Origin of the sequence: Variovorax sp. S12S4 (assembly GCF_023195515.1) — a bacterium.
GTDB lineage: Bacteria > Pseudomonadota > Gammaproteobacteria > Burkholderiales > Burkholderiaceae_C > Variovorax.
Map to the genome: position 1 here is coordinate 1,002,856 of NZ_JALPKR020000002.1, position 55,529 is coordinate 1,058,384.

The following is a 55,529-nucleotide window of genomic DNA, read 5'->3' on the forward strand; positions in this document are numbered from 1 at the left end:
AGCGCAGCGCCTCAGGCGTGCCCGGCGCCGGCGCCAACCGGCCGTTGCCGTAGCGCTCGATCACCGTCTCGATGATTGCGCCCGATTCCGCGAGCGTGAGCCCGTCGTCCGTCGTGACCACCGGCGACTTGCCAAGCGGATGAACGGCCCGCAGCGAAGCGGGCGCCAACATGGTCTTCGCATCGCGCTGGTAGTGAACGATCTCGTAGGGCAGCCCGAGTTCTTCGAGCAGCCACAGCACGCGCTGCGAGCGCGAGTTGTTCAGGTGATGGACGGTGAGCATAGGTCGGCAGGGGCTTGAAGGAAGGGGCGTGCCTTTTCGTGGAACACCGCGGAACCGGCTTCGCCGGGCCGCTGGTGTTGCCCCGGTGAGGGGGTTGGCGTAGCGACACGAAGTGCGCGAAGACTGGGGGTGAGCCAGTTAGGAGCTGAAGAGGAAGTTCATCACGTCGCCGTCCTTGACGACGTATTCCTTGCCTTCCGAACGCATCTTGCCCGCGTCCTTCGCGCCCTGCTCGCCCTTGTAGGCGATGTAGTCTTCGAACGCGATGGTCTGGGCGCGGATGTAGCCCTTTTCGAAGTCGCCGTGAATCACGCCGGCCGCCTGTGGGCCGGTGTCGCCGATGTGGATGGTCCAGGCGCGCACTTCCTTCACGCCCGCGGTGAAGTAGGTCTGCAGGCCCAGCAGCTTGAAGGCCGCGCGGATCAGGCGGTTGAGGCCCGGCTCTTCCTGGCCGATTTCGGCGAGGAACATCTTCTTGTCTTCGTCGTCCATCTCGGCCAGGTCGGCTTCGATCTTGGCGCAGATGGCGACCACGGGGGCGCCCTGCTTGGCGGCGTATTCGCGCAGGCGGTCGAGGTACGGATTGTTTTCGAAGCCGTCTTCGGCCACGTTGCCGACGAACATCGCGGGCTTGGCGGTGATGAGCGTGAACGACTTCACCAGCGGCTGCTCTTCCTTGGTGAACTCGAGCGCGCGCACCGGCGTGTTCTCGTTCAGCGCGGCCTGGCAACGCTCGAGCAGACCGACGAGCTTCTGCGCGTCCTTGTCGCCCGAACGGGCCACCTTGGTGTGGCGGTGCAGCGCCTTCTCGACCGTGGCGAGGTCGGCCAGGCAGAGCTCGGTCTGGATCACTTCGATGTCGGAGATCGGGTCGACCTTGCCGGCCACGTGGATCACGTTCTCGTCGTCGAAGCAGCGCACCACGTTCACCGTGGCGTCGGTTTCGCGGATGTGCGCGAGAAACTTGTTGCCCAGGCCTTCGCCCGTGCTGGCACCGGCCACCAGGCCGGCAATGTCGACGAACTCGACGATGGCGGGCACCACGCGCTCGGGCTTCACGATCTCGCTGAGCTGCGCGAGCCGCGGATCGGGCACTTCCACCACGCCCACGTTGGGCTCGATGGTGCAGAACGGATAGTTTTCCGCTGCGATACCGGCCTTGGTCAACGCATTGAAAAGGGTGGATTTACCGACGTTGGGCAGGCCGACGATGCCGCATTGCAAACTCATGGGGGTCCTCTGGGTAACCCGGGATTTTAGGCGAGCCGGCTCAGCCATCGCCGGCGGGCTTTGCAAGACGGCTTGAAACCTCAGGGTTAGACCCAACAAGCAAACGTTTGCGCAAACGTTTTCGTTAGTTAATATCGGAGCCCCCGGCCAAGACCGGCGCCCCCGCTCAACCATCTCAGGAGACACATCACCATGAAGTTCACCCGCCGTACGCTGCAAAGCGCAGCCGCACTGACGTTGCTGGGCGCCTTTGCCGCCACGCCCGCCTTCGCCCAGGAAAAGCCCAAGGTGGCGCTGGTCATGAAGTCGCTGGCCAACGAATTCTTCCGCACCATGGAAGACGGTGCCAAGGCGCACCAGAAAGCCAACGCCTCGCAATACACGCTGGTGGCCAACGGCATCAAGGACGAGACCGACACGGCCGCCCAGATCAAGATGGTCGAGCAGATGATGGCGCAGAAGATCAATGCGCTGGTCATTGCACCGGCCGATTCGAAGGCGCTGGTGCCGGTGGTCAAGGCGGCCATCGACCGGGGCATCCTGGTCGTCAACATCGACAACCAGTTCGACACCGCCGCGCTGAAGGAAAAAGGCATCCAGGTGCCGTTCGTCGGCCCCGACAACCGTGCCGGCGCCAAGCTGGTCGGCGACGAACTGGCCAAGAGCCTGAAGGCCGGCGACAAGGTCGGCATCATCGAAGGCGTGTCGACCACGTTCAATGCGCAGCAGCGCACCCTCGGCTACCAGGACGCAATGAAGGCCGCCGGCGTGACGGTGGTGGGCGTGCAGTCGGGCCAGTGGGAAATCGACAAGGGCAACACGGTGGCCGCCGGCATGATGCGCGAGCACCCCGACCTGAAGGCGCTGCTCGCGGGCAACGACAGCATGGCGCTCGGCGCGGTGGCTGCCGTCAAGGCCGCGGGCAAGACCGGCAAGGTGCTGGTGGTGGGCTACGACAACATCGGCGCCATCAAGCCGATGCTGAAGGACGGCCGCGTGCTTGCCACCGCCGACCAGTTCGCGGCCAAGCAGGCGGTGTTCGGCATCGAGACCGCGCTCAAGGCGCTGGCCGAGAAGAAGCCGCAGTCGAGCATGCCGGCTGAAGTGAAGACCGACGTGGTGCTGGTCACCAAGACGTCGTCCAAGTAAGCAACAACAAAAAGAGTCGCCGTTGAACGCATCCGCCGCCGCCATGAACGCAAGTCTTGCCACGCCCGTGCTCTCGCTGAGTGCGCTTGGCAAGGACTATGCGGCGCCGGTGCTCGACGACGTTTCTCTTGTGCTGAATGCCGGCGAGGTGCTCGCGCTCACGGGCGAGAACGGCGCGGGCAAGAGCACGCTCTCGAAAATCGTCTGCGGCCTGGTGCAGCCGACGCGCGGCCAGATGCTGCTGGGCGGCGGGCCGTTCCAGCCCGCATCGCGCCGCGACGCCGAGCGGTTGGGCGTGCGCATGGTCATGCAGGAGCTGGGGCTGGTCAACACGCTGTCGGTGGCCGAGAACCTGCTGCTCGACCGGCTGCCCAACCAGACCGGCTGGATTCGCCGCGGCAAGCTGCACGATCTGGCCGCGCAGCAGCTCGCAAAAATCGGCATGCAGAACATCGATCCGGCCACGCCCGTGGCGCGGCTCGGCATCGGCCAGCAGCAGATGGTCGAAATTGCGCGCAACCTGCAGGACGACACGCGCGTGCTGGTGCTCGACGAGCCCACCGCCATGCTCACGCCACGCGAAACCTCGCACCTGTTCGAGCAGATCGAACTGCTCAAGGCGCGCGGCGTGGCCATCGTCTATGTGTCGCACCGGCTCGAGGAATTGCAGCGCATTGCCGACCGCGTGGCGGTGCTGCGCGACGGCCGGCTGGTCGACGTGCGCGCGATGGCGGGCGTGCGCGAATCCGAACTGGTGCAGCGCATGGTCGGCCGTGCGGTGCACGAGCACGAAGGGCGTGACCGTCGGGTAGCCGGCCCCGTCCTACTGAGCGCACGCTGCATCGGCCGCGCCGAGGTCGTGAAGGGCGTGAACATCGACCTGCACGCGGGCGAAGTCATGGGCTTGGCTGGCCTGGTCGGCTCGGGCCGGACCGAACTCGTGCGGCTGCTGTTCGGTGCGGACCGTGCCGACAGCGGTGAAATTCTTCTCTACGACGGCATTTCCAGCACGCAGCCAGTGCAGCGCGCGCCCAAGGGTTGGCGATCGCCGATGCAGGCCATTCGCGCCGGCATCGGCCTGGTGACCGAAGACCGCAAGTCGCAAGGGCTGCTGCTCACGCAGCCGATTCGCGTCAACGCCACGTTGAGCGACCTGGGCGCCATTTCGCACGCCGGCTGGCTGCAACGCGCCAAGGAGCGCGGCATTGCCAGGCGGCTGGTCGAGCTGCTGCGCATTCGCTCGCGCAGCATCGAGCAACCCGTTGCCACCTTGAGCGGCGGCAACCAGCAGAAGGTGGTGTTCGCGCGCTGGCTGCACCGCGAATGCAAGGTGCTGCTGCTCGACGAGCCCACACGCGGCGTGGATGTGGGTGCGCGGGCCGATCTCTATACCGAACTCGACCGCATGACAGACGCCGGCAAGGCGCTCTTGATGGTGTCGAGCGACCTGCGCGAGCTGATGGCCATGTGCGACCGGATCGGCGTGATGAGCGCCGGCCGATTGGTTGCAGTGTTCGAGCGCGGCCAGTGGAGCGAACAATCGCTGCTCGCCGCGGCATTCAGCGACGCGACGGGACGCGCCACCGAGCCAACGCCCGCCACGGCGGGATCTGCCATTTCCGATTCGAACAAGGCCCAACCGGCCTCCGCCGAGACACCATGAACGCAGCCGCCGCTACATCCGCCCAGCCCTCCGCCCTCAAGGGCCAGTTGGGCACCTACCTTGGCCTCACGGTCGTGCTCGTGGGCATGGTCGTGCTCTTTGGTTCGCTGAGCGAGTACTTCTTTACCCGCGAAACCTTCATCTCGATTGCCAACGAAATTCCCGCCCTCGCCGTGATGGCTGTCGGCATGACCTTCGTGCTGATCATCGCGGGCATCGATCTTTCGGTGGGTTCGGTGCTGGCACTCAGCGCCGCGGTCACGGCTGCGGCCATCCTGCAGTGGCAGCTCCCGGTTCCCGCGGCCGCCGCGCTGGGCTTGGCGACCGGGCTGGTGTGCGGCACGGTCACGGGCGCGGTGTCGGTGGCGTGGCGCCTTCCGAGCTTCATCGTCTCGCTGGGCATGCTCGAAGCGGTGCGCGGCGGTGCGTACCTGGTGACCGATTCGCGCACGCAGTATGTGGGCGACGCGATCTCCGGCTTGGCTGCGCCCTGGGTCGGTGGCATCTCCGCGGCTTTCGTGCTGGCAGTGGTGCTGGTGGCGGTGGGCCAACTGGTTCTCACACGCACGGTGTTCGGCCGGCATGTAGTGGGCATCGGCACCAATGAAGAAGCGATGCGGCTTGCGGGCATCGATCCGCGGCCGATCCGCATCATCGTGTTTGCGGCCACCGGCCTCCTGGCCGGGCTCGCGGGGCTGATGCAGTCGGCACGGCTCGAGGCGGCCGACCCGAATGCCGGCGTCGGCATCGAGCTGCAGGTGATCGCGGCCGTGGTGATCGGCGGCACCAGCCTCATGGGCGGACGCGGCTCGGTGGTCAACACCTTCTTCGGCGTGCTCATCATCGCGGTGCTCGAAGCCGGGCTCGCACAGGTGGGCGCCAGCGAGCCGAGCAAACGCATCATCACCGGCGCGGTGATCGTGGTTGCGGTGATCATCGACACCTTGCGCCAGCGCCGGGCCGATCGCCGCCTGGCCTGACGCTTCAAAAAAAAGGAACACGCCATGGCCACCATCAAGGACGTTGCGTTGAGGGCGGGAGTTTCGGTTACCACCGTCTCGCATGTGGTCAACGACACGCGGCATGTAAGCGCCAAGGGCCGCGAGCGCGTGGAAGAGGCCATCCGCGAACTGGGTTACGTGCCCAACGCAATGGCGCGCAGCCTGAAGAGCAACACCACGTCGACGCTCGGCATGCTGATTCCGAACAGCTCGAACCCTTACTTTGCCGAGATCGTGCGCATCGTGGAAGACCGCTGCTTCGGCGCCGGCTACACGCTGGTGCTGTGCAACACCGACGACGAGCCCCGCCGCCAGAGCGTGTACCTGCAGGTGCTGGCCGAGCGCCGCATCGACGGGCTGATCGTGGTGTCCACGGGCGCGGGCGACGACGACTCGCTGGTCACGCAACTGCACGGCCTGCGCATTCCCACGGTGCTGGTCGACCGCGAGATTGCCGACCCGGCCTGCGATCTGGTGGAAACGGCCCACATGCAGGGCGGCCTGCTCGCGGTGCGGCACCTGCTGTCGCTCGGCCACAAGCGCATTGCCTGCATTGGCGGGCCAGTGGGCGTGATGCCGAGCGAGCAGCGCATCGAAGGCTGGCGCATGGCGCTGGCCGAAGCCGGCGCCGCCCCCAATGCGGACGCGCTGCTGTGGCGCGGCGGCTTCACGAGCCAAGGCGGCTACGAGGCGATGCACGCCATCTTGCGCACCGAGCACGCGCCTTCGGCCGTGTTCGTGTGCAACGACCTGATGGCCATCGGCGCCCTGCGCGCGGCGCATGAAAGCGGCGTGCATGTGCCGGATGATCTTTCGATCGTCGGCTTCGACGACATCGAACTCTCGGCCTACACCAGCCCGCCGCTCACCACCGTGGCGCAACCCAAGGAACGCATCGGCGCACTGGCGGTCGACATGCTGCTGGAGCGCGTGGGCGGCAAGCGGCGCGATACGCGCAAGGTGGTGCTGCAGCCCGAGCTGCGCGTGCGCGCCTCGACGGCGCGGCACGCCAGCTTCCGCGAGGCGAGCGCCCCCTCCACTGCTGCTTCTGCTCCTTCTTCAACGGAAAACCGAAAGTCCCGCGCCCCGTGAGTTCCCAGCCTTCTTCTACCAGCGCTGCGCAGCAGCCGCCCCGCATCGTGGTGCTCGGCAGCCTGAACATGGACATCGTGCTGCGCGTGCCGCAGGCGCCGTCCGCCGGCGAAACCCTGCTGGGCCGCTCGATCGCCCACATTCCCGGCGGCAAGGGCGCCAACCAGGCCGTGAGCTGCGCGCGCGAAGGGGGCAAGGTCAGCATGATCGGCTGCGTCGGCAACGACGCGCACGGCCAGGCATTGCGCGCCGCGCTCACGCAAGACGGCATCGACAGCGCCGCACTGCGCACGGATGGCAGCGAGCCCACCGGCACGGCGCTGATCCTGGTGGAGGACAGCGGCCAGAACCGCATCGTGATGATCCCCGGCGCCAATGCGAAGGTCGAGATCGACGAGGCGGCACTGCGGCAGCAGCTGCAAGGCGCGGCGTTTCTGGTGGCGCAGTTCGAGACACCAATGCACGAGGTTGCCCGCGCCATCACGGTGGCACACGACGCAGGCTGCAAGGTGCTGCTCAACCCGTCGCCGGTACAGCCCATCGCCCAGCCGCTGTGGCCGCGCATCGACACGCTGATCGTCAACGAGATCGAAGCCGAGGCGCTGTGCGGACAGGTCGCCGATAGCCCGCAGGAAGCCGCACTCGCCGGCCAGGCCTTGCGTGCAAAGGGCATCCAGCGCGTGGTCGTCACGCTCGGCGCGCGCGGCGCGGTGGCCGTCGATGCCAATGGCGCGCGCCACCATCCCGCACCCAAAGTGCAGGCGGTCGACACCACCGCGGCGGGAGACACCTTCCTCGGCGCGCTGGCTGTTGCCTTGGGCGAAGGCCAATCGTTCGACGAAGCCGTGCGCCTGGGCATCCGGGCCGCCGCGCTGTGCATTCAGCAGCCCGGCGCCCAACCTTCCATTCCGCAGCGCAGTGCCGTGCTGCAAAGCCCCATGCCCCCTGACTGGACCGCGCTGTGAAACGTACCGCCCTGCTCAACTCCGAACTGTCCCAGGTCATCGCCTCTCTCGGCCACGGCGACATGTTGGTGATCGGCGATGCGGGCCTGCCGATTCCCGACGGCCCGCGGCGCATCGATCTTGCGGTGACGCGCGGCGTGCCGCTGCTCACCGAGGTGCTTCAAGCCGTTCTTTCGGAAATGCAGGTCGAGGGCATCGTGGTGGCGGACGAGGCCCTGAACGGCGCCAAGGCCCTGCCCGCCTGGTATCCGCAATCGCTCGGCATTGCGCCGCAAACCGTGTCGCACGAAGAGTTCAAGCGCCGCAGCGCAAAGGCCCGCGCCATCGTGCGCACGGGCGAGTGCACGCCCTACGCAAACATCATGCTGATTGCCGGCGTGAGCTTCTGAGGCGCCACCGGCTTCAGTCCGGCACGCGGGAGCGCACTGCCGGACCGATGCGCTCGATGCGGTTGGTCCACAGCCCGCCGCGATAGTCGACGGGCAGCTCCGCAAGCGTCTCGGTGTTATCGATGCCACTGCTGAAGTCGCCGCCCGCATATGACCCGATCACCACCAGCCCGGTGCCGGCTGTCTCCAGCCGGCGCTGCAGCCGATGCGGCCAGCCCCAAAGCCACGGCGACACATTGACCGGCACCAGCATCAAGCCGCTCCGGCATGCTTTGGGCATGTAGCTCGACCAGCCAAGCGCCGCGTAGCGCAGCAGGCACTGCACCAGCGCACTGCGCGGCGCCACGCGAATGTCCGGCAATGCCTGGTTGAGCGCGCTGACCGGCTCGTCGCTGCCGTACACCACGAGTCGGCTTCTCTGCACGGCATCCAAAGCGGCGAGGCGGCCTGCAAGCAGCCGGCCTTCTTCCGCGTCGCGGCTCTTCATGTGAATGAGAAAGCGCCCCGTCGGAAACTCGCTCAGTACCTGCGACAGGCTCGGCATCAACCCGATGCCCTTACCCCGCAATGGGTAAGTCTTACCTCCGTCGGAGGTATAGCCGTAGCCGACGTCCAGCGCCTGCAGTTGCGCCAGCGTGTGATCGCGCACGACGCCTCGCCCCTCGGTTCGGCATTCGAGCGTCCAGTCGTGGAACACCGCAAACGCGCCGTCTTTGGTGGGATGGACATCGAACTCCACCATGTCCGCGCCGGCGTCGAAAGCTGCCCGCATCGACGGCAGCGTGTTTTCGATCAAAGCATGCGTCGGCGCGTGAATCTGGGCAGCGGTGCAGGTGTCGCTGCGCAAGCCGCGCACATCGAAAGTCTGGTGCACGCCGCGGTGGGACAGCAAAAAGGGCCGCGCGGCAGGCGGCTGGAGCCATCGCGACTGGTTGCCGGCAAAAAGCAGCACCGACGCCAGCGCGACGACCGCCAAAAGCACGGCCACCGAGCGCAGCGTGCGGCTGCCTTTCATTCGAACCGGTAGTTCGCGCCCACGGCCTGCCCCACCTTGAGCATGTGCTCCACGCCCTGCAGCACGATGCAGTTCATGCCGAAGGTGATCCGCCCGTCGACGCGCGCGTCCGCCCGGTAGGTGCGCAGCATGTCGCCGACCTCGGGGCTGCTGACGCCCGTGGCCGGGTCGATGTCCGGAATCGGGCAGCGCGTACAGGGCTTCACGGGCTTGAGCTCGGCCTCGCCTTCGGCTGTTTCGATGTGCAGCGCGTCGACGCGGTCTTCGTCGTGCGACTCGATACCGGCCAGCACGATATTGGGCCGAAAGCGTTCGATGCCGACCGCATCGTGCCCCGCGGCGGCCAGCCGCTCGTTGAGTTCGGCCAGCGAACCCTCGCTGGCCACCAGCAGCGGATAGCCGTCGGCAAACTGGTTCGTCGCCTCGACGCCATCCGTCCAATCCAGGCTTGAGAGGCGCTTTTGCTCAGGATCGAAGCGCACCAGGCGCAGCGTCTGCGGCTTGCCCGGCTCGGAGAGAAAGTCGCTGAACCATTGCGCAGCGATGTCGCCCATGTCGTAGGCGGCGACCTCGTCTTTCCAGACTTTCGCGCGAACCGGCTTTTCGACCTTGTCGAACGCGAGGTGCAGCGCCAGCATGCCGGGCGCCCGCAGCACCACTTCCATCTGCTTCATCTGCGGCTTGATCAGCGCCATGCGCGGCAGCTGGCGCTGGGTGACGAACTCGCCCTGTGCATCGACCACCATCCAGGCGCGGTCGAACTCGAGCCCGGTTTCGGTCAGCAGCGCTTCGGGGAGCTCGACCCCCGCGCATGATTTGACGGGATAGACGAACAGGCGCGCAATGGTGGCCTGAAGATCGAAAGCGGGCTGTGGCACGTGGGGTTCCTTGGAATTCGGCGCAGATTCTCCCGCATCGGCCATTCCGGGGCGAGCCCCGGGCCTGGGCATAGTTCTTACAATGGGCCGATGGCCCTCCCCCCTGAAGTTTGCATACGCGGTGCCGGCATCGTCGGCCGGACGTTGGCCCTGTTGCTTGCGCGCGAACGCGTGCGCGTTGCGCTGGTGGCTCCGCCCGCAACGGCGGGCAAGGACGACATCCGCGCCTACGCGCTCAACACCGCGTCGAAGAAGCTGCTCGAATCGCTGCGCGCCTGGCCGGATGCCGCGCATGCCACGCCGGTGCGCGAAATGCTCGTGAACGGCGACGAAGGCGGCCGCGTGCAGTTCAACGCCGTGCGCCAGAAGGTTGAGGCGCTGGCCTGGATCGTCGACGTGCCCGCGCTCGAAAAGCAGCTGGCGGACGCGGTCCGCTTCCAGCCCCAGGTCGAGGTGGTGGCCGATCCCGTCCCAGCGCCGCTCACGGTGGTATGCGAAGGCAAGGCCAGCACCACGCGCGAAGCGCTCGGCGTGAGCTACGCGGTCACGCGCTATCCGCAGCATGCGATTGCGGCGCGGCTCGAGGCGGCGCAGTCGCACGACGGCGTGGCACGCCAGTGGTTCAACGACAAGGGCGAGGTGCTGGCACTGCTGCCGATGGGCGGCGTGCACGGCCGCTCGGTCGCGCTGGTGTGGTCGGTCGACCAGCTTCGCGCGCCCGCGCTGCTCGCCCAGAGCACTGAAGAATTCAACGCCGCCGTGACCGAGGCCAGCCATGGCGCCCTGGGCACGCTGCAACTCGCGAGCGAACGCGCCGCCTGGCCGCTCGCGCGCGCCATTGCCGACCGCTGGACCGGCGCCATGCCCAACCAGGCGCAGGGTGCTTCTGCCCCTTCCTCTCAATCCTGGGCACTGGCCGGCGATGCCGCCCACACCGTGCATCCGCTCGCGGGCCAGGGCCTCAACCTGGGCCTGGCCGATGCGGCCATGCTGGCCGAGGTGATCAAGCAGCGCGAGTACTGGCGCAGCGTGGGCGATGCGCGCCTGCTGCGCCGCTACGAGCGCGCCCGCCGCGCCGACGTGCTCCAGATGAGCCTGGCCACCGACGGCCTGCAGCAACTTTTTTCGCACAGCACGGGGCCCCTGCCCGCGCTGCGCAATTGGGGCATGCGCGGCTTCGACCGCACGCGCCTCCTCAAGCACTGGATCGCCAGCCAGGCGATGGGCTTGAGGGCATGAATCCATCGACCGGACTTTCAATGAAACTCGCACGCCACCTTCTTCTCGCCGCCTGCACCCTGGGCGCGGCTGTCACAGCCCTTGCCGGCGAAGCCGAGATCCGCAAGAACCTGCAGGCCCGCATTCCGCAGTTTCCGGCCATCGACGAAGTCACCAAGTCGCCGCTGCCGGGCCTGTATGAAGTGCGCGTGAACGGCTTCCAGATCTACTACACCGACGAGCAGGGCAACTACCTGCTGCAGGGCAACCTCATCGACGTGAATGCGCGCAAGAACCTGACCGAGGAGCGCATCGAGAAGCTCAGCCAGGTTTCGTTCGACAAGCTGCCCGTGAAGGACGCGATCAAGATCGTGCGCGGCACCGGCAAGCGCAAACTCGCGGTGTTCGAAGACCCGAACTGCGGCTACTGCAAGCGCTTCGAGAAAGACATGAAGACGGTCGACAACGTGACCGTCTACCTGTTTCTCTACCCGGTGCTCGGTCCCGATTCGGCCACCAAGTCGCGTGACATCTGGTGCAGCAAGGACAAGGGCAAGGCCTGGGGCGACTGGATGGAAGCCAACGTCAAGCCCACCGCCGCTGCAAGCAGCTGCGACGTGACGGCGCTGCAGCGCAATGTGGAGTTCGGCCGCAAGTACAACATCACCGGCACGCCCACGCTGATCTTCGCCGACGGCACCCGCACGCCGGGCGCCATTCCGGCAGAGCAGGTCGAAAAGCAACTCACCGCTTCCACCAACTGATGGCCGCGCCGACGACCGCTTCTCGGCGCGCGCGAGCGGCTGCGCCGGCCGCCGCGGTGCGCTATCGCATCGAATGCGCGGACCTGCATGCGCACCTCTTCGGCGTGACGCTGACCATTGAAGCGCCCTCCGCGCAGCAGCGCGTGACGCTGCCGGTGTGGATTCCGGGCAGCTACCTGGTGCGCGAGTTCGCCAAGAACCTGCAGGGCCTGCGCGCCGTGCAGGGGCGCCGCAAGCCGGTGCTGACGCAGCTCGACAAGTGCAGCTGGCAGATCGATTGCGTGCCGGGCCAACCACTGGTGCTGCACTACCAGGTGTGCGCCTACGACAACTCAGTGCGCACCGCGTGGCTCGATGCCGAGCGCGGCTTCTTCAACGGCACGAGCCTGTGCCTGCGGGTCGAGGGCCAGACCGATGCGCCGCATGCGCTGGACATCGTTCCGCCTGCGCTGCCGGCTGAAAACGCGCCTTGGTCATGCGCCACCGCCCTTGTTCCGTCGAAGACCGACAAGCACGGCTTCGGCAGCTACCTGGCCGCCGGCTATGACGAGCTGGCCGACAGCCCGGTCGAGATGGGCGCCTTCTGGAGCGCGGAGTTCGAAGCCTGCGGCGTGCCGCACCGCTTCGTCATCGCGGGTGCCGCGGCCTCGTTCGACGGCGAGCGGCTCATCGCCGACACGCAGGCCATCTGCGAAGCCGAAATCCGCTTCTGGCATGGCGACAAGGCGGGCAAGCGCGGCGGGCCCAAGCTGCCTATCGACCGCTACGTGTTCATGCTCAACGCGGTGGACGACGGCTACGGCGGCCTCGAGCACCGGCATTCCACGGCGCTGATCTGCAACCGGCGCGACCTGCCGCAGCGCGGCGCCAAGAAGCAGCCCGAGGGCTACACCACGCTGATGGGGCTGATCAGCCACGAGTATTTCCACACCTGGAACGTCAAGCGCATGCGTCCGGCGGAATTCGCGCACTACGACTACAGCCGCGAAAACTACACGCAGCTGCTCTGGTTCTTCGAGGGCTTTACCAGCTACTACGACGACCTGCTGCTGCGCCGCGCCGGCCGCATCGACGACGCGGGCTACCTGCGCCTGCTCAACAAGACCATCAACCAGGTGCTGCAGACGCCGGGCCGGCTGGTGCAGCCGGTGGCCAACGCGAGCTTCGACGCCTGGATTAAATACTACCGGCAGGACGAGCAGACGCCCAACAGCACCGTGAGCTACTACACCAAGGGCGCGCTGGTGGCGTTGTGCTTCGACCTCACGCTGCGACGCGAAGGCAAGGGCACGCTCGACGACGTGATGCGCCACCTGTGGGTGCAAAGCGGCGGAGGTCCGACCAGCGAAGCCGACATGGCCGCTGCGCTCGAAGCGGTGGGCGGCCGCTCTTATTCAGCGGAGATTGCGCAGTGGGTGCACTCCACCGACGAGCTGCCGCTTTCAGACTTGCTGCGCGCGCATGGCGTTGCGGCGCTCGACGATCCGTCGCAGCCGGCGCAGGCACTGGGCCTGCGCGTGGCCGAAGCGAACGGCAGCGTTCAGGTCAAGGTCGTGCTGCGCGGCGGCGCGGCCGAAAAGGCCGGCTTCTCGGCCAACGACGAATGGATCGGCATCGAGCTGCCGGCCGTCGGCAAGAAGGGACAGCAGCGGCCCGCGCAGGCTTGGCGCATTACCAAGCTCGACGACCTGGCGCTGTATTTGGGCGATGCCACGCGCTTCACCGCGCTGGTGGCGCGCGACCGCAAGCTGTTGAGGCTGCCGCTGGTGCGGCCGGAAGGTGCCACAACGTGGCGCCTGTTCCTGCACGACGCGGCAAAAGTGGCGGCCTGGCTCGCGCCCGACGCGCGGCGCTGAGCCGAGGCGCTCGCTGAACTACCGACGCTCGTCTTGCGCGGCGGGCTCGGCGGCCGGCTGCTGCCGCACGAACTGAATCGGCTGGGGTTCGCCCACGAGCACGCAGGGCTTGCCGGTGCGCCGGCAATGGTCTTGCACGCGCCAGTAAGCGCCGTGGCTCACGCAGCCGGTCTGGCAGATCACCAGGTCGGCGGCGCGCAGGCCGGCCTCGAGCGCGGGGTCGTCGGCATCGTCGCCGCCGTCATGGTGCAAATAGTGGCCGCCGGCAATCTCCACCAGCTGCCGCGCGAGCGATGGCGCCTCTTCTCCCCGGCCCACGCACAGCACCGCTTTTTCGCGAAGGTCAGCAGGCGCGTCGTGAAGCGACGGCACGACGCGACGCCGGCTTGCCGGCGCCAGCAGCGCGTCGAGGCGCTTCGGCAATGCGTTGCCAACGGCAGCGCGTGCCGCGAGTTCCTCGCGCACGATGGAGATCGCCGAATCGCGCGCCACCAGCGCACCGCGCAGCCGCACGACCTGCGCCTCGAGCCGTTCGATCATCGCGGCCTGTTCGACCAGAAGGCGCGAGCAGCGCTCCTGGACGCGCGCATACGCACGCAGCAGCACGGCATGTTCTTGCTCTCGCGCTGGTTCTTGCTCTTGCATCGGGAACTCCATGGCGGCGATTCTAGATGAGAATAATTCTCAACTAAAGTCTTACCCGGCGCGACAGGGAAGGCCTGCATCGGATGCTGGGTATAGTGAAGCGCGTTTTTTCCCTTTCCCCGGAGACACCATGAGCTACGAAAACATCGAAGTGCGGACCGAAGCAGGCAAGGTCGGCATCATCACCCTCAACCGTCCCAAGGCGCTCAATGCACTGAACGACGCGCTCATGACCGAGCTGGGCACCGCGCTCAAGGCCTTCGATGCCGACGACGCCATCGGCTGCATCATCCTGACGGGCAGCGAGCGCGCCTTTGCGGCCGGCGCCGACATTGCGGCGATGGCCAAGTACAGCTTCATCGACACCTACAAGGGCGACTACATCACGCGCAACTGGGAAACCATCCGCTCGATCCGCAAGCCCGTGATCGCAGCCGTGAGCGGCTTTGCGCTGGGCGGCGGCTGCGAGCTCGCGATGATGTGCGACTTCATCATCGCGGCCGACAACGCCAAGTTCGGCCAGCCCGAAATCAAGATCGGCGTGATCCCCGGCGCCGGCGGCACGCAGCGCCTGCCGCGCGCGGTGGGCAAGAGCAAGGCGATGGACATGGCGCTCACCGCCCGCATGATGGACGCGGCCGAAGCCGAGCGCGCGGGCCTCGTGAGCCGCGTGGTGCCGTATGAAAAGCTGGCCGAAGAGGCGCTGGGCGCCGCGCTGGTCATTGCCGGCTATTCGCAGATCGCGGTGATGGCGGCCAAGGAATCAGTCAACCGCGCCTTCGAAAGCGGCCTCTCCGACGGCGTGATGTTCGAACGCCGGCTGTTCCACGCGCTGTTTGCCACGGCCGACCAGAAGGAAGGCATGGACGCCTTCCTCAACAAGCGCCAGCCCGATTTCAAGAACGCCTGACGTCGCCGCGGCGCTCTGCTGCTACTTGCGCGTGAGCAGCGCCCGCAGTGCGGCAAGCGCCGATGCCTGCGGCGTACCGATCGATGGACGGCCGCCCGCTTGCGGCGTCCATCGCACCTGGTCGCCCGCGATCTCGAGCACGGCGAGCAGGGCCGTGCCGCGATAGAGCTCCAGGCGCGCCTCGACGGGCGCGGCCAAGTCGCCGCCGGGAACGGTGGCAGAGCGCGCCACCGAATTCACCGATGCCGCCAGTCCTTCGACGTCGCCGCGCGCATGGCGCACGGCTTGCCCCGCACGCACGTAGTTGAAGGACGTCCAGCCGTCCAGCGCCGAGAACTGCGACATATCGCCCTGCGGGCTTGCACCCTTGGCGGCAGCTGCCGCGCGCGGAGCGGGTGCCTGGCGCATGGCGGGGGAAGACTCGGCATTGGCGTTGCGTTGTGCGGACAACGCCGGCGCGCTGCTGTCCGCAGACTCGCGCTGCACTGACGGGGGACCTGCCAGCACCATGGGCGCGGCGGGTGGAGCAGACGCGATCGCGGGCGCGCCACCGATGGCCCCGCTGGCGCGGTCACTTTCCGGTTCGGTTGGACGGCGGTCCTCCGTGCGCGGGAACGCCCGGGGCTCAGCCGCGGATTGCTCTGCAACGGAAGGCGGTAGTGCTGGTGCTGGTGCTGCTGCTGGTGCTGGTGCCGGAGGCGCCGCGGCTACGGGCGGCGGCACCTCCAACGTCTTCCTGTCCATCTCCGGCGTGGTCGCGGCCTGCTTGCCGGAAGGCGCCGGAGCAGGCCGGCGCAACGCATCGGCCCTGCTCCTGACCGACTCCTCATTCGCGGAATCGCGCGCAGGTTCGGTGGCTTTCGGAGCCGGCTGGACGGGCGCAGCCTCACGTATCGCCGGTGCTTGCGGCACCGGTGCGACAACCGCGGGACTGGGCACCGAAGGTTGCACAGGCGCCGGCGCTGCGGCTCCGCCAACCTGCGCCTCTCCATCGAGCCGCGCATCGGGAATCGGTTCGCGGTACCAGAGCACGGTCACGAAGGTGGCCACGAGCACGGTTGCAAAGGCCGCATTCCACGGCATGCGGGAGTGCGCTTCTCCGGCGCCGAACAAACGGCGCCACCACGGTGCGGCGCCCTCGCCGTCGGATATCGGCTCCAGTTTGGAAACAGGCGCCAGGTTGTGCGCCATCTTCCTTATTGCATCGCGGGTGCGCGGATCGGGCATGGCGCCACTGTCTGGCGCATGGTCCAGGGCGCGGCGCAACACCGGGTCGTGCAACGCGCCGTCGTTGTCGCCGCTCTCGAAACCGCTGCCGTTCTTGCCGCCGCTGCTCATGCGCGCCGCTCCAGCACCGACAGATAGCGCTCCATGCAGCCACGCAGTTTTTGCAGCCCATAGCGAAGACGGCTGCGCACGGTCTCGAAACCGATTTCCAGGCTGGCCGCGAGCGCCTCGACCGTCAACCCGTCTTCATGGTGCAGCAGGAATGCGGCGCGTTGCTCGGGCGGCAGTTCGTCGAGGCAGGCCAGCAGTCGGCGGCCGGCGGCGCGCCAGAACGCGAGTTCCTCGGCCGAGGGATGCGCGGCGGCATCGACCGCGCCGCGCACGCCGCGGTCGAGCGTGGGCACGGCAGCGTCGCCGTCGTCCGGATGGGGGTCGAGCGCCACTTCTCGGCCGCTCACGCGCAGCCGGTCCATGGCCAGGTTGTGCGCAATGGTGAAAGCCCAAGTTCGCCAGGCGGCGCCTTGCGGCGAGAAACTGTCGCGCGCGGAAATGATGCGCACCCAGGTGTCCTGGAACACCTCGTCGGCCTGCGCCGCCAGCCGCGCGCCCAGCAGCCGCTTGACGAAGCGGAACAGCCCGCCCTCGTGGCGCGCGTAGAGCACGTCGAACGCGGCGCCGTCGCCGCGCGCGTAGGCCAGCATCAGCTGATCGTCGGGCATGGCGTCGCGCTCGGTGGCGGTTTTGGCGGAAGGGGCGCGGGGAGCGCGGACATCGGAGGATTCTCACCCGGGCTTGTACGGGCGACGGGCGGCTTCGGGGTTGGTCCTTGCAAAAAGACACCTCCTGAATCCGCCAAGCCTTGATCGAAGGCGCGCAGCCTGCGCTATAATCTTGGGCTCGGCACAAAACTGCGCCGAACGGCTCTTTAGCTCAGTCGGTTAGAGCGATGGAATCATAATCCACAGGTCCGCGGTTCGAATCCGTGAAGAGCCACCAAGATCATTAAAAGCCTTGCAAGTCAACGACTTGCAGGGCTTTTTGTTTTCCGCGGCTCGCAAGATTGGCTCTTTTCGGCGCCGTTTTTTCCACTGCCGGCGCCGGCGCCCGTTCAACGGGCATTGTGGTGCAAACCCGCGCCAGTGCTTGCTCCGGCGACCCGGGTCCTCAGACAACCCACAGAGTTGTGCACAGAAAAGCGGGACAAGTCATCCGTTTGACTTGGTCGGAATGTAGCGCCGCCTGGCTCAGCCCGCCTTGCGGAAAGTGAGATTGATGCGCCGGCTGCCGAGCAGTGCATGCGGCCGGTCTTCGAGCGGCAGCACGCCGTGGTAGCGCAGCCGGTCCGGCCCACCCCAGACGACGACATCGCCGTGCCCGAGCGGAATGCGCACAGCCTTGTCGCCGCGCGCAAGCCCGCCGAAAAGAAACGTGGCGGGCATGCCGAGTGAAACCGAGACGATGGGCGCGCTGTAGTCGCGCTCATCCTTGTCCTGGTGCAGCGACAGGCGCGTGCCGGGCTCGTAGCGGTTGACCAGGCAGGCATCCGGCGCGAAGCCTTCGTACCCCGCTTCGGCCGCGGCTGCTTGCGCCAGGCGCTCGAACACAGCGGGCATCGGTGGCCACGGCCGGCCGGTTTCAGGATCGAGTTCGCCATAGCGGTAGCCGCGCCGGTCCGAGATCCAGCCGAGGCTGCCGCAGTTGGTCATTGCCACGGACATGGTGAGGCCGCCCGGCGTGACGAGGTGCCGGAAGGCAGCGCGCTGTTCGACCCCGTTCAATGCCGGCAGAAGTTCGTCCACGAAGGGCAGCGCAAAACCACGCAATACGAATGCGCCGGGCCCGATGGCCTCTTTGCCGCGCGGCATGTCGGCATCTGGAGCATCGGAAAAAGATCGAGCGTCACGAAGCGATTTTCTCGCGCACCGGGCTGCCGGCCGCCGCCTCGGCCACCAAATGCCCCAAGGTCTGCATCGCCTTTTCGGCCTGCGCGTCCCAGGCATGTCCGTAGTTCAACCGAAGGCAATGCGCGAAGCCGCGCGTCGCCGAAAAAATGGGCCCCGGCGCCACGCTGATGCCAAGCTCCAGCGCCTGGCGATGAATGTCGAGCGAATTCACATGCGCCGGCAACTCGACCCACATGAAATACCCGCCAAGCGGCCGCGTGGCGCGCGTGCCCGCCGGAAAGTAGTGGCCCACGGCTTGCGCAAAGCTCGCTTGCTGAAGAGCCAACGTCTGGCGCAGCTTGCGCAGGTGCTTGTCAAGGCCGCCCTTTTCCAGATAGCTGGCCAGCGCGAGTTGCGCAGGCACCGACGTGCTGAGCGTGGTGGTGAGCTTCAGCCGCGCCACCGAGCGCGCAAAGCGCCCTGCCGACGCCCACCCGATGCGATAGCCCGGCGCCAGGCACTTCGAGAACGAAGAGCAATGCAGCACGAGGCCCTGCGTGTCGAAGGCCTTGGCCGGAGGCGGGCGCCGGTCGCCGAAATAAAGTTCTGCGTACACGTCGTCTTCGATCAGCGGCACCGCGTGCCGCGCGAGCAGCTCCACCAAGGCCTTCTTCTTGGCATCGGGCATGAGGCTGCCGAGCGGGTTCTGGAAAGTGGTCATCAGCCAGCAGGCCTTGGGCCGGTGGGCCGCAATGGCGAGCTCCAGCGCTTCGAGGTCGATGCCTTCGCCGGGATGCGTGGGCACCTCGATCGCGCGCAGGCCCATGCGCTCCAGCGCCTGCAGGGCCGCATAGAAGGTGGGCGATTCGACGATCACCGAATCGCTGGGCCGGGTGACTGCCGCAAGGCACAGGTTGAGCGCCTCCAGCGCGCCGTTGGTGACGACGATTTCATCGGCCGGCACCTGCATGCCGTCGCCCAGGTAGCGCAATGCGATCTGCCGGCGCAGCGCCGCGCTGCCGGGCGTGAGGTCGTCCACCGTGCTCCACGGGTCGAGCGACTTGGCGCTGGCGGCCATGAACTGGCCCAGCCGCGCGAGCGGAAACAGCAGCGGGCTCGGAAACGCCGAGCCGAAAGGCACCACCTTGCGCGACATGCTGGCTTCGAGAATGTCGAACACGTGGCCGCTCACGTCGAGCGACTTCGGCCCCTCGGCCGGGCGCGAAGTGAGGTTGGCCTCGGGCGGCGCATCGCGCAGTCCTCCGGCCGTGACGTAGTAGCCCGAACGGTCGCGCGCGCGCACCAGCCCGCGCGCCTCCAGCAGGTAGTACGCCTGGAACACGGTGGACGCGCTCACGCCCCGGCTCTCGCCGGTCTGCCGCACCGAAGGCAGACGGTCGCCGGTCTTCAGGGTGCCCTGGCGAATCGATGTCTCGATGTCGGCGGCAAGGGCTTCGTAGCGCTTCATCGCGGGGCTGCTTTCATCCGGGGACTTTATCTGCACTGGTGATTTGATCCGGAACTGCATCTGTTTTTTTGCGTGCGGTTGCGGCACAGTCGGTGCATGGTCAATCTCATGCGCGCGGTACGCGCTGTTCTCTGGAGTTTCATCGGGCTGGGCGGCCGACGCGCCGATGCCGACCGGCGCACCGAGCAGGTCGGGGTGCTGCCGCTGATCGGCGTGGCACTGGTTACGGTGCTGCTGCTCATTGCGGGGCTGCTGGCGCTTGCGCACTTTGCGGCCGGCACGTGATGAAGGCCGTCCGCCACTTCTTCAGAGGCCTTGCAGGAATCGCATTGCCGTTACTGCTCGGCGGCCACGGGGCTGCCATGGCGGCAGGCGGCATCGAGCAGCGCGTGGCCGCCTGCATTGCCTGCCACGGACGCGAAGGCGCCACGACCAATGCCGGCTACTTTCCGCGCCTTTCGGGCAAACCCGCCGGATACCTGTTCAACCAGTTGCGGAGCTTTCGCGACGGCCGGCGCTTCAATGCCGACATGACCTACATGGTGCAGCACCTCTCCGATGCGTACCTGATGGAAATGGCCGAATACTTTGCGGGCCTGGACCTGCCCTACCCGTCCGTTTCGACCGCGAGCGATGCAACGCCCGCGCAACTCGCGCGCGGCCGGCAGCTGGCGCTGGAAGGCGATGCGGCCCGCCGTATTCCGGCCTGCGTGCAATGCCACGGCGCAGCGCTCACCGGCGTGCAGCCGGCCATCCCCGGGCTGCTTGGGCTGCCGCGCCTGTACGTATCGTCGCAGCTCGGCGCCTGGCTCACCAGCGAACGGCATGCGCTCGCGCCCGACTGCATGGCCGAGATCGGCCGCCGCATGACCACCGCCGACATCAACGCCGTGGCCAGCTGGCTCGCGGTGCAGCCCATGCCGGCCGACCCGAAGCCCGTGTCATCTTTGCCCGCCCCCTGCCGATCGCCTGCGGCGGCATGCCGAAGTGAGACGGCCATGAAGAAGATGCGATACCTCGGCTGGACATTGCTCGTTCTGGTGCTGCTGCTCGGCGGCGCGGCCGGCGGCATCGTGGCGCTGAACCTGCGCGGCGAAGACCCGCTGCCCGAACACGCCGAAACCTTCAACGCCACGCCCCAACAGGTCGAGCGCGGGCGCTATCTTGCGCTGGCCGGCAACTGCGCCGGCTGCCACACCACGCGGGGCGGCCAGCCCTATGCGGGCGGCCTGCCGATCGAAACGCCCTTCGGCACCGTGTACTCGAGCAACCTGACGCCCGATGAAAAGTCCGGCATTGGCAGCTGGAGCAGCGCGCACTTCTGGCGCGCCATGCACAACGGCCGCAGCAAGGATGGCCGGCTGCTGTATCCCGCGTTCCCGTACCCCAACTTCACCCAGGTCACGCGCGAAGATTCGGACGCCATCTACGCCTACCTGCGCAGCGTGCCGCCCGCGCCGGCGCCCAACCTGGCGCACCGGCTGCGCTTCCCCTACGACACACAGGCCGCGCTGGCGGTGTGGCGGGCCCTTTCCTTCAAGCCCCAGAGCTTCGTCGCGAACGCCGACAAGCCTGCGGAATGGAACCGCGGCGCGTACCTGGTCGGCGGGCTGGGCCACTGCATCGCCTGCCATGGCCCCCGCGATTCACTCGGCGCCACGCAAACCAAGCTCGGCCTTTCGGGCGGCTTGATCGCGGTCGAGAACTGGTACGCGCCCTCGCTTGCCGACCCGCACGAGGCGGGCGTGGCCGACTGGCCCACGGCCGAAGTGGTCGCGCTGCTCAAGAGCGGCATCGCGCCGCGCGGCTCCGTCATGGGGCCGATGGCCGACGTGGTGTTTCGCAGCACGCAGTACCTGAGCGAGGCCGATCTGGCCGCGATGGCGAGCTATTTAAAGGACCTGCCCGGCGCGCCGGCTCCTTCGTCTGCCACATCCGCCGCTCCTGCGCGCGCCGCCGCCGCCGTGGTGCGCAGGGACGCCGGCACCATGGCGCGCGGCGCAAAGATCTATGACCAGCGCTGCGCCTATTGCCACGGCGACCAGGGCCAGGGAGCACCGAGCGCATTTCCGCCGCTGGCGGGCAATCGCGCCGTGAACATGGCACAGACGGCCAACCTGATCCAGGTGATCGCGCACGGTGGCTACCTGCCCGCCACCGAAGGCAATCCGCGCCCCTACGGCATGCCACCGTTCGGGCACCTGCTGGACGCGGGCGACGTGGCCGCGGTGCTCACCTTCGTCCGCGGCTCATGGGGCAACGATAGCCCGCCAGTGACGCAACTCGACACGATGCGGCGCTGAGCGGGGCGAGGCGGCGCAAGGCGCCTTGATCCGTCCAGGCCCGGCGTGCGCCCGCCTTGAAGTCAGGCCGCGACGGCCTCACCGCGCTGTACGCCGGCCTTCGCGGGCACGGGCATGTGCTGCGCCCAGTCGATGATTTCCAGCGTGCCGTCGGCATGCTCTGCCAGGGCCGTGAGGCTTTCGACCCAATCGCCGTCGTTGCAATAGAGGATGCCGTCAATGTCGCGCATTTCGGCGTGGTGGATGTGGCCGCAGACCACGCCCTGCACGCCGCGCTTGCGGGCTTCGCGCGCCACCGCGTTCTCGAAGTCGCCCACGTAGCTCACGGCGCGCTTCACCTTGCCCTTGAGGTACTTGGAAAGCGACCAGTACGGCAGCCCCATGCGCGCGCGCAGCGAGTTGAGGTGCCGGTTGAGCTTGAGCGTGAACTCGTAGAGCGAATCGCCCACGTGCGCGAGCCACTTGGCGCACTGGATCACGCCGTCGAACAGGTCGCCGTGAATGATCCAGAGCTTGCGGCCGTCGGCGGTCTCATGAATCCACTCCTCGGCCACGTCGATGCCGCCGAAGTTGTGGTGCAGGTACTTGCGCGCGAACTCGTCGTGGTTGCCCGGGATGAAGATCACGCGGGTGCCCTTGCGCGCCTTGCGCAGCAGCTTCTGGATCACGTCGTTGTGCGCCTGCGGCCAGTACCAGTGGCGCTTGAGCTGCCAGCCGTCGATGATGTCGCCGACCAGGAACAGGGTTTCGCACTCTGTGTGCTTCAAAAAGTCGAGCAGTGCGCGGGCCTGGCAGCCGGGCGTACCCAGGTGCAAATCGGAGATCCAGAGGGTGCGATAGCGCAGCGGCGGGCGCGCAAGATCGTCGTCCTCCGGCTCAGGGGCCCGGGTCGCGGTGTCGCGCCATGCGCGGAGGAAAGCGTCGTCGCGTTGCATGGACGGGTAGGCTCCCACCGCGGCGTGACGGCGCGATGGCGTTCCCGTGACACTCCGGTGACGCGTGGCCAGGACGCCACGCCACGCGGTCAGCTCAAGCTGCGCAGCGTTGGATTTCCACAGTCGAGTGGCGGATTTCCTCGTGCATCGAGAAGCAGGCACGCACCTCGTCGGCCGAGAGCGTGGGCGAATGGGTCACCACAGTAAGCGCACAAGCGTAGGCCTCGCGCCCAACGCGCCACACATGGAGGTCGACCACGCGCGTTTCCGAATCGGCCAGCATGGTCTCCACGCCTTCGCGGATTTCGGCCGTGACGGGATGGTCCATTTCGCGGTCGAGCAGCACGCGTCCGGTTTCCTTCAGCAGCCCCTTCGCCCAGACAGACACCAGCACCGCGCCGACGATGCCCATCATCGGGTCGAGCCAGGCCCAGCCGAAGAACCAGCCGCCCAGCAGCGCCGCGATGGCGAGCATGGAGGTGGCGGCGTCGGCCACCACGTGCAGGTAGGCGGAGCGCAGGTTCAGGTCATGGCCGTGAGAGCCGTGTGCATGGCCATGATCGTCGTGATGCGCATGTCCGTGGCCATGGTCGTGCCCATGCCCGTGGTGGTGCGCCGACCCGAGCAGCCGCGCACAGACCAGGTTGACCACCAGCCCCAGCACGGCCACCGCCACGGCTTCGCGGTAGTGGATGGCCGAAGGCGAGAGAAGCCGTTCGATGGAACCCACCACCATCAGCGCCGCAACGCCGAGCAACATCAGCGCACTCGCGAAGCCGCCCAGCACTTCGATTTTCCAGGTGCCGAATGCAAAGCGCGGATCGTGCGCGTAGCGCCGCGCCGCCGCATAGGCAAAGGCGCTCAGGCCGATGGCCAGCGCATGAGAACTCATGTGCCAGCCGTCGGCCAGCAGCGCCATGGAGTTGAACCACCAGCCGGCGCCGATCTCCACCACCATAGCTGCGACGGTGATCCACATCACGAGGCGGGTGCTGCGCTCGGCCGATTCGTTGCCTGCGCCAAACTGGTGATCGTGCTGCCAGGCACTCAGGTCATGGGTATGCATTCGTCAGATTCCGAAGAGGTCTTGTCCGTCGGAGCGGCTCGAAGGCGGCGTCACGCCCAGGTGGCGGTAGGCGGCCAGCGTGGCGATGCGCCCGCGCGGAGTGCGCTGGAGGTAGCCCTGTTGAATGAGATAGGGCTCGATCACGTCCTCGATGGTGTCCCGCTCCTCGCCGATGCTGGCCGCCACGTTGTCCAGGCCCACCGGGCCGCCGTCGAAGCGGTGGATCACGGCCTCGAGCAGCTTACGGTCCATCAGGTCGAAGCCCTGCGGATCGACGTCGAGCATGGCGAGGGCCTTGTGCGCAATCTCTTCGGTGATGCGGCCGTTGCCCTTCACCTCGGCGTAGTCGCGCACGCGGCGCAGCAGGCGGTTGGCGATGCGGGGCGTGCCGCGCGAGCGGCGCGCAATCTCGAAGCCGCCGGTTTCGTCCGTTTCCACCTTGAGCAACCCGGCGCTGCGCCGCACGATGAGCGCCAGTTCTTCAGGCGTGTAGAACTCCAGCCGCGCCACGATGCCGAAGCGGTCGCGCAGCGGGTTGGTGAGCATGCCGGCACGCGTGGTGGCGCCCACCAGCGTGAAGGGCTGCAGGTCGAGCTTGATGCTGCGCGCCGCGGGCCCTTCGCCGATCATGATGTCGATCTGGTAGTCCTCCAGCGCGGGGTAGAGGATTTCCTCGACCACGGGGCTCAGGCGGTGGATCTCGTCGATGAAGAGCACATCGTTCGGCTCGAGGTTGGTCAGCAGCGCCGCCAGGTCCTTGGGCTTTTCGAGTACGGGGCCAGAGGTCTGGCGCAGGTTCACGCCCAGTTCGGCCGCGATGATGTGCGACAGCGTGGTCTTGCCGAGGCCAGGCGGGCCGAACAGCAGCACGTGGTCGAGCGCTTCCTTGCGCTTACGCGCCGCGCCAATGAAGATTTCGAGCTGCTCGCGCACCTTGGCCTGGCCGACGTATTCGTCGAGCAGCTTGGGGCGCAGCGCCCGCTCGATCGCCTCTTCCTGGGGCGAAGCCGGGGCGGCGGACACCACGCGGGGCGGTGCGGGGGCGAAATCGTCGGTCTGGATGGTCATGAAATGAGGGGCTTCGGCGGCAAGTTTAGTCCGAGCGCGCGCCGGCCGCCCCAAGCACGCGAGTGGCTCCCCCGGGGGCAGCGAGGACATGAAGTGCCGAGCGTGGGGCCAATCCCCACACTGGCAGAATGCTCCGGCCGTCTCAGGCCATATAACAAACGAGGGGAAGCCAGCACGTGTCCATCTACGAACTGAAGCCGCGGTTCCAGGCGCTGTTGCGCCCGCTGGTGGCACGCCTGCACGCCATGGGCATCACCGCCAACCAGGTCACGCTGGCGGCATGCGTGGTTTCGGTGGCTCTTGGGCTCTGGCTTTTCTTTGCGGCGCCGTCGCTCACGGCCTTTGCGCTCATTCCGGCCTGGATGTTCGTGCGCATGGCTTTCAACGCCATCGACGGCATGCTGGCGCGCGAGCACGGGCAGCAGAGCAAGCTCGGCGCTTTCCTCAACGAACTGACCGACGTGGTCTCCGATGCTGCGCTGTACCTGCCGTTTGCGCTGGTGCAGCCGTTCAGCCCGTTCTGGGTCGGCACGGTGATCATGCTCGCGGGCCTGAGCGAGTTTGCCGGCGCACTCGGCCCCACGGTAGGCGCATCGCGCCGCTACGACGGGCCGCTCGGCAAGAGCGACCGTGCCTTCGTGTTCGGTGCGCTCGGCCTTTATGTGGCGCTGGGCTGGCCGCTGCCGGGCTGGACCGCCTGGCTGATGCCGCTGCTCGCTGCGCTGGTCGCCTGGACGGTGGTCAACCGCGTGCGGCGCGCGCTGGCCGAAGCCGCATGAACCCATGCACAACAAACAAAAGAACAGCGATCTGGATTCAATGACCGATACCAACACCAACCAACGCATGGCGCAAGAGCGCCAGTTCCGCACGCACGACGGCGAATCGCTCTTCTACCGGCACTGGCCGGCCACGGGTGCGGCGCGCCGCGGCGCGATCGTGCTGTTTCATCGCGGGCACGAGCACGGCGCGCGCATGGCGCACCTGGTCGACGAACTCAACCTGCCCGATTTCGACTTTTTTGCCTGGGACGCCCGCGGCCACGGCCGCTCGCCGGGCCAGCGCGGCTACAGCCCGAGCTTTGCCACCTCGGTGCGCGACGTGCAGACCTTCGTGCAGCACATCGGCAGCGCACACGGCGTGGCCGAGCAGGACATCCACGTGATTGCGCAGAGCGTGGGGGCCGTGCTGGTCTCCACCTGGGCGCACGACTACGCCCCCAAGGTGCGCGGGCTCACGCTGGCGTCGCCGGCTTTCAAGGTCAAGCTCTACGTGCCTTTTGCGCGCGCCGGGCTGGGCCTGATGCACAAGCTGCGCGGCCTGTTCTTCGTCAACAGCTATGTGAAGGCGAAGTTCCTCACGCACGACCCGGAGCGCATTGCCAGCTACGAGAGCGACCCGCTGATCTCGCGGCCCATCGCGGTGAACATCCTGCTGGGGCTCTACGAAGCCGCCGACCGCGTGGTGGCCGATGCCAATGCCATCACGCAGCCGGTTCAGCTGCTGATCTCGGGCGCCGACTGGGTGGTGCACCACAAGCCGCAGCACCAGTTCTTCGAGCGGCTGGGCAGCGCCATCAAGACCAAGCTGGAACTTCCGGGCTTCTTCCACGACACGCTGGGCGAGAAAGACCGCGCACCGGCGGTGCAGGCCATCCGCGAGTTCGTCCTTCAGCTGTTCGAGGAGCCGCCGGCACCGGTCGACCTGCGCGCGGCGCACCTGAGCGGCAACACCGCCGACGAGTCGCGCGCGCTGGCCGAGCCGCTGGCGCCGCTGTCTCCGCGCGGCGCCTACTGGGGGCTGACACGCGCCGGACTGCGTTTTGGCGGCACCCTTTCGCGCGGCGTGAAGCTGGGGCACGACACCGGCTTCGATTCGGGCAGCACGCTCGACTACGTCTACCGCAATCATCCGGAAGGCAAGGGGCCGCTCGGCCGCTCCATCGACAAGACCTACCTGAACTCGATCGGCTGGCGCGGCATTCGGCAGCGCAAAATCCATGTCGAGGAGCTGATCCGCATCGCGATGGAACGCCTGGCCGAAATGCACCGCGAGGTGCGCGTGATGGACATTGCGGCCGGCCACGGCCGCTACGTGCTCGACGCAGTGACCGCAAGCCCCGTCAAGGCCAGCTCGATCCTGCTGCGCGACTACAGCGACATCAACGTGCGCGACGGGCGCGCGCTCATCGCCGAGAAGGGGCTTGAAGACGTCGCGCAGTTCGTTCAGGCCGATGCCTTCGACCGCATCAGCCTGGCCACCGTAACGCCGCGCCCCACGCTGGCCGTGGTGTCGGGCCTGTACGAACTCTTTCCCGACAATGAAATGGTGCGCCGCTCTCTCGCGGGCGTGGGCGATGCGGTGGAAGACCGCGGCTACCTGGTCTACACCGGCCAGCCTTGGCACCCGCAGCTCGAGATGATTGCGCGCGCGCTCACCAGCCATCGCCAGGGCGAAGCCTGGGTGATGCGCCGCCGCACGCAGGCCGAGATGGACCAGCTGGTCGAAGAAGCGGGCTTCCGCAAGATCGACCAGCGCATCGACGAGTGGGGCATCTTTACTGTCTCGCTCGCGGTGAGGGTGGCGTGACTTCCGGGCTTGACGCGAAATGAAGCACTGGCTGGCACAGCGACCGTGGAAGCGGGCTGCCGCATGGCTGGTGTTTCTGGGGCCGCTGTTCTATACGACCTACGGCCTTGCCAACTGGTGGGCCACCACGCGCGCGCAGGTGCCTTCGATGGCCTTCGAGTGGGAGCGGCAGGTGCCGTTCTGGGCCTGGACGATTTTTCCGTACTGGACGATCAACGTCTTCTATGCGCTTTCGCTCTTTCTCGCGCGCAGCAAGCACACGCTCGACAGGCATGCGCTGCGGCTGGTGAGCGCCACGCTCATCGCCTGCACCTGCTTCGTCGTCTGGCCGCTGCATTTCAGCTTTGGGCAGCCGGCGGTCGAAGGCGCGCCGGCCTTTCTGTTCAATGCGCTGCGCGGCTTCGACCAGCCCTATAACCAGGCGCCTTCCCTGCACATCGCACTGGCGGTGATCCTGTGGGACTGGTACCGGCAGTTTTTGCGTGCCACGTGGGCGAGGCTGGTGCTGCATGTGTGGGCGTTCGCGATCTGCGCGTCGGTGCTCACCACCTGGCAGCACCACTTCATCGACGTTCCGACAGGTGCGTTGCTCGGAATCTTCTGCGTCTGGCTGTGGCCGCTGGAGCGGACGGTGTCGATGCCGCGTGCCTGGCAGCGCACGCGCGATGCACAGCGCTGGAAGCTCGCGGGCCTCTATGCCACCGGCGCGGCGTTGTTTCTTGCTGCCGCGTTGCATGGCGGCGGCATCTGGCTTTGGCTCGCCTGGCCCGCGGTTTCGCTGGCGCTGGTGGCACTCAATTACATCGGCTTCGGCGCCCGTGGCTTCCAGATGAACGGCACGGGTCGCATGAGTTGGGCTGCGCGCTGGCTGTTCGCGCCCTATCGCCTTGGCGCCGCAGTCAACGCATGGCTCTGGACGCGCAAGCTGCCGGCTTCGGTCGAAGTAGTGCCGGGCCTGCGCCTCGGGCGCCTGCCGACGAAGGCCGAATGGATTGACGCCGGACGACCGCGGCTCGTGAGCCTGTGCGCCGAGCTGCAGGCGCCGGCCGGCGTTCCGCATGCGCGTTGCGTGCCGATACTCGATCTGACCGTGCCGCCGACCGTGCGGCTGCAGCGCGCCGCCATGGTGATCGAAGGGCAGCGCCTCCATGCCGAAGGCGCTCCCGTGTGGGTCTGCTGTGCGTTGGGCTTTTCGCGCAGCGCCGCGGCGGCCATCGCATGGCTGGGGCGCTATGGCGCATCGGGCGGCCTGGCGCAGGCGGAAGACGCTGTGCGCCTCGCGCGCCCGCAGATCGTTCTGCGCGCCGGGTGGCGGGTCTCGCTCGAATCGCTGGGCACCACTGCTCCGGGACTGCCACCCCATGACTGACACCGAACGCGCCACATGTGCGGCGCTGGCCGGGTTGCTGCGCGCCGCGACGGTGCTGGCGGCCTGGGGCTTCGCACTCATGTGCATTGCGGCGCTGGTGCTCGCGCTCACCATGCGCTCGCTCTCGACCACGGCTGCCACGGGCTTTGGCGCAGTGGTGGTGCTGGGCACGCTCGAACGCTATTTCGCATTCAGGCTGCGGCTCGACCAGGCGCTGTTCGCCGACTTGGCACGCGGCGCCATTGCGTCGCTCGATGCGCTCGACGGCGCGCTCGACCGGCTCGGCCTGCGCAATGCGCAGCCGCACGCCGCCCTGCGACCGCTCGAAGACCGCGTGCAGGGCACCCGGCAGCTCATGCAGCGCCATGCCATCGTGGTCGCATGCCAGAGCGCCATGTTTCTCCTTGCCTTGATGACACAGGACCTGTCGTGACCGAAGAAGACAACAACAACGAAAAAGACCACCGGCCTGAAAGCACGGTGCTGCGCCGCGCGCTGGCCATCGTTGCAGGCAAGCTGATCATCGGCGCGGCAGGGTTGCTGACTGGCGTGCGCGCCATCTGGAGCGGCACCACGCCCAAGGCCGAGCAGACGCTGTACTTCGCCAACCACACGAGCCACGGCGATTTCGTGCTGCTGTGGGCCACACTGCCGCCCGACCTTCGCGCGCTGACGCGGCCGGTGGCGGGGCAGGACTACTGGATGGCGTCCAAGGTGCGCCAGTTCATCGGCGCGGATGTGTTCAACGCGCTGGTGATCCGGCGCGACGGCTCGGGCCAGGGCGGCAACCCGGTCGACCAGATGAAAGAAGCGCTCGAAGGCGGGGACTCGCTCATCATGTTTCCCGAGGGCACGCGCAACACCGGCGACGAGATCCTGCTGCCGCTCAAGAGCGGCCTCTATCACCTGGCGCGCGCCTGCCCCACCGTGCGGCTGGTGCCGGTGTGGATCGAGAACCTGAAGCGCGTGCTGCCCAAGGGCACGCTGGTGCCGATTCCGCTCGCCTGCACGGTCCGCTTCGGCGCGCCCATCCAGCTGGCCGAAGGCGAAGACAAAACTGGCTTTCTCGCCCGCGCGCGTGCCGCCATGCTCGACCTGCGCCCCGAATACGACCGCGTGCCCGAACAAGAAAAAGCAGCAGCAACCACGCCATGAACATCTCGCCTTTCACACAGACCACGCTGCAATTGTTCGGAGGCGTGGCCGGCGTGCTGATCCTTGCATCGGCCATCGGCGCAGCGCTCAAGTGGCGCGTGGCGCAAGGCCAGCCCCATTCGGTCATCGACAACCTCAACGCGCGCGTCAATGCGTGGTGGGTGATGGTGGCGGTGATCGGCCTTGCCTTCGCCTTCGGCAAGGGCGGCGTGATCGTGCTGTTCTATCTGATCTCTTTCTACGCGCTGCGCGAGTTCATCAGCCTGGCCTACACGCGGCGCGGCGACCATCATGCAATTGCCGCGGCGTTCTACATCGGGCTGCCGGTGCAGTACTTCCTGGTGTGGATCGAGTGGTACGGGCTCTATTCGATCTTCATTCCGGTCTACGCCTTTCTCGTGCTGCCGATTCTTGCGGCCGTGGGCGGCGACACGCAGCGCTTTCTGGAGCGCACCTCCAAGATCCAGTGGGGCCTGATGATCTGCGTGTTCTGCATCAGCCACGTGCCCGCGCTGCTTACGCTGCAGATTCCCGGCTTCGAAGGCCGCAACCTGCTGCTGATCGCTTTTCTGGTGATCGTGGTGCAGGGCAGCGACGTGCTGCAGTACGTCTGGGGCAAGCTCTTCGGCAAGCGCAAGGTGGCGCCCGAACTCTCGCCATCAAAGACGTGGGAAGGCCTGGTTGGGGGCGTCGCCAGCGCCACCGCACTGGGCGCGGCGCTCTATTGGGCGACGCCGTTCAACCCCTGGCAGGCGGCGCTGATGGCGCTCACCATCTGCCTCATGGGCTTTTTCGGGGGCTCGTGATGTCGGCCATCAAGCGCGACCGGGGCGTGAAAGACTGGGGTTCGATGATCGAAGGCCACGGCGGCATGCTCGACCGGCTCGACTCGGTGATCTTCGCGGCGCCGATCTACTTTCACGCCTTGCGCTACTGGTGGGTGCCGTGAGCACGGCACGCGCAAGTACAAGGGCAAAGAAAGCGGTGGCGGCCGAGCGCGTTCCGCACGATACGCCCGTCGAATGCACCACCGCCGCCTCATGGGAACGTTGGCTCAAGCGGCACCATGCCACCGCGGCCGGCGTGTGGCTGCGAATGGCCAAGAAGGACAGCGGCATCGCGTCGGTCAACCACGCCGAGGCGCTCGAAGTTGCCCTGTGCTACGGCTGGATCGACGGGCAGCGCAAGGCGGAAGACGACAAGTACTTTCTGCAGCGCTTCACCCCGCGCACGCCGCGCAGCACCTGGTCGAAGATCAACCGCGACAAGGCACTGAAGCTGATCGAGGAAGGCCGCATGCAGCCTGCCGGCCTGGCCGAGGTCGACCGCGCCCGCGCCGACGGCCGCTGGGATGCGGCCTACGACGCCCAGAGCGTCGCCACCGTGCCGCCCGACCTGCAGGCCGCGCTAAACGCGAACCCCAAGGCGGCCGCCTTCTTTGCCAAGCTCGATTCGCGCAACCGCTACGCGGTACTGTTCCGCACGCAGGGTGCGAAGAAGCCCGAGACCCGGGCGCGGCGTATTGCGCAATTCATTGAAATGCTCGCCAAGGGCGAGAAGATCCACCCCTGAGCGCGGGTTCGGCGCCCTACTTCGCCAACGCCTTCAGCGCCAGCTTGATGCCTTCGCTCACGGTCGCATCCTTGGGCAATGCCTTCAGCGCCAGTGCAGCTTCCTTGTCGCTGTAGCCCAGCGCGATGAGCGCCTGCAGGATGTCGGCCTGCGCGTCGGAGGCCGCATGCGCGGGCAGGCCGATGTCGGCGCCCAGCTTGCCCTTGAGTTCCAGCAGCAGCCGCTCGGCGGTCTTCTTGCCGATGCCCGGAATCTTGATGAGGCGGCCGAGCTCCTGCGTGGTGATGGCCTGCGCCAGCTCGCCCACGCTCATGCCCGACAGCAGGCCGAGCGCCGTGCGCGGCCCTACGCCAGTGATCTTGATGAGTTGCCGAAAAGCCGCACGCTCCTCGGCGGTGCCGAAACCGTAGAGAATCTGCGCGTCCTCGCGCACCACGAAGTGCGTGAGCAGCGAAACGCGCTCTCCGGTGCCGGGCAGGTTGTAGAACGTGCTCATCGGCACATCGACCTCGTAACCGACGCCGTTGCAGTCCACCACCACTTGCGGTGGGTTGCGCTCGGCCAGGATGCCGGTGAGTTTGCCTATCATGGGTGCCCTTTTTCCTTGAAATGTCCGGCGTGATTCTGCGACACACCTTTGCTCCCCCAACAACTCGCGCCTCGGCCACCTGTGCGGACCGCTGGACGCACACCTGCGCCGCATCGAAGAGGCGCTGGGCGTGAAGATCGCGCACCGCCACGAGCAGTTCAAGGTCGACGGCCCCAAGGCCTCCGCGCAGCGGGCGATGGACGTGCTGCAGGCTCTGTACGAGATTGCCCAGCGCCCGATCGACCCGGCCGTGGTGCAGCTCACGCTGGCGGGTGACGGTTCCATGATCGACGGCGATGAGGACGCGGCCATGCTCGTCACGCGCCGCGCCGACCTGCGCGCGCGCACGCCCACCCAGGCGCTGTACCTCGACAACATCGCCAAACACGACATCACCTTCGGCATCGGCCCGGCGGGCACGGGCAAGACCTACTTGGCGGTGGCCTGCGCGGTCGATGCGCTGGAGCGCGCCGCGGTGCAGCGCATCGTGCTCACGCGCCCGGCGGTGGAAGCCGGCGAGCGGCTCGGCTTCTTGCCGGGCGACCTGACGCAGAAGGTCGACCCCTACCTGCGCCCGCTGTACGACGCGCTCTATGACCTGATGGGCTATGAAAAGGTGCAGAAGGCTTTCGAGCGCAATGCACTCGAAATTGCGCCGCTGGCCTTCATGCGCGGACGCACGCTGAACAACGCCTTCGTCATCCTGGATGAAGCGCAGAACACCACGGTCGAGCAGATGAAGATGTTTCTCACGCGCATCGGCTTCGGCGCCAAGGCGGTGGTAACAGGCGACGTGAGCCAGATCGATCTGCCCAAGCAGCAGCTGAGCGGGCTGATCGACGCCGAGCGCGTGCTGCGGCGCGTGAGCGGTATTGCCATCACGCACTTCACCAGCGCCGACGTGGTGCGGCATCCGCTGGTCGCCAAGATCGTCGATGCCTACGACGGCCAGCGCAAGCGCGCGGGGTCGCACTGACATGGCGCTGGCCCAGCTTTCGCTTTCGCTGCAGTTCGCACCGCGCTTCAAGGGCATCGAGCGGCATCGCGCCGCATTGCCGCGGCACAGCGTGGCCCGCTGGATCCGCCATGCGCTCGACGCGGACGGCGAAATCACGGTGCGCATCGTCGATGCCGAGGAAGGCCAGCGCCTGAACCGCGAATTTCGCGGCAAGGACTATGCGACCAACGTGCTGACGTTCGACTACGCGCAAAGCCCGATGGTGATGGCCGACCTGGTGCTGTGCGCGCCGGTGGTCGCGGCCGAGGCCAAGGAGCAACGCAAGACATTGGCCGCGCACTACGCGCACCTGCTCGTTCACGGCACGCTGCACGCGCAGGGCTGGGACCACGAGACCGGTGAGGCCGATGCCGAGGAAATGGAAGCGCGCGAGATCGAGATCCTGGCGGGCCTCGGCATTCGAAATCCATACGGGCGGTGAGATGACCGCAACGCTCGGCGCGAACACCGATCCGTGGCTGCAGCGCTGGCTTCCTCTGCTTGCCGAGCGCGCGGGAGCGGACCCGGTGCTCGAGCTGGGCTGCGGAACGGGCCGGGACAGCGCGGTGTTGGCGGGCGCTGGGCTTCGCGTGGTGGGCATCGAGCTCTCGAACGAGTCGGTGGCGGCCGCTCGGGCACGGGTGCCGCACGGCGCGGAGTTTCTTTGCAGCGATTTCCGCGCACCCTTTCCGGTGGCCGACGGCAGCGTGGGCGCGGTGCTCGCGAGTCTTTCGCTGCACTACTTTGCCTGGGATGAAACGCTGGCTCTGGCCCGGCGGATTCACGACGTGCTTCGCCCGGGCGGCGTACTGCTGTGCCGGTTGAATTCAGTCAACGACTTTCACCACGGCGCCAGCGGCCCGCCATCGGACGGCGAAGATTCCTTCTATCTGGTGGACGGCGTGCCCAAGCGATTTTTCGACCGCGCGGCGGTGGAGCGGCTCTTCACCGAGGGCTGGCGCATGCTGCACCTGGAAGAACGCACGGTCGAGCGCTACGAACAGCCGAAGGTGCTTTGGGAAGCCGTACTCGAACGCGAGTGACGGCAGCGCGCTACGCCGTCATCTGCAGCGGAATGGTGACCGGCCCATCGTTGACCAGGTGCACCTGCATGTCGGCGCCGAACTCGCCCGTTGCAACCACGGGGTGCGCAGCGCGGGCTTGCGCCACGAAATAGTCGTAAAGCCGCCGCCCTTCATCCGGCGCCGCTGCCTGCGTGAAGCTCGGGCGATTGCCGCCGCTCACGTCGGCCGCGAGCGTGAACTGGCTCACCACGAGCAGGCCGCCGCCGATGTCCTGCAGGCTGCGGTTCATCTTGCTCGCGTCGTCTGAAAAGATGCGCAGCTTCAGTATCTTTGCCAGCATGCGGTCGGCGAGCGCATCCACATCGCCGCGCTCGGCACAGAGCAGCACGAGCAGGCCGGCCTCGATGGCGCCCGCGGTCTGCCCGCCAATATCGACACGCGCGCTTGCCACGCGCTGAATCACGGCTTTCATGCCTCCTCCATCTGCGTGGCGCGCGCTTCCATGCCCAGCGGCAGCAGCTGGATGGTCACGCGCAGGCCGGGCACGGCGTCCATCAGTGCCTGCTCCAGTTCGTCGCGCATGGCGGCCGCGTGCTGCAGTGTCCAGTCGCCCGGCACGTGCATGTGCAGGTCGGCAAACCGGCGCTGGCCCGCGCGCCGCGTGACCATGTCGTCGAAGCGCAGCCGCGCGCCTTCGGGCAGGCGTGCGGCAAACTCGTCGAGCGTGGCGCGCAGCGTGGCAATGGTCTCGGGCTCGAGCGCCTCGTCCATCAGGCCCTGCGACGAGCGCCACACGAGCTTCACGCCTTCCCGCACGATGTTGAGCGCCACGCCGATGGCGAGCAGCGGATCGAGCCAGAGCCATCCGCTGAAGTGCACGGCCACAATCCCGATGACGACCGCGGCCGAGGTCCAGACGTCGGTCATGAGATGCCGCGCATCGGCTTCCAGCGCGATGGACCGGTGGGTATGCGCCGCGCGAAACAGCGCATAGGCCAGGCCCGCGTTGAATGCGGAACTAAGCACCGAAAGCGCGAGCCCCCAGCCCAGCTGCTCGAGCGGCTGGGGAGAAAGCAGCCGCTGCACGGAAACCCAGAGAATGGCAGCCGCCGCGCCCACGATCAGAATGCCTTCGAAGCCCGATGAAAAGTACTCGGCCTTGTGGTGGCCGTAGGGATGGTCCTCGTCGGCCGGCCGCGCCGCCACCGTCACCATGGCCAAGGCGAACATGGCGCTGGCAAGATTGACGAACGACTCCATGGCGTCGGAGATCAGGCCCATCGAATTCGTGACGTAGCCTGCCAGGCCTTTGAGCAGGATCGTGATAAGGGCTACGGCGACGGAGACGCGAAGCAGCGTCTTGGGCGTAAGAATCATGCGCGGCGAGAGACGTTGAGCAAGAAAAACGACAGAAGTGCGGCAAAAGACCGCATCTTTGTAGCCGAGTTATCAAATGCGGCCTCCGCTTGTAACAGGTTCAATTTAATATTTGTGTCACCGCGAGACATTCGCAGAGAGTGATGATGAAAAAATTCCTGATCGCCCTGGGAGGCTTCGCCCTTTGGGGCGCAGTGGCGTTGGCCCACGCGCAAGCAGCGCTCACCGCACCCATAGCCGCACCGGTTGCGGAGCCTCAGGCGGGCTTCGTGAAGTCGGTGCGCGGCAATGTGCAGTTGCTCAGCTCGGCCGGTACGCCGCGCGTGGCTGCTGCAGGCGATGCGCTCACCGCGGTGGACCGTATCGTGACCGGTCCGGACTCTTCCGCGGCCGTGGTCTTGCGCGACGACACGACGCTCGTCGTCGGGCCTTCGTCGCGGCTGGACCTGAAGGAATTCCACTTCAACGCCACCACGCATGAAGGCGGCGTGCTCGTATCGCTGCTGCGCGGCTCGATGCGCATGATCACGGGCCTCATCGGCAAGACCAACCCCGACGCGATCCGCGTGGAAACACAAACGGCCACGATCGGAATTCGCGGAACCGACTTCATCGTGCAAGCCGACGGCCAGCCATGATGATGAAGTTGCGGCCCCATGCCTCCTATCTTCTTGCCGCCCTGACCGCAGCGCTGCTTGCCGCCTGCAGCTCGCCGGGCACCCGCGTGGTGCTGCTGCCCCAGGCGGACGACAAGCCCTCTGCGGTGGTGGTGCGCGCAAAGGACGGCGAAGAAGTTCTTTCCAGGCCCTACCAGCGTGCAACCGCGGCTGTCGGCGCTTCGGGCGCCCCCGTGGTCGACCAGGCGGACCCGGCCAAGGTGCGGGCCGAGAACAAGGCACTGTTCGACATGCGCCCGCCTCCACCGCAGCGCTACACCGTGTTTTTCGACGCCGGCGGCACGACGCTCACGCCTGCGTCGCAGCAGGTCATGAACGAGGCACTGGTTGCGGCTCAAACCCGCAGCGGCAGCGACATCGTGGTGACCGGACATACCGACACCAAGGGTGCGCTCGAGCAGAACGACATGCTTTCGCAGCGTCGGGCGCAGGAAGTGGTGCAGCTCTTCATAGACCGGCAATTTCCCGCCAAGCGCATCGAGGCCGTAGGCCGCGGCGAACGCGAACTCGCCGTGTCCACGGCCGACGAGGTGGACGAGCCGCGCAACCGGCGCGTCACCATCGAAGTCCGGTAAAGGCAGCTGGCGGTCAGCGCGGCCGCCCCTTTTGGTCTGATCAGCTGACGGTCACGCGCGCAAACTTGCGCTTGCCGACCTGCACCACGTAGCTGCCCGCCGGCAGTTTCAGGGCCTTGTCGCTGATCACGACCGAATCGACGCGCACGCCGCCGCCGTCGATCAACCGGTTGCCTTCGGAAGTCGAAGGCGCCAGCCCGGCCTGCTTGAGTAGTTGCGCAATACCCAGCGGCGCACCGCCAAGCGACACCTCGGGAATGTCGTTCGGCACACCGCCCTTGCTGCGGTTGGTGAAATCCTGCTCCGCCGCCTCGGCCGCCGCCGCGCTGTGGAAGCGGGCGGTGATTTCCTTGGCCAGGGCCACCTTCGCGTCCTTCGGATTGCGGCCGGAGGCAATTTCAGCCTTGAGCGCCTCGATCTGCTCCAGAGACTGGAAGCTCAGCAAGGTGTACCAGCGCCACATCAGCTCGTCGGAGATCGACAGCACCTTGGCGAACATGGTGTTGGCGTCTTCGCTGATGCCGATGTAGTTGTTCTTGCTCTTGGACATCTTCTCGACGCCATCGAGCCCCTCCAGCAGAGGCATAGTGAGTATGCACTGCGGCTCTTGCCCGTATTCCTGCTGGAGGTGACGACCAACCAGCAAGTTGAACTTCTGGTCGGTGCCGCCCAGTTCGAGGTCGCTCTTGAGCGCCACCGAGTCGTAGCCCTGCATCAGTGGGTAGAGGAACTCGTGCACCGAGATCGACTGGCCAGCCTTGAAGCGCTTGTTGAAGTCGTCGCGCTCCATCATGCGGGCGACGGTGTACTTGGCGGCCAGCTGGATCATGCCGCGGGCGCCCAGCGGGTCGCTCCATTCGGAGTTGTAGCGAATCTCGGTCTTTTCGGGGTCCAGCACCAGGCTGGCCTGCCGGTAGTAAGTTTGGGCGTTGGCCTCGATCTGCTCCCGGGTGAGAGGCGGCCGAGTGCTGTTGCGGCCCGAGGGGTCGCCAATGGTGGTCGTGAAGTCGCCGATCAGGAAAATCACCCGGTGCCCCAGGTCTTGGAGCTGCCGCATCTTGTTGAGAACAACCGTATGGCCGATATGGATATCGGGAGCGGTCGGATCGAGCCCCAGCTTGATGCGCAGCGGCGTTCCGCTGGCCTCCGAGCGCTGCAGCTTGCGCACCCATTCGTCCTGCGGCAGGAGCTCGTCGGCCCCCGCAGGGAGATTTCAAGCGCTCGTCTTACACCATCGGACAGGCCATTGGATGTAACAGATTCGGCATTCATAGGCTTTTTGGCTGATTTTTCAGGTTGCCGAAGCTATACTCAGCCCGACTTTTCAAGCGCCGGATTCTAAGCGGCGCTTTTTCCGCACCGTCCTGCCGCCCTGTCCGTTCTGGGCTTTGCAGCGCGGATTTGCAGAACCTGAGCTGGAATTCAAAGTTTGATCAACGGCATTCTCGCCGCCGAGGAGCTCCTGGCTTCTCGCGTGGCCTATACATTCCGGACCTATCCCAAGCAGATCACCGCGGCCATCGCGGCTGCCTTGCTGAGTGCCGGCACCCTGGCGGTGGCCTCCCTGGGCCCCGACGCCTCCGACCTCCCGGTCCAACAGGTTCTTGAAGCGACCGCGCCCCTGTCCTTTGCAGAACAGAGCGAATCGCTCGAGAACTTCAGCTTCACGCTGTTTCGCACCGACATCACACGCTCCAGCGACACGGCCGAGGCCCTGCTGAAGCGCCTGGGTATTTCCGACCCCGCCGCCACCGCCTTCGTGCGCGCGAGCGGCGAAGCCCGCAATGCGCTCTTCGCGCGCGCGGGCCGCACCATCACGGCCGAAGCCACCCAGGAAAACCAGCTCAAGAAGCTGAGCGCCCGCTGGATTCCCGACGGCGACGGCGGCTTCAAGCGCTTCGTCATCGAGCGCACGGCGGTCGGCTTCGTCGCACTCACCGAGCGCGACACGCTCACGCCCGGCACACGCCTGGCCAGCGGCACCATTCGCACCTCGCTGTTCGCAGCCACCGACGACTCCCGCGTTCCCGACTCGGTCGCGAGCCAGCTGGCCGACATCTTCGCGGGCGACGTCGACGTGCGCGCACTCCGCAAGGGCGACCGCTTTGCCGTGGTGTACGAAACCTTCGAAGCCGACGGCCAGGCGCTGCGCAGCGGCCGCGTGCTCTCGGCCGAGTTCGAGAGCGGCGGCAAGGTGCACCAGGCCGTGTGGTTCCAGCCCCCGGGCCAGAAGGGCAGCTACTACCGCCCGAACGGCGACAGCCTGCGCAAGGCGTACCTGAGCTCGCCGGTCGAGTTTTCGCGCGTGTCGAGCGGCTTTGCGATGCGCATGCACCCGATCCTCAACAGCTGGCGCCAGCACAACGGCATCGACTTCGCGGCCCCCACGGGCACGGCAGTGCGCAGCGTCGGCGACGGCACGGTCGATTTCGCCGGCACGCAAAGCGGCTACGGCAACATCGTCATCATCAAGCACCGCAACAACCAGCAGACGGCCTACGCCCACCTGAGCCGCGTCGACGTCAAGGCTGGTGAAAGCATCAGCCAAGGCCAGACGATCGGCGCCGTGGGCTCCACCGGCTGGGCCACCGGTCCTCACCTGCACTTCGAGTTCCGCGTGAACGGCGAATACCAGGACCCGGCCTCGATCGCCCAGGAAGGCGGCGCCCCGATCACCGCGGCCATGCGCCCGGCCTTCGAACGCATCGCCGTCGGTGCTCGCACCGAACTGGCCGCGGCGTTCTCGGTCATCCAGGCCAGCGCAGACTGAGCACCCGCGGGGCAATAGATAGCGGCGGCACAACAAACGCCCCGCTCGCCCCGTTCAGTATGGCCGCCGAACTGTTCATCGGCTTGATGTCCGGCACGTCGCTCGACGGCGTCGATGGCGTTCTGGCCGACTTTTCCGAAGGCCGCATCGCAGTACGGGCCTACGCTACCGCCCCCTTCCCCGCTGCGCTGCGGGCGGAGCTGATGGCACTCAACACGCCCGGCGACAACGAGCTGCACCGCGCCGCGCTGGCCGGCAATGACTTGGCCCGCATCTATGCAGGCGTCGTCGGCCAACTCCTCACCGACAGCGGAACTCCTGCCAGCTCCGTTACAGCGCTTGGCGCTCATGGCCAGACGGTTCGCCACCGTCCCACTGAATTCGACGGCGTTGGCTACACGCTGCAGATCAACAACCCCTCGCTGCTGGCTGAACTGACCGGCATCGACGTGGTTGCGGACTTTCGCAGCCGAGACCTCGCCGCGGGCGGCCAGGGCGCTCCACTGGTGCCGGCATTCCACCGTGCGCTCTTCGCGCGCGCCGACGAATCCGTGGCGGTGCTGAACATCGGCGGCATTTCCAATCTGAGCCTGCTACCCGCCGCTGATGCGCCGGGAGAGCCCGCCGTGCTGGGTTTCGACTGCGGGCCGGGCAACGCCTTGATGGATTACTGGTGTCAGCTTCACACCGGCCAGCCCTTTGATCGCGGGGGCAATGGGCCGCAAGGGGGCAGGTGCTGCCCGAGCTGCTTGCAACGCTGCAGGCCGAGCCCTATTTCGCAAAGGCGCCACCCAAGAGCACGGGTCGCGACCTGTTCAACCCGCCCTGGCTTTCAGCACGCCTAGGCGCGGTTGCGGGCGCCGCGCCTGCCGACGTGCAAGCGACCCTGACCGAATTCACCGCCAGCGTTTGTGCGGCTGATGTGCAGCGCTATGGAAACGGTAGCAGACTGCTGATCGTTTGCGGCGGCGGTGCCTTGAACGACCACCTGCTCGCCCGTTTGCGCGCGTTGCTGCCGGGCGTGGCGGTGGACGCGTCCACGAAGCACGGCCTGCCGCCGCTGCAGGTCGAAGCCGCGGCCTTTGCATGGCTGGCGCGCAGCACCGTGCGGCGCGAAGCAGGCAACCTTGCCAGCGTGACCGGTGCGCGCGGGCCCCGGGTATTGGGCGCTATTTACCCGGCCTGAGACTCCCTCAAGCGGAGTCCGTGCCTCGTTTACAGGCAAGAATAAAAGCACCAGGCAACAAAAAGCCGCTCGAAGGCGGCTTTTACGGGCAAGAGGGCAATCAAGCCGAGAAGCTGGATCCGCAGCCGCAGGTGCTGGTGGCGTTCGGATTCTTGATCACGAACTGGGCGCCCTGCAGGTCTTCCTTGTAGTCGATTTCAGCGCCGACCAGATACTGGTAGCTCATGGCATCGATCAGCAGCGACACGCCGTTCTTGGTCATGGTCGTGTCGTCTTCATTCGTGATTTCGTCGAAAGTGAAACCGTACTGAAAGCCCGAGCAGCCGCCGCCTTGCACGAACACGCGCAGCTTGAGGTCGGGATTGCCCTCCTCGGCGATCAGGTCGGCCACCTTGGCGGCCGCACTGTCCGTGAAGACAATAGGTTCGGGCATCTGGGTCTGGATGTTTTCGGCAACAACGCTCATGTGGGATAACTCCTTGAGGGCCGAACAGGCGGCCAATGAACCAATGCTACTGCAATGCGGCATTCTCGGCAGGGCGGCATTAGCGAGCACCCAACACAAGTGGGGTCGAAACCGTCCCCGCCAAGGGCCGCAATGAAAAAGCCGCCCGAAGGCGGCTCTTGCTTGCAGCGGACAGTATCAGCGCTTGCTGAACTGCTTGCGGCGGCGAGCAGAGTGCAAACCGACCTTCTTACGCTCGACTTCACGCGCGTCGCGGGTAACGAAGCCAGCCTGGCTCAGCACCGGCTTCAGGCTTGCGTCGTAGTCGATCAGCGCACGGGTGATGCCGTGGCGCGTTGCGCCGGCCTGGCCCGATTCACCGCCGCCGTTCACGTTGACCATCACGTCGAAAGCTTCGAGGTTGTTGGTCAGCACGAGGGGTTGCTTCGCGATCATGATCGAGGTTTCGCGGCCGAAGAACTCTTGAATGTCCTTGCCGTTGACCGTGATCTTGCCCGAGCCCTTTTTCAGAAACACACGGGCGACGCTCGATTTGCGACGGCCGGTGCCATTGTTCCATTCACCAATCATTCTCAAGGCTCCTTACAGTTCCAGCACTTTGGGCTGTTGGGCGGTATGCGGGTGCTCAGCGCCACCGTACACCTTGAGTTTCTTGATCATCGCGTAGCCAAGCGGGCCCTTGGGCAGCATGCCCTTGACAGCCTTTTCCAGGGCGCGGCCCGGGTGCTTGGATTGCATGTCGCGGAAGTTGGTCGCCGTAATACCGCCCGGGTAGCCCGAGTGACGGTAGTACACCTTGTCGATCGACTTGGCGCCGGTGACGCGCAGCTGGGCTGCGTTGATGATGACGATGAAGTCACCGGTATCGACGTGAGGCGTATAAATGGCCTTGTGTTTGCCGCGCAAACGGAGAGCAACTTCGCTGGCTACTCGTCCGAGGACCTTGTCGGTCGCGTCAATCACAAACCACTCGTGCGTCACGTCAGCGGGCTTGGCGCTGAACGTTTTGGTCATGAGTTTTTCTCTTGAAAAGAGGGTTTGGCGAGCCCTTTTCCACGGTCGGCGTTCCTCTGACGGGAATCTCTTAGGTGGGTTTCACGCGCCCTGGAGACCAGGTTGCATGCCTTCGCCGCGGGGCTACAAAAACGCTGCGAAGCCTGCGATTATACGAAGAATCGGGCCATCGAAGCAAATTGAAGCCTGCGGGGGAGCCCGAGACGTTACCATCCTCACCCTATGTTCAGTTACCGCCACGCCTTCCATGCCGGCAACCACGCCGACGTGCTCAAGCACACGGTGCTGATTGCCACGCTCGACCACCTGCTTGAAAAAGAAGCAGCCCTGACCGTCATCGACACCCACGCCGGCGCCGGCCTTTACCGCCTCGACGGGGACTACGCCGGCACCAGCGGCGAGGCGGCCGAAGGCATATTGCGCCTGCTTTCGGACAAGAAGGCGGCTGCTCCCACGGCGCAACCGGCCCCGGCTGCAAAGTCCGCTACCAAAAAGGTAGCGCCCGAGGCCGAAGCACCCTTGGCCGACGCGATTGCACGCTATCTCAGCGTGATCCACGACTTCAATCCCAAGGGCGGCGCGCGCATCTATCCGGGTTCGCCGTTCATCGTGCAGCACCTGCTGCGCGACCACGACAAGCTCAAGCTGTTCGAACTGCACCCGACCGACGCACGCACGCTGGATGCCAACATTGCGCAACTCGAGGCGGGTCGCCAGATCGCCGTGCTGCGCGAAGACGGCTTCGGCAGTGCCACCAAGTTCCTGCCTCCACCTTCGCGCCGCGCGCTGGTGCTCATGGACCCCAGCTACGAAATCAAGAGCGACTACGGCCGCGTGCTCGACTTCGCGGCCGAGGCGCTCAAGCGCTTTGCGACCGGCACCTATGCGGTGTGGTACCCGATCATCCCGCGGCCAGAGGCGCACGACCTCCCGCGGCGGCTGAAGACGCTGGCAACCAAGGCCGGAAAGTCGTGGCTGCACGCCACGCTCACGGTCAAGTCGAGCAAGCTGATCACCACCACAACGGGCGAAACCCAGCGCCCCGGACTGCCGGCCAGCGGCATGTTCCTGATCAACCCGCCCTATACGCTGAAGCCGCTGCTGGCGGCCGCCCTGCCGCAGCTGGTGGAGCGGCTGGCCCAGGACAAGCACGCCGCCTTCTCGCTCGATTCGGGCGGCTAGCCTTTTCTGGTTTTTCTTCGCCCGGCGTTTTCAGCGTCGGCGACGCGCCGGCACATTCACCTTGCGGCGCGGAGCCGCTGGTGCGGACGCCAGCGGCGGCTCTGCCGCCTCGACGTCGGCACCACCGCAGCGCATGCCGTCGCGATCGATGATCGTCAGTGCCACCTGCTTGATGCCGAGACCGATCATGCCGATGCGCTCGGCCGCGGCACGGCTCAGGTCGATGATGCGGCCCTGTGCATAGGGGCCCCGGTCGGTAATGCGTACCAGCACTTCGCTGCCGGTGACCAGGCTGCGCACGCAAACGCGGGTGTTGAACGGCAAGGTCTTGTGGGCCGCCGTCATGGCCGTCATGTCGAAGCGTTCGCCGCTCGCGGTCTTGCGCTGGTGAAACTGGATGCCGTACCAGGACGCTCCGCCACGTTCGTAGATCTCGCGAGGGCCACCGTCGCCGGGCACGCCGTCGTCAGGCCCCAGGTCGCCAGAGCTGGGCGCCGCAAGGTCGTAGCGGACCGAAGGCACGCTCGAGCGGGCCGGTGCGCCCGCAGGCACGGCCAGCTGGCGCGGCAAGGGCGAAAGCTTTGCGTCTTTCGTGTCAGCCGCCGGGCCTTCGGTGGCCGGGGGCATGGCACAGCCGGCCAGCGCGCAGGTTGCTGCAACAAGGGCCACACGCAAGGCCCCGCGCAGCGAGCTTCCTGCTTCCGCGGGCCCCCTCAATCGAGGCGCTCCAGCACAGCCAGCGTCGGCGCCGACTGGTTCATTGTGTAGAAGTGCAGCGCCGGCGCGCCGCCATCGCGCAGGCGCGCGCAGAGGTCGGCCACCACGTCGAGGCCAAAGGCTTTGATGGATGCCGTGTCGTCGCCAAAGCCCTGCAGCCGCAGGCGAATCCAGCGCGGGATCTCTGCGCCGCAGGCATCGGAGAAGCGCATGAGCTGTGTCGAGCTGATGATCGGCATGACGCCGGGAACGATCGGTATGTCGAGCCCCAGCTTGCGGGCGTCGTCGACAAATCGGAAGTACGCCTCGGGGCTGAAGAAATACTGCGTGATTGCCGAATCGGCGCCGGCCTTCACCTTGGCGGCAAAGGCCTGCAGGTCGGCCTCGGGCGAGCGCGCCTGCGGATGCACCTCGGGGTAGCAAGCCACCTCGATGTGGAAGTCGCGGCCGGTTTCTTCGCGGATGAAGGCCACGAGATCGCTCGCGTACAAAAATTCGCCGCCAATGCCGTAGCCGCTCGGCAGGTCGCCGCGCAGCGCGACCAGGCGCTTCACGCCCATGGACTTGAGCTCGGCCAACTGTTCGCGCACCGTGGCGCGCGTGGCGCCGATGCACGAGAAGTGGCTTGCGGCGTCGACGCCCTCGGACAGGATCTCCTGCACCGCACCGAACGTGCCCTGGTGCGTAGAGCCGCCCGCGCCGTAGGTGACCGAGCAGAACTCGGGCTTGCGCGCATACAGCTGCTGGCGCACGGCGCGCAGCTTGACCGCGCCTTCAGGCGTCTTGGTCGGAAAGAATTCGAAACTCAGAGGAAGGCGCACCTGCGTCTCCTTAAGAGCCGTCCGCTTGAACAGCGCGCACGGCGTGAATGAAAAACTCGCGGTTGCCGTCGCCACCGGCGATCGGGCTGTCGAACCATTGCAGCACACGAAGCTCGAGGGCTTCGCAGGCATCGCGCAGGCGCTTTTCGACCACCGCATACATCGACTCGTCGCGCACGATGCCGCCCTTGCCCACCTGCCCCGGCTGCAGTTCGAACTGCGGCTTGACCAGCATCAACAGGTGGCCGTCATCGGCCAGGAACGGCATCAACGCCGGCAGCACCAGCGTCTGCGAAATGAACGACAGGTCGCCGACGATGAGGTCGAAGCGCAGTTCGGAAGGCTCTTCGCCCTCCTCTTGCAGATCGTCCGCCGTCAACGCGCGCGCATTGACGCCTTCGATGGCGACAACACGCTCGTCTTCGCGCAACCGCGCATGCAACTGCCCGTGGCCCACGTCGACGCCCACCACCTTCGCAGCGCCGCGCTGCAGCAGGCAGTCGGTGAAGCCTCCGGTCGACTGGCCCACGTCGAGGCACAGCTTGCCCGATGGGTCCAGGCCGCTCGCTGCCAGCGCACCCTCAAGCTTGAGCCCGCCACGCGACACGTAGCGCGCCTCCGCCGCATCGTCGAGTTCGACCTCGGCCGACTCGGGCACTTCGTCGCGATTCTTCACGACCGAGCGCCACGCGTCGCCCGTGCCGGCGTCGCGCCAGCGCATGCCGCCGGCAATCAGCCGCACGGCCTGCGAGCGCGACGCGGCAAAGCCGCGTTCGACCAGCAATTGATCAGCGCGCATTCAGTACCGGTACGTGTCCGCCTTGTACGGACCCGCCTTGTTCACGCCGATGTAGGCGGCCTGTTCGTCGGTCAGCTCGGTGAGCATGGCGCCGACCTTCTTCAGATGCAGGCGCGCGACCTTCTCGTCCAGGTGCTTGGGCAGCACGTAGACCTTGCCGGCCTGGTAGGCATCGGGCTTGGTGAAGAGCTCGATCTGCGCAATGGTCTGGTTGGCGAACGACGAGGACATCACGAAGCTCGGGTGGCCCGTGCCGCAGCCCAGGTTCACGAGGCGACCCTTGGCCAGCAGGATGATCTTCTTGCCGTCGGGGAAGGTGATGTGGTCGACCTGCGGCTTGATCTCTTCCCACTCGTACTTCTCGATCGACGCAACGTCGATCTCGTTGTCGAAGTGGCCGATGTTGCAGACGATGGCCTGGTCCTTCATTGCAGCCATGTGTTCGTGGCGGATCACGTCCTTGTTGCCCGTGGTGGTCACGAAGATGTCGGCCTTGTCGGCGGCGTATTCCATGGTGACGACCTTGTAGCCTTCCATTGCGGCCTGCAATGCGTTGATGGGGTCGATCTCGGTCACCCACACCTGGGCGCTCAGCGCGCGCAGCGCCTGGGCCGAGCCCTTGCCCACGTCGCCGTAGCCGGCCACGCAGGCCACCTTGCCGGCAATCATCACGTCGGTGGCGCGCTTGATACCGTCCACCAGCGATTCGCGGCAGCCGTACAGGTTGTCGAACTTGCTCTTGGTGACCGAGTCGTTCACGTTGATGGCGCGGAACAGCAGCGTGCCCTTGGCGCTCATCTCGTTCAGGCGGTGCACGCCGGTCGTCGTTTCTTCGGTCACGCCGATGATCTCGGCCGACTTGCGCGTGTACCAGGTCGAATCGACAGCCAGCTTGGCCTTGATGGCTGCGTAGAGGATGCGTTCTTCCTCGCTGGTCGGGTTGGCGAGCACGCCCAGGTCCTTTTCAGCGCGCTGGCCCAGGTGCATCAGCAGCGTGGCGTCGCCGCCGTCGTCCAGGATCATGTTCGGGCCTTCGCCCTTCGAACCCTTGGGTCCGAAGTCGAAGATGGCGTGGGTGTAGTCCCAGTAGTCCTTCAGCGACTCGCCCTTGATCGCGAACACCGGGGTGCCGGCTGCGGCAATGGCGGCGGCCGCATGGTCCTGCGTCGAGAAGATGTTGCACGAGGCCCAGCGAACGGTGGCGCCAAGCGCTTGCAGCGTCTCGATCAGCACGGCAGTCTGGATCGTCATGTGCAGCGAGCCCGTGATGCGCGCGCCCTTGAGCGGCTGCGCCTTCGAGAACTCTTCGCGGATGGCCATCAGGCCGGGCATTTCGGTTTCCGCAATGCGGATTTCCTTGCGGCCCCAGGCGGCCAGCGACAGGTCGGCAATCGCCTGGTCGGCGGAGGAAACGGGGGTGGGCTTGAGAACAGCGCTCATGAGAACTCCAACAAAGCTAGTTTGAAAGGTGCCACTGCGTTCGGGGAAAAGACTCACCGCGAGAACAGCGGGTGAGCGTGGTTGCGATGTAGTCCGAGCCTCACGCCTGATGGCGCTGCAACGCTCCTCGGAACGGGGGATTGTAGACGGGGCGGGGAGGCGAGCCAATCGCCGGGGCATCCCACATACCGGAAAGCGCGTTTCTCATCCCTGTCCGACATCAAGCGGGGCAGCTTCATCGGCACCGCTGCCATGCCGCAGGCCGACGGCTCGCAAAAGGCGCTCGAGGTGGTGGTGTTTCCCGAGGCCGCGCGCGGCACGGGCGAAGGGCACCGTCCGTGGGACCTGCTGCCGCAGAGCACCATGACCAACGCCACTGTGGTCGATCTGGCTGCAGCGCCGAAGTCGGTACGCGGCGGACAGCAGCTTCGGCTGACGTACAAGGGCGGAGAAAAGATCATCGTCGTGCCGCCCAATGTGCCGGTCGTGACCTTCCGACCCGGCACCGAGGCTTTGCTGGTGCCGGGCGCCAAGGTGCTGGTCAATGCGCAGGAAAAGAACGGCACGCCCACGGCGCTTCGCGTCACCGCCGGCCGCAACGGCTTCGCGCCGCCGATGTAGCAGCCCAAGGGAAATCCCGCAGGCGAATTTGTTGCCCCGGGCATTGCGGCCGTTCCAGTGCGGCGTATCGTGGCGAGGGACTTCGCCGTCCGGCCGGTCCTTGCCATTCACCCCCGTTCACCTGACACAGGAGATACCGCACCATGGCCACAGCCAAGAAAGCCGCCGCGAAGAAGACCACGGCCAGCAGCAGCGACAACAGCAACGGGAGCACCAGGGCATCCGCCCCCGATGCCGCCGACATGCTGAATCCGCTGAAGAATCTCAAGGCCATGACCGATCGCCTGCAGGAGCTCAACCTGACCGGCGGTGCGAGCAAGATGCTCGAAAGCGGCCAGAAGGACCTCCAAGCGCTGATGCAAGCCAATGAAAAGTCCTACCAGGGCCTGCAAACCGTGGTGCAGCGGCAGACCGAGATGATCAAGAACGCCATCACCGAATGGCAGACGGCCGCCAAGGAAATGCCGGGCAAGGACCCGAAGGCCAACCTGGCCAAGCTGGACGAACTGGGCCGCCAGTCGTTCCAGCGCGCCATCGATGACATCAAGGAACTGGCCAACCTGGCGGCCAAGTCGCAGGCCGATGCCTTCGAGCTGGTCCGCCAGCGCATCCAGGCCAATGTGGACGAAGTGACCAAGATGCTGAAACGGAAGTAAGGTGCTCGCGGCGGCGCAATCGAAGTTCGGCGCGTGGATCGCCGCGCGCTACGACGAGGCCGGACTGCTGTTGCATGAACCCCACTCTCACCCGCTGTTTTTATGCGTCTCGTGATGTTTCGCATACAAAGCCGCAGCCATATTTGCTGACATCGCGCAGCACTCGTTCACAATGACGTGTCGAATCGTAACGAGTCAAAGGGTGAGGAATGCGCGCGAGTCTTGCATTGGGGTGGAGCACGATCTTTTTGTCAGCGTTGCTGGCGGCATGCGGAGGATCCGGCAGCGGCGATGCCAGCGGTGCTATTCAGGTGCCGGCAAAGTCAAGCAGCGCCGAAACAGCGCCCAAGGCCGAGGAGCCAACGCAGACCTCGAACGCCGCCTCCGTCCTGATTGAGCCCAGGGTTCAAACCCCGGAAAACGCGACGGTTGACGTCAGCCCGTTCAAGGACCGCGTACTGCATCGGGGTCCGGTGCCCCAGCAGGTGGTCCTGCCCGCCTTGCCGCCGGAAAGCACTTTCCCGCTGAAATCGGCGCCAGCGATCTTTGGTGTTCCGTCCAAGATCGGCGTCGCCCGTCAGATCACGCAAGGCGCCAGTGCAGAAGCGGTGACTGCCATGACGAGTTGGACTCCGTCTGATCGCGGCGGAAATCTGGCCGCGTGGCGCGTTGTTTCACCAAAGGCCAAGGGCGTTCGCCTCGGCCTGCGCGTTGAACATCTTCCGCTGGGCACCATGGTCCGTTTCTATGGTGACGCAGGCGAAAAAATGTACGAGGTGTCTGCGCACGAGATCGCAACGGTCATTCAACGCAATCTGGATGCGGGCGATTCGAGCGAAAACGCGCGAATTTACTGGTCGCCCAACATGGGCGGCGAGGCCCTTACTGTCGAACTCGAAATTCCGCCGAATGCCGCGCCGGAATCGGTAAAGATCGCGCTTCCCATGCTCTCGCACGTGAACATCGACATTACCAATCGGGAATCGTTCGACAAGATCGGCGAAGCCGGCAGTTGTAATCGAGACGTGAGTTGCGAGTCTCAATACGCTGCGCTCAGCAAGTCCGTCGCATTGATGGACTTCGTCAAGGATGGTGGCAATTATGTGTGTACCGGCACATTGCTCAACGACCGCATGTCGACCGGGACGCCGTATTTCTTGAGCGCCAACCACTGCATCCCCAGCCAGACGGTCGCCTCGACGCTCTACACCTTGTGGTTCTACAAATCCGCGACTTGCAACAGCACGCAGGTCAGCCCCGCACTGGCGGCCATGACCTCCGGTGCCACGCTGCTGTACGCACAGGCTGACACCGACACATCTTTCATGCGACTGAACTCCCAGCCTCCGGCGGGAGCGTTGTTTGCGGGATCCAGCCCCTTCGGACCCGACCTCTTCAACGGCCTCTCGAACGATGTGTATGGCGTCCACCATCCTGAGGGCGACCTGCAAAAAGTCAGCGAGGGCACATACGTCGGGACAGCGGCCTGCGGTGCCGACAGTTGCCAATTTTCATCGAGCAGTGCCGCAAAGCACCTGGCAGTGAGATGGTACCGGGGCGTAACGGAAAGCGGCAGCAGCGGCTCCGGCCTCTTTCGCAGGCTGAACGGCAAGGATTATCTTGTCGGGCAATTGCAGGGAGGCTCGGCGTCCTGCAGCCGGCCCCTCGGCTATGACTTCTACGGGCGTTTCGATCTCCCCTTCCACGCCGCGCTGCAGCAGTGGCTCGACGCCCCTTCGACCACAGTGCGTACGACCGTTTATCGCTTCTACAACACCCGCACCGGTGCGCATTTCTATACCGCCAACGTGCCGGAGCGCGATCTCGTAATTTCGAAGCTGCGCGACTACAACTACGAAGGTCCCGCCTTCTTCGCATTCGGCGCCCAAGCCCCCGGGACCACGCCGGTGCACCGCTTCTACAACACACGCAACGGCACGCATTTCTACACCATCGATGAGCAGGAACGCGCCAACATCGCTGCCACGCTGCCGTGGTACCACTACGACCACGTGACCTGGTTCGCCAGTACCTCAGAAGGCAACGGAGCGCAGCCGATGTTCCGCTTCTACCATGCGCGCAATCAAACTCACTTCTATACGATGAACGCGAGTGAGCGCGACAGCATCCGGCAGAACCTTCCCGAATACGTCTACGAAGGTGCCCGCTATTTCGCCTGGGGCAGTCCGTGAACTGACGCCGAGGCAGACAGCGTCGCGGGTTCGGGCAATGGGTGAAACGCGTGGAGTAGTAGGAAAACAAAGAACGGCTGCCTCTATGCGAAGAAAAATATCCTTTTGCGCCCTGCTAGTCTGCTGCCTGCTTGCAGGTTGCGGTGGAGGGACCGAAAACGCATCGAATGGTTTGGGAGAGGCGGGCTCCTCGGCAAAGGCAGCCGGGCCGGGCGGGGCGGGTTCTACCGCTGGGACCGCGATCACAGCGATCGCCGAGGGCGTGAACGGCAAGGCCGATGAGCTCTTCCTGGTCAATCGCCCACTCGCAAGGAGTCCCTTCGCGTTCGCACGAAACGGCCAGTTCCACGTTTTTGCGGGAAATGGTTCACAGCAGCGCCTTCAGATCGACTTCAGTCCGAACCGATACCAATTCTGGGACGATCAAGGACATTCGACATCGGGAACGTTTTCACCCGACTTCACCCAGCCCGGCACCTACGTCTTCGAGGCCAGCGGCACTCGCGACAAGGCCGCCATCTCGCGGTTCCGGATCACGGACGATGCGGTCGTCGGCATGTTTCCGTTTCCAGAGTTCCAGGCACCGCAGTTGACCAAGGCGCGCCCGTTCATCGGCGTGCGTACGCTGGTCACCAATCCGTCGGAACTCGATGGAACCTATAACCGTTTCGCCATGGCGCTGGTCTATGCAGATGCCACCGCGCAAACTGGGTTCTGGGGCTACTCCGTCGTCCACCAGTTGAGAATTTCAGGAGGCGGCGCGACCCTTGACGTGTGCCGCTACGACCGCCTCGAGTACCGGCTCGATGCATGCCCAGCAGGCTTCAGGAAAACCCACGCCCTCGTGCGCGGAAGCAAGGCCGGTTTCTGGCGACTACTGAAGGACGACGGTTCAGGCGAACAACTCGATTTCGCGATCGCCAGGATCAACAACCAGAACGTATACCTGGCAGCGGGCGCGGTGCAGGGCCCTTCCGCCGGTATCCACGACCTGCAACTGCGCGTGGGCCTCCCGGACGCGCCGGGCTGGACGACTGGAGTGGTTGAAGGGCCCTCGTGGAAAAGCATTTCGGGCAACCTCGCCCTGCCGTGGAATTCGGTCGCGTGGAACAGTATCACTCTCGGCGCGCAGGAGAGTCGCCATGCGCAGTTCACAAACGAGGGGCAGTGGCATCACGCGCTCAGCGGTTTCTCGACTTCGCCCTCCTCTCCGAACCTGAAGGTCGGAGGAGGCCTTCCGCTTCTGGGCCTTCAAGTCATCGGCCAAGGCGCAGGATTGACAGTTGGCGTGGTGCGACCGCTCGACAATGTCGGGTATCCCCACGGCAATGGGAGCTTCACGCTGGCGTTGGCGGATGCGGCCCCGCTGGTGGATCCCCGCAGCGGAAGCTATGAACTCTCCGCGGCCAACGGGACAAGGCACCGGTTGAGCCTCGATTTCGAGGATGGAACATTCCGGATCGAGGACTCCCAGGCACACGGAGAGACCGGAACCTTCGCGCCGGACCCGCGGGAAGAAGGAAGTTATGTCTTTTCGAGCGTCCGGCTTCCGAGCGGCAGCACTGCTGCAAAGTTCCAGCCTACCGGGAACGGCATCGTAGGGACATTTCCGCTGCCCGATGCGGGCTCGTCGCCGGTGTACAACGTTCGTCCTTTCATCGCCGCCAGGTCCTTCGTGACGGATGCTGCACAGCTGAGCGAGGAGTTCACCCAATTCACGACCACGCGCTCCTCCGCCGGGATCATCGACTCCGGGCTTGGCGCAACCCGGATCAACGCAGAAGGGACGCAGTTGTTCGTCTGCAACAACTGGACGGTCTATGCGTTCCAAGCCTGTCCGGCCGACACCATCCTGACCTATGACATCGTTCGAGGCGATACGCCAGGCGCCTGGGTCGCAACCCGGACGTCAGAACCTTTCGACCGAAGCAATTTCCAGGTCGCCCGCCTGAACGGCAAGAAAGTGTTCCTGCGCAGCACCGTATCGTCGGCGGCCGGCAGCTATTCCTTCAGGATCGGATTACCCGCAACGCCTGAGTTCGGCACGGGCCGCGCCTACGGCGCCGATACCGATGGGGCGTCCGTCCTTGGCGATTTCAAAGCCGATCGGTATGACAGTGTGCGGACCAAGGTCGACGGCAGTACGGACAACCTCTCCTTTTCCCTCGCGCCCTATGGCGGCCCGGCAGGCCTCAAGGGAGGCTCACGGTATGACGTGCCGAGCGACAAGTACGGCGCGTTGCAGACCGCCGGCCTCGGCGTTCTTCTTGGCCTGCGACAAAACGTTCGTACGCAAGGCTATATGCAGCTGATGCTCATGAATCAGGCGCTCCTGGAGCCGTTCCGGGTCCACGTCACTCTGAATGGCAGTCCCGCCACTTCGACCGGCAGAGGGTCCTACGCCGCGCCGCCCGGCTCGACCATCAACCTCACGACGACCACCGACGTGGAGTGGAGCATCTTTGCTCGCTGCAGCGGCTGTTCCTCCTCGCCCACGGTGACCACGAACAGGCAACTCTCCTTCCCGGTGAATTCGGCGGTACCAGGCTTCATCGATGTGACGGCACGAAAATTGTCCACGGGTGCGTACAGCTTGCTCACCATCGAGGTAGGCTCCCACTGAATCGGCAATCCCCAGTGGGCCAGGAGGTATCCCTGGGGGCACTCTTCTAAAATCGGGTCTTACCCCCGCAGATTGCCCACCTTGTCTTTTGTTGCCGAAACCCGCCGCCGTCGCACCTTTGCGATCATTTCCCACCCTGACGCCGGCAAGACCACGCTGACCGAGAAGCTGCTGCTTTTCTCCGGCGCGATCCAGATCGCCGGCTCGGTCAAGGCGCGCAAGGCCTCGCGCCATGCGACTTCCGACTGGATGGAAATCGAAAAGCAGCGCGGCATCTCGGTGGCCTCGTCGGTCATGCAGATGCTGTACCGCGACCACGTGATCAACCTGCTCGACACGCCCGGCCACAAGGACTTCTCGGAAGACACCTACCGCGTGCTCACGGCGGTGGACTCGGCCCTGATGGTGATCGACGCGGCCAACGGCGTGGAAGCGCAGACGCGCCGGCTGATCGAGGTTTGCCGCCAGCGCGACACGCCCATCATCACCTTCGTCAACAAGATGGACCGCGAAGTGCGCGAGCCGCTCGACATCCTCGACGAAGTGGAGCGCGAGCTCGGCATGCCGTGCGTGCCGATGACCTGGCCGGTCGGCCAGGGCAAGAGCTTCCGCGGGATCATGAACCTGCGCACGCAGACGATGACTGTGTTCGAGTCGGGCAGCGAGCGGCTGCCGCAAGATTTCGAGACCATTCCGCTCTCGGAGCGCGACACGCTCACCAAGCGCTTCGGTGCCGATTTCGAATCCGCCATGGACAGCATGGAACTGGCCACCGGCGCCTCGCCCACCTGGGACCGCGAAGCCTTCCTGGCCGGCAAGCAGACGCCCGTGTTCTTCGGCTCCGGCGTGAACAACTTCGGCGTGATGGAAGTGCTCGACGCGCTGGTCGACCTCGCGCCGCCGCCGCAGTCGCGCACCAGCACCACCATGGTCAACCGCCAGCCGGTGGTGAAGGAGATCCAGCCCGAGGACAAGGACTTCGCGGGCGTGGTCTTCAAGGTGCAGGCCAACATGGACGCCAACCACCGCGACCGCATCGCCTTTGTGCGCATGGCCTCGGGCAAGTACACGCCGGGCATGAAGCTCAAGGTGCAGCGCACCGCCAAGGAACTGCGCCCCACCAGCGTGGTCACCTTCATGAGCCAGCGCCGCGAGGCGGTCGAAGAGGCCTATGCGGGCGACATCGTCGGCTTTACCACCCACGGCGGCGTGCAGCTGGGCGACACCATCACCGACGGTGCGAGCCTGCAGTTCACGGGCCTGCCCTTCTTCGCACCCGAACTCTTCATGACCGTGATCCTCAAGAACCCGCTGCGCACCAAGCAATTGCAGCAGGGCCTGGCCCAGCTCGGCGAGGAAGGTGCCATCCAGGTGTTCCGCCCCGAAATCGGCGGGCCGATGCTGCTGGGCGCCGTCGGCCAACTACAGTTCGAAGTGGTGCAGCACCGGCTGAAGGCCGAGTACGACGCCGACGTGCGGCTCGAAGGCTGCCAATACACCGGCGCACGCTGGATCACGGCCGACTCGCCGGCCGAGCTGCGCGAGTTCGTCAACGCCTACCCGCAGCGCATGGCGAAGGACGCGGCCGATACGCTGGCTTTTCTGTGCACTTCGCCTTACGACGTGCGGCTGGCGCAGGAGCGGTTTCCGAAAATTCATTTCCATCCGCTGCGCGAGCACGCGGGCCTGGCGCTGCAGAGCGCGGGCTGAGCCGGGCATGCGCCCGCCGTCCTCCCTGCCGCCCTCGCCGACCCACCTGCTGCCGCTGGCGCAATGGCCGGCGGCAGCGCGCGGCAACCTGATCGGTGTGTTCACCGACATCGACGACACGCTCACCACCGAAGGCGCCATCACGCCCGATGCGCTGAAGGCCCTGGGCGACCTGAAGGCCGCCGGCCTCCATGTCGTGGCGATCACCGGCCGTCCCGTCGGCTGGAGCGTGCCCTTCGTTTCGGCGTGGCCGGTGGATTCCATCGTCGCGGAGAACGGCGCGGTCGCCTTGCTGCCCCTTGCCGGTGGCAAGCTGCAGAAGCGCTACCAGCAGGACGCAGCAACCCGCGCCGCCAATTTCGACCGCATGCAAGCCGTGTTGGCGCGCATAGAGCGGGA

Annotated in this window: 52 protein-coding genes, 1 tRNA gene, 4 pseudogenes and 1 riboswitch (2 of these 58 only partly in view); of the genes and pseudogenes, 34 read left to right on the plus strand and 23 right to left on the minus strand. The window is 66.1% G+C overall.

Going from position 1 to position 55,529, the window contains the following annotated elements; genetic code table 11:
• Positions 1-283: the start of a glutathione S-transferase family protein gene (locus M0765_RS05230; RefSeq protein ID WP_258502404.1), read on the minus strand. Its footprint begins 392 nt before the window's first position; 283 of the gene's 675 nt are visible here — the first part of the coding sequence; it begins with the start codon at positions 281-283; the stop codon falls past the left edge of the window.
• 138 nt (positions 284-421) lie between these two features.
• Positions 422-1,513: a redox-regulated ATPase YchF gene (gene ychF, locus M0765_RS05235; protein WP_157615968.1), complete on the minus strand. Its 1,092-nt coding sequence runs from the start codon at positions 1,511-1,513 to the stop codon at positions 422-424.
• 192 nt (positions 1,514-1,705) lie between these two features.
• Between ychF and M0765_RS05240 the strand changes: the two genes are divergently transcribed.
• Genes M0765_RS05240 through rbsD form a run of 6 tightly spaced genes read left to right on the plus strand, consistent with a single transcriptional unit; the run spans position 1,706 to position 7,772 of the window.
• Positions 1,706-2,662 carry a sugar ABC transporter substrate-binding protein gene (locus tag M0765_RS05240; protein ID WP_258502405.1) on the plus strand — a complete coding sequence of 319 codons (957 nt, stop codon included), beginning with the start codon at positions 1,706-1,708 and terminating at the stop codon, positions 2,660-2,662.
• A gap of 43 nt (positions 2,663-2,705) precedes the next feature.
• Positions 2,706-4,325, plus strand: coding sequence for a sugar ABC transporter ATP-binding protein (locus tag M0765_RS05245; protein ID WP_258508127.1), 1,620 nt, complete (start codon positions 2,706-2,708; stop codon positions 4,323-4,325).
• Positions 4,322-5,305: an ABC transporter permease gene (locus M0765_RS05250; protein ID WP_258502406.1), complete on the plus strand. Its 984-nt coding sequence runs from the start codon at positions 4,322-4,324 to the stop codon at positions 5,303-5,305. The genes M0765_RS05245 and M0765_RS05250 overlap by 4 nt, the downstream gene beginning before the upstream one ends.
• Before the next feature lie 24 nt (positions 5,306-5,329).
• The gene (locus tag M0765_RS05255; protein WP_258502408.1) at positions 5,330-6,418 is read left to right on the plus strand and encodes a LacI family DNA-binding transcriptional regulator; all 1,089 of its coding nucleotides are present in this window, start codon (positions 5,330-5,332) and stop codon (positions 6,416-6,418) included.
• Positions 6,415-7,383 carry a ribokinase gene (rbsK, locus tag M0765_RS05260; RefSeq protein WP_258502410.1) on the plus strand — a complete coding sequence of 323 codons (969 nt, stop codon included), beginning with the start codon at positions 6,415-6,417 and terminating at the stop codon, positions 7,381-7,383. The genes M0765_RS05255 and rbsK overlap by 4 nt, the downstream gene beginning before the upstream one ends.
• Positions 7,380-7,772 (plus strand): D-ribose pyranase, encoded by a 393-nt coding sequence (gene rbsD, locus M0765_RS05265; RefSeq protein ID WP_258502411.1) that lies wholly within the window; start codon positions 7,380-7,382, stop codon positions 7,770-7,772. The genes rbsK and rbsD overlap by 4 nt, the downstream gene beginning before the upstream one ends.
• A 13-nt stretch (positions 7,773-7,785) precedes the next feature.
• On the opposite strand, the gene M0765_RS05270 is transcribed toward rbsD, so the two are convergent.
• Together M0765_RS05270 and M0765_RS05275 are read right to left on the minus strand one after the other, a co-directional pair.
• The gene (locus M0765_RS05270) at positions 7,786-8,787 is read right to left on the minus strand and encodes a glycerophosphodiester phosphodiesterase family protein (RefSeq protein ID WP_258502412.1); all 1,002 of its coding nucleotides are present in this window, start codon (positions 8,785-8,787) and stop codon (positions 7,786-7,788) included.
• A complete protein-coding gene (locus tag M0765_RS05275; RefSeq protein ID WP_258502413.1) occupies positions 8,784-9,665 on the minus strand; it encodes an MOSC domain-containing protein in 882 nt (293 codons plus the stop codon). Before M0765_RS05275 ends, M0765_RS05270 begins: the two co-directional genes overlap by 4 nt.
• Positions 9,666-9,755: 90 nt before the next feature.
• Between M0765_RS05275 and M0765_RS05280 the strand changes: the two genes are divergently transcribed.
• The 3 genes from M0765_RS05280 to M0765_RS05290 are packed head-to-tail and all read left to right on the plus strand — an operon-like array spanning position 9,756 to position 13,503.
• Complete coding sequence (locus M0765_RS05280) at positions 9,756-10,904, plus strand: FAD-dependent monooxygenase (RefSeq protein ID WP_258502414.1); 1,149 nt, start codon at positions 9,756-9,758, stop codon at positions 10,902-10,904.
• 20 nt (positions 10,905-10,924) lie between these two features.
• A complete protein-coding gene (locus tag M0765_RS05285) occupies positions 10,925-11,647 on the plus strand; it encodes a DsbC family protein (RefSeq protein WP_258502415.1) in 723 nt (240 codons plus the stop codon).
• Complete coding sequence (locus tag M0765_RS05290; protein WP_258502416.1) at positions 11,647-13,503, plus strand: M61 family metallopeptidase; 1,857 nt, start codon at positions 11,647-11,649, stop codon at positions 13,501-13,503. Before M0765_RS05285 ends, M0765_RS05290 begins: the two co-directional genes overlap by 1 nt.
• An 18-nt stretch (positions 13,504-13,521) precedes the next feature.
• Here M0765_RS05290 and M0765_RS05295 read toward each other — a convergent pair whose 3' ends face one another.
• Entirely contained in the window at positions 13,522-14,148 is a 627-nt protein-coding gene (locus M0765_RS05295) for a DUF2325 domain-containing protein (protein WP_258502418.1), read from the minus strand.
• 130 nt (positions 14,149-14,278) lie between these two features.
• Between M0765_RS05295 and M0765_RS05300 the strand changes: the two genes are divergently transcribed.
• A complete protein-coding gene (locus tag M0765_RS05300) occupies positions 14,279-15,058 on the plus strand; it encodes an enoyl-CoA hydratase (RefSeq protein WP_258502419.1) in 780 nt (259 codons plus the stop codon).
• 21 nt (positions 15,059-15,079) lie between these two features.
• On the opposite strand, the gene M0765_RS05305 is transcribed toward M0765_RS05300, so the two are convergent.
• Together M0765_RS05305 and M0765_RS05310 are read right to left on the minus strand one after the other, a co-directional pair.
• Entirely contained in the window at positions 15,080-16,396 is a 1,317-nt protein-coding gene (locus M0765_RS05305) for a hypothetical protein (protein ID WP_258502420.1), read from the minus strand.
• On the minus strand, positions 16,393-17,004 hold the full coding sequence (locus tag M0765_RS05310; RefSeq protein ID WP_258502421.1) for a sigma-70 family RNA polymerase sigma factor: 612 nt from the start codon (positions 17,002-17,004) through the stop codon (positions 16,393-16,395). The genes M0765_RS05305 and M0765_RS05310 overlap by 4 nt, the downstream gene beginning before the upstream one ends.
• Before the next feature lie 200 nt (positions 17,005-17,204).
• Between M0765_RS05310 and M0765_RS05315 the strand changes: the two genes are divergently transcribed.
• A tRNA-Met gene (locus M0765_RS05315) sits at positions 17,205-17,281 on the plus strand.
• A gap of 248 nt (positions 17,282-17,529) precedes the next feature.
• On the opposite strand, the gene alkB is transcribed toward M0765_RS05315, so the two are convergent.
• Together alkB and M0765_RS05325 are read right to left on the minus strand one after the other, a co-directional pair.
• Positions 17,530-18,150, minus strand: a complete 621-nt coding sequence (gene alkB / locus M0765_RS05320) for a DNA oxidative demethylase AlkB (RefSeq protein ID WP_258502423.1) — start codon at positions 18,148-18,150, stop codon at positions 17,530-17,532.
• A 34-nt stretch (positions 18,151-18,184) separates the two neighbouring features.
• The gene (locus M0765_RS05325) at positions 18,185-19,636 is read right to left on the minus strand and encodes an aminotransferase-like domain-containing protein (RefSeq protein WP_258502424.1); all 1,452 of its coding nucleotides are present in this window, start codon (positions 19,634-19,636) and stop codon (positions 18,185-18,187) included.
• Positions 19,637-19,732: 96 nt separating this feature from the next.
• On the opposite strand from M0765_RS05325, the gene M0765_RS05330 reads away from it, so the two are divergent.
• The gene (locus tag M0765_RS05330; RefSeq protein WP_258502426.1) at positions 19,733-19,921 is read left to right on the plus strand and encodes a DUF2970 domain-containing protein; all 189 of its coding nucleotides are present in this window, start codon (positions 19,733-19,735) and stop codon (positions 19,919-19,921) included.
• A gap of 722 nt (positions 19,922-20,643) precedes the next feature.
• Positions 20,644-21,939 (plus strand): cytochrome c, encoded by a 1,296-nt coding sequence (locus tag M0765_RS05335; protein ID WP_258508129.1) that lies wholly within the window; start codon positions 20,644-20,646, stop codon positions 21,937-21,939.
• A 62-nt stretch (positions 21,940-22,001) separates the two neighbouring features.
• Here M0765_RS05335 and M0765_RS05340 read toward each other — a convergent pair whose 3' ends face one another.
• The 3 genes from M0765_RS05340 to ruvB all read right to left on the minus strand — a co-directional run bounded on the left by M0765_RS05340 (position 22,002) and on the right by ruvB (position 25,008).
• Positions 22,002-22,874 carry a UDP-2,3-diacylglucosamine diphosphatase gene (locus tag M0765_RS05340; protein WP_258502428.1) on the minus strand — a complete coding sequence of 291 codons (873 nt, stop codon included), beginning with the start codon at positions 22,872-22,874 and terminating at the stop codon, positions 22,002-22,004.
• Between the two features lie 94 nt (positions 22,875-22,968).
• On the minus strand, positions 22,969-23,940 hold the full coding sequence (dmeF, locus tag M0765_RS05345; protein ID WP_258502430.1) for a CDF family Co(II)/Ni(II) efflux transporter DmeF: 972 nt from the start codon (positions 23,938-23,940) through the stop codon (positions 22,969-22,971).
• Positions 23,941-23,943: 3 nt separating this feature from the next.
• Entirely contained in the window at positions 23,944-25,008 is a 1,065-nt protein-coding gene (ruvB, locus tag M0765_RS05350) for a Holliday junction branch migration DNA helicase RuvB (RefSeq protein WP_258502432.1), read from the minus strand.
• A gap of 176 nt (positions 25,009-25,184) precedes the next feature.
• Here ruvB and M0765_RS05355 point away from each other — a divergent pair, with 176 nt between their 5' ends.
• The 7 genes and pseudogenes from M0765_RS05355 (at position 25,185) to M0765_RS05385 (ending at position 31,693) form a co-directional block, all read left to right on the plus strand.
• Positions 25,185-25,787, plus strand: a complete 603-nt coding sequence (locus M0765_RS05355) for a CDP-alcohol phosphatidyltransferase family protein (protein ID WP_258502434.1) — start codon at positions 25,185-25,187, stop codon at positions 25,785-25,787.
• Positions 25,788-25,827: 40 nt separating this feature from the next.
• Complete coding sequence (locus M0765_RS05360; RefSeq protein WP_258502435.1) at positions 25,828-27,597, plus strand: bifunctional alpha/beta hydrolase/class I SAM-dependent methyltransferase; 1,770 nt, start codon at positions 25,828-25,830, stop codon at positions 27,595-27,597.
• 19 nt (positions 27,598-27,616) lie between these two features.
• Complete coding sequence (locus tag M0765_RS05365) at positions 27,617-28,966, plus strand: phosphatase PAP2/dual specificity phosphatase family protein (RefSeq protein ID WP_258502437.1); 1,350 nt, start codon at positions 27,617-27,619, stop codon at positions 28,964-28,966.
• Positions 28,959-29,399: a hypothetical protein gene (locus tag M0765_RS05370; RefSeq protein ID WP_258502439.1), complete on the plus strand. Its 441-nt coding sequence runs from the start codon at positions 28,959-28,961 to the stop codon at positions 29,397-29,399. The genes M0765_RS05365 and M0765_RS05370 overlap by 8 nt, the downstream gene beginning before the upstream one ends.
• A complete protein-coding gene (locus M0765_RS05375; RefSeq protein ID WP_446751538.1) occupies positions 29,396-30,121 on the plus strand; it encodes a lysophospholipid acyltransferase family protein in 726 nt (241 codons plus the stop codon). The genes M0765_RS05370 and M0765_RS05375 overlap by 4 nt, the downstream gene beginning before the upstream one ends.
• Positions 30,118-31,070: pseudogene (locus M0765_RS05380) on the plus strand (phosphatidate cytidylyltransferase). Before M0765_RS05375 ends, M0765_RS05380 begins: the two are co-directional and overlap by 4 nt.
• 35 nt (positions 31,071-31,105) lie before the next feature.
• Positions 31,106-31,693, plus strand: a complete 588-nt coding sequence (locus M0765_RS05385; protein WP_258508131.1) for a YdeI/OmpD-associated family protein — start codon at positions 31,106-31,108, stop codon at positions 31,691-31,693.
• A gap of 16 nt (positions 31,694-31,709) precedes the next feature.
• Here M0765_RS05385 and ruvA read toward each other — a convergent pair whose 3' ends face one another.
• Positions 31,710-32,282, minus strand: a complete 573-nt coding sequence (gene ruvA / locus M0765_RS05390; protein WP_258502440.1) for a Holliday junction branch migration protein RuvA — start codon at positions 32,280-32,282, stop codon at positions 31,710-31,712.
• Positions 32,283-32,302: 20 nt separating this feature from the next.
• Between ruvA and M0765_RS05395 the strand changes: the two are divergent.
• From M0765_RS05395 to M0765_RS05405, 3 genes and pseudogenes are all read left to right on the plus strand, one after another.
• Positions 32,303-33,258, plus strand: a pseudogene (locus tag M0765_RS05395) (PhoH family protein).
• Between the two features lies 1 nt (position 33,259).
• Complete coding sequence (gene ybeY / locus M0765_RS05400) at positions 33,260-33,721, plus strand: rRNA maturation RNase YbeY (RefSeq protein ID WP_258502441.1); 462 nt, start codon at positions 33,260-33,262, stop codon at positions 33,719-33,721.
• A gap of 1 nt (position 33,722) precedes the next feature.
• Positions 33,723-34,322 (plus strand): class I SAM-dependent methyltransferase, encoded by a 600-nt coding sequence (locus tag M0765_RS05405; protein WP_258502443.1) that lies wholly within the window; start codon positions 33,723-33,725, stop codon positions 34,320-34,322.
• Between the two features lie 10 nt (positions 34,323-34,332).
• Here M0765_RS05405 and dtd read toward each other — a convergent pair whose 3' ends face one another.
• Together dtd and M0765_RS05415 are read right to left on the minus strand one after the other, a co-directional pair.
• The gene (gene dtd / locus M0765_RS05410; RefSeq protein ID WP_258502445.1) at positions 34,333-34,776 is read right to left on the minus strand and encodes a D-aminoacyl-tRNA deacylase; all 444 of its coding nucleotides are present in this window, start codon (positions 34,774-34,776) and stop codon (positions 34,333-34,335) included.
• The gene (locus M0765_RS05415) at positions 34,773-35,681 is read right to left on the minus strand and encodes a cation diffusion facilitator family transporter (RefSeq protein ID WP_258502446.1); all 909 of its coding nucleotides are present in this window, start codon (positions 35,679-35,681) and stop codon (positions 34,773-34,775) included. The genes dtd and M0765_RS05415 overlap by 4 nt, the downstream gene beginning before the upstream one ends.
• Before the next feature lie 143 nt (positions 35,682-35,824).
• Here M0765_RS05415 and M0765_RS05420 point away from each other — a divergent pair, with 143 nt between their 5' ends.
• Positions 35,825-36,319, plus strand: a complete 495-nt coding sequence (locus tag M0765_RS05420; protein WP_337296995.1) for a FecR family protein — start codon at positions 35,825-35,827, stop codon at positions 36,317-36,319.
• A gap of 2 nt (positions 36,320-36,321) precedes the next feature.
• Entirely contained in the window at positions 36,322-36,933 is a 612-nt protein-coding gene (locus M0765_RS05425; protein ID WP_443098580.1) for an OmpA family protein, read from the plus strand.
• A gap of 40 nt (positions 36,934-36,973) precedes the next feature.
• Here M0765_RS05425 and tyrS read toward each other — a convergent pair.
• Positions 36,974-38,205, minus strand: a pseudogene (gene tyrS, locus M0765_RS05430) (tyrosine--tRNA ligase).
• A 157-nt stretch (positions 38,206-38,362) separates the two neighbouring features.
• Here tyrS and M0765_RS05435 point away from each other — a divergent pair.
• Positions 38,363-39,703 (plus strand): peptidoglycan DD-metalloendopeptidase family protein, encoded by a 1,341-nt coding sequence (locus M0765_RS05435; protein ID WP_157616027.1) that lies wholly within the window; start codon positions 38,363-38,365, stop codon positions 39,701-39,703.
• 59 nt (positions 39,704-39,762) lie between these two features.
• Positions 39,763-40,889, plus strand: a pseudogene (locus tag M0765_RS05440) (anhydro-N-acetylmuramic acid kinase).
• A gap of 100 nt (positions 40,890-40,989) precedes the next feature.
• On the opposite strand, the gene erpA reads toward M0765_RS05440, so the two are convergent.
• From erpA to rplM, 3 genes are all read right to left on the minus strand, one after another.
• Positions 40,990-41,355, minus strand: a complete 366-nt coding sequence (erpA, locus tag M0765_RS05445) for an iron-sulfur cluster insertion protein ErpA (protein WP_126749433.1) — start codon at positions 41,353-41,355, stop codon at positions 40,990-40,992.
• 177 nt (positions 41,356-41,532) lie between these two features.
• Complete coding sequence (rpsI, locus tag M0765_RS05450; RefSeq protein WP_126749434.1) at positions 41,533-41,925, minus strand: 30S ribosomal protein S9; 393 nt, start codon at positions 41,923-41,925, stop codon at positions 41,533-41,535.
• Between the two features lie 12 nt (positions 41,926-41,937).
• Positions 41,938-42,369 carry a 50S ribosomal protein L13 gene (gene rplM / locus M0765_RS05455; RefSeq protein WP_028259766.1) on the minus strand — a complete coding sequence of 144 codons (432 nt, stop codon included), beginning with the start codon at positions 42,367-42,369 and terminating at the stop codon, positions 41,938-41,940.
• Positions 42,370-42,591: 222 nt separating this feature from the next.
• Here rplM and M0765_RS05460 point away from each other — a divergent pair, with 222 nt between their 5' ends.
• Positions 42,592-43,551 carry a 23S rRNA (adenine(2030)-N(6))-methyltransferase RlmJ gene (locus M0765_RS05460; protein ID WP_157616030.1) on the plus strand — a complete coding sequence of 320 codons (960 nt, stop codon included), beginning with the start codon at positions 42,592-42,594 and terminating at the stop codon, positions 43,549-43,551.
• 30 nt (positions 43,552-43,581) lie between these two features.
• On the opposite strand, the gene M0765_RS05465 is transcribed toward M0765_RS05460, so the two are convergent.
• The 4 genes from M0765_RS05465 to ahcY all read right to left on the minus strand — a co-directional run bounded on the left by M0765_RS05465 (position 43,582) and on the right by ahcY (position 47,328).
• Positions 43,582-44,178 (minus strand): septal ring lytic transglycosylase RlpA family protein, encoded by a 597-nt coding sequence (locus M0765_RS05465; RefSeq protein WP_258502451.1) that lies wholly within the window; start codon positions 44,176-44,178, stop codon positions 43,582-43,584.
• Positions 44,179-44,264: 86 nt separating this feature from the next.
• Positions 44,265-45,089, minus strand: coding sequence for a methylenetetrahydrofolate reductase [NAD(P)H] (gene metF, locus M0765_RS05470; RefSeq protein ID WP_258502452.1), 825 nt, complete (start codon positions 45,087-45,089; stop codon positions 44,265-44,267).
• A 10-nt stretch (positions 45,090-45,099) separates the two neighbouring features.
• Positions 45,100-45,888: a TlyA family RNA methyltransferase gene (locus M0765_RS05475; protein ID WP_258502453.1), complete on the minus strand. Its 789-nt coding sequence runs from the start codon at positions 45,886-45,888 to the stop codon at positions 45,100-45,102.
• On the minus strand, positions 45,889-47,328 hold the full coding sequence (ahcY, locus tag M0765_RS05480) for an adenosylhomocysteinase (protein ID WP_258502454.1): 1,440 nt from the start codon (positions 47,326-47,328) through the stop codon (positions 45,889-45,891). It lies immediately after the preceding gene.
• A 66-nt stretch (positions 47,329-47,394) separates the two neighbouring features.
• Positions 47,395-47,463, minus strand: a riboswitch (S-adenosyl-L-homocysteine riboswitch).
• A gap of 117 nt (positions 47,464-47,580) precedes the next feature.
• Between ahcY and M0765_RS05485 the strand changes: the two genes are divergently transcribed.
• The 6 genes from M0765_RS05485 to M0765_RS05510 all read left to right on the plus strand — a co-directional run.
• The gene (locus tag M0765_RS05485; protein ID WP_446751539.1) at positions 47,581-47,949 is read left to right on the plus strand and encodes a hypothetical protein; all 369 of its coding nucleotides are present in this window, start codon (positions 47,581-47,583) and stop codon (positions 47,947-47,949) included.
• Positions 47,950-48,092: 143 nt separating this feature from the next.
• The gene (phaP, locus tag M0765_RS05490; RefSeq protein WP_258502455.1) at positions 48,093-48,605 is read left to right on the plus strand and encodes a TIGR01841 family phasin; all 513 of its coding nucleotides are present in this window, start codon (positions 48,093-48,095) and stop codon (positions 48,603-48,605) included.
• Between the two features lie 209 nt (positions 48,606-48,814).
• Entirely contained in the window at positions 48,815-50,797 is a 1,983-nt protein-coding gene (locus M0765_RS05495; RefSeq protein WP_258502456.1) for a serine protease, read from the plus strand.
• Between the two features lie 262 nt (positions 50,798-51,059).
• Positions 51,060-53,420 carry a hypothetical protein gene (locus M0765_RS05500; protein ID WP_258502457.1) on the plus strand — a complete coding sequence of 787 codons (2,361 nt, stop codon included), beginning with the start codon at positions 51,060-51,062 and terminating at the stop codon, positions 53,418-53,420.
• Positions 53,421-53,501: 81 nt separating this feature from the next.
• Positions 53,502-55,130, plus strand: a complete 1,629-nt coding sequence (locus M0765_RS05505; RefSeq protein WP_258502458.1) for a peptide chain release factor 3 — start codon at positions 53,502-53,504, stop codon at positions 55,128-55,130.
• Between the two features lie 7 nt (positions 55,131-55,137).
• Positions 55,138-55,529 carry the 5' end (the start) of an HAD-IIB family hydrolase gene (locus M0765_RS05510; protein ID WP_258502459.1) on the plus strand. The gene runs 445 nt beyond the window's last position, so only the first 392 of its 837 coding nucleotides appear in the window; it begins with the start codon at positions 55,138-55,140; its stop codon lies off the right edge, out of view.

What these genes read in the sequence shown, in the direction of transcription:
- M0765_RS05240 (WP_258502405.1), top strand. Translation starts at nt 1,706, where the DNA reads ATGAAGTTCACCCGCCGTACGCTGCAAAGCGCAGCCGCACTGACGTTG.
- rpsI (WP_126749434.1), bottom strand. Translation starts at nt 41,925, where the DNA reads ATGATTGGTGAATGGAACAATGGCACCGGCCGTCGCAAATCGAGCGTC.
- M0765_RS05255 (WP_258502408.1), top strand. Translation starts at nt 5,330, where the DNA reads ATGGCCACCATCAAGGACGTTGCGTTGAGGGCGGGAGTTTCGGTTACC.
- M0765_RS05305 (WP_258502420.1), bottom strand. Translation starts at nt 16,396, where the DNA reads ATGAGCAGCGGCGGCAAGAACGGCAGCGGTTTCGAGAGCGGCGACAAC.
- M0765_RS05365 (WP_258502437.1), top strand. Translation starts at nt 27,617, where the DNA reads ATGAAGCACTGGCTGGCACAGCGACCGTGGAAGCGGGCTGCCGCATGG.
- M0765_RS05330 (WP_258502426.1), top strand. Translation starts at nt 19,733, where the DNA reads ATGGTCAATCTCATGCGCGCGGTACGCGCTGTTCTCTGGAGTTTCATC.
- M0765_RS05475 (WP_258502453.1), bottom strand. Translation starts at nt 45,888, where the DNA reads ATGCGCGCTGATCAATTGCTGGTCGAACGCGGCTTTGCCGCGTCGCGC.
- rplM (WP_028259766.1), bottom strand. Translation starts at nt 42,369, where the DNA reads ATGACCAAAACGTTCAGCGCCAAGCCCGCTGACGTGACGCACGAGTGG.
- erpA (WP_126749433.1), bottom strand. Translation starts at nt 41,355, where the DNA reads ATGAGCGTTGTTGCCGAAAACATCCAGACCCAGATGCCCGAACCTATT.
- M0765_RS05335 (WP_258508129.1), top strand. Translation starts at nt 20,644, where the DNA reads ATGCGATACCTCGGCTGGACATTGCTCGTTCTGGTGCTGCTGCTCGGC.
- M0765_RS05495 (WP_258502456.1), top strand. Translation starts at nt 48,815, where the DNA reads ATGCGCGCGAGTCTTGCATTGGGGTGGAGCACGATCTTTTTGTCAGCG.
- M0765_RS05310 (WP_258502421.1), bottom strand. Translation starts at nt 17,004, where the DNA reads ATGCCCGACGATCAGCTGATGCTGGCCTACGCGCGCGGCGACGGCGCC.
- ruvB (WP_258502432.1), bottom strand. Translation starts at nt 25,008, where the DNA reads ATGACCATCCAGACCGACGATTTCGCCCCCGCACCGCCCCGCGTGGTG.
- M0765_RS05405 (WP_258502443.1), top strand. Translation starts at nt 33,723, where the DNA reads ATGACCGCAACGCTCGGCGCGAACACCGATCCGTGGCTGCAGCGCTGG.
- ychF (WP_157615968.1), bottom strand. Translation starts at nt 1,513, where the DNA reads ATGAGTTTGCAATGCGGCATCGTCGGCCTGCCCAACGTCGGTAAATCC.
- M0765_RS05250 (WP_258502406.1), top strand. Translation starts at nt 4,322, where the DNA reads ATGAACGCAGCCGCCGCTACATCCGCCCAGCCCTCCGCCCTCAAGGGC.
- M0765_RS05425 (WP_443098580.1), top strand. Translation starts at nt 36,322, where the DNA reads ATGAAGTTGCGGCCCCATGCCTCCTATCTTCTTGCCGCCCTGACCGCA.
- M0765_RS05270 (WP_258502412.1), bottom strand. Translation starts at nt 8,787, where the DNA reads ATGAAAGGCAGCCGCACGCTGCGCTCGGTGGCCGTGCTTTTGGCGGTC.
- M0765_RS05360 (WP_258502435.1), top strand. Translation starts at nt 25,828, where the DNA reads ATGACCGATACCAACACCAACCAACGCATGGCGCAAGAGCGCCAGTTC.
- dmeF (WP_258502430.1), bottom strand. Translation starts at nt 23,940, where the DNA reads ATGCATACCCATGACCTGAGTGCCTGGCAGCACGATCACCAGTTTGGC.
- M0765_RS05340 (WP_258502428.1), bottom strand. Translation starts at nt 22,874, where the DNA reads ATGCAACGCGACGACGCTTTCCTCCGCGCATGGCGCGACACCGCGACC.
- M0765_RS05485 (WP_446751539.1), top strand. Translation starts at nt 47,581, where the DNA reads ATGCCGCAGGCCGACGGCTCGCAAAAGGCGCTCGAGGTGGTGGTGTTT.
- M0765_RS05245 (WP_258508127.1), top strand. Translation starts at nt 2,706, where the DNA reads ATGAACGCAAGTCTTGCCACGCCCGTGCTCTCGCTGAGTGCGCTTGGC.
- ybeY (WP_258502441.1), top strand. Translation starts at nt 33,260, where the DNA reads ATGGCGCTGGCCCAGCTTTCGCTTTCGCTGCAGTTCGCACCGCGCTTC.
- alkB (WP_258502423.1), bottom strand. Translation starts at nt 18,150, where the DNA reads ATGCCGCGCGGCAAAGAGGCCATCGGGCCCGGCGCATTCGTATTGCGT.
- M0765_RS05370 (WP_258502439.1), top strand. Translation starts at nt 28,959, where the DNA reads ATGACTGACACCGAACGCGCCACATGTGCGGCGCTGGCCGGGTTGCTG.
- M0765_RS05285 (WP_258502415.1), top strand. Translation starts at nt 10,925, where the DNA reads ATGAAACTCGCACGCCACCTTCTTCTCGCCGCCTGCACCCTGGGCGCG.
- M0765_RS05280 (WP_258502414.1), top strand. Translation starts at nt 9,756, where the DNA reads ATGGCCCTCCCCCCTGAAGTTTGCATACGCGGTGCCGGCATCGTCGGC.
- ruvA (WP_258502440.1), bottom strand. Translation starts at nt 32,282, where the DNA reads ATGATAGGCAAACTCACCGGCATCCTGGCCGAGCGCAACCCACCGCAA.
- M0765_RS05420 (WP_337296995.1), top strand. Translation starts at nt 35,825, where the DNA reads ATGATGAAAAAATTCCTGATCGCCCTGGGAGGCTTCGCCCTTTGGGGC.
- ahcY (WP_258502454.1), bottom strand. Translation starts at nt 47,328, where the DNA reads ATGAGCGCTGTTCTCAAGCCCACCCCCGTTTCCTCCGCCGACCAGGCG.
- M0765_RS05295 (WP_258502418.1), bottom strand. Translation starts at nt 14,148, where the DNA reads ATGCAAGAGCAAGAACCAGCGCGAGAGCAAGAACATGCCGTGCTGCTG.
- M0765_RS05460 (WP_157616030.1), top strand. Translation starts at nt 42,592, where the DNA reads ATGTTCAGTTACCGCCACGCCTTCCATGCCGGCAACCACGCCGACGTG.
- M0765_RS05300 (WP_258502419.1), top strand. Translation starts at nt 14,279, where the DNA reads ATGAGCTACGAAAACATCGAAGTGCGGACCGAAGCAGGCAAGGTCGGC.
- dtd (WP_258502445.1), bottom strand. Translation starts at nt 34,776, where the DNA reads ATGAAAGCCGTGATTCAGCGCGTGGCAAGCGCGCGTGTCGATATTGGC.
- phaP (WP_258502455.1), top strand. Translation starts at nt 48,093, where the DNA reads ATGGCCACAGCCAAGAAAGCCGCCGCGAAGAAGACCACGGCCAGCAGC.
- M0765_RS05290 (WP_258502416.1), top strand. Translation starts at nt 11,647, where the DNA reads ATGGCCGCGCCGACGACCGCTTCTCGGCGCGCGCGAGCGGCTGCGCCG.
- M0765_RS05415 (WP_258502446.1), bottom strand. Translation starts at nt 35,681, where the DNA reads ATGATTCTTACGCCCAAGACGCTGCTTCGCGTCTCCGTCGCCGTAGCC.
- M0765_RS05325 (WP_258502424.1), bottom strand. Translation starts at nt 19,636, where the DNA reads ATGAAGCGCTACGAAGCCCTTGCCGCCGACATCGAGACATCGATTCGC.
- M0765_RS05465 (WP_258502451.1), bottom strand. Translation starts at nt 44,178, where the DNA reads ATGCCCCCGGCCACCGAAGGCCCGGCGGCTGACACGAAAGACGCAAAG.